At 36.3% G+C, this 56,225-nt stretch carries 73 protein-coding genes (2 of these 73 running past the window's edge); 60 read left to right on the forward strand and 13 right to left on the reverse strand.

From position 1 onward, the window contains the following. The 4 genes from LAU42_RS00895 to LAU42_RS00910 form a co-directional block, all read left to right on the forward strand. On the forward strand, positions 1-551 hold the end of the coding sequence (locus LAU42_RS00895; RefSeq protein ID WP_224183872.1) for a NupC/NupG family nucleoside CNT transporter. Its footprint begins 652 nt before the window's first position; the window shows 551 of its 1,203 coding nt (coding positions 653-1,203); its start codon lies off the left edge, out of view; it ends in the stop codon at positions 549-551. A 245-nt stretch (positions 552-796) separates the two neighbouring features. Continuing rightward, the gene (locus LAU42_RS00900) at positions 797-2,392 is read left to right on the forward strand and encodes an L-lactate permease (protein ID WP_224183873.1); all 1,596 of its coding nucleotides are present in this window, start codon (positions 797-799) and stop codon (positions 2,390-2,392) included. 27 nt (positions 2,393-2,419) lie between these two features. Continuing rightward, positions 2,420-3,367 (forward strand): L-lactate dehydrogenase, encoded by a 948-nt coding sequence (locus LAU42_RS00905; protein ID WP_224183874.1) that lies wholly within the window; start codon positions 2,420-2,422, stop codon positions 3,365-3,367. Positions 3,368-3,553: 186 nt separating this feature from the next. Beyond that, positions 3,554-4,387, forward strand: coding sequence for a YitT family protein (locus tag LAU42_RS00910; RefSeq protein WP_224183875.1), 834 nt, complete (start codon positions 3,554-3,556; stop codon positions 4,385-4,387). Between the two features lie 62 nt (positions 4,388-4,449). Here the strand turns inward: LAU42_RS00910 and LAU42_RS00915 are convergent, their stop codons facing one another. Next, complete coding sequence (locus LAU42_RS00915; protein WP_338147632.1) at positions 4,450-5,484, reverse strand: NAD(P)/FAD-dependent oxidoreductase; 1,035 nt, start codon at positions 5,482-5,484, stop codon at positions 4,450-4,452. Positions 5,485-5,582: 98 nt separating this feature from the next. On the opposite strand from LAU42_RS00915, the gene LAU42_RS00920 reads away from it, so the two are divergent. From LAU42_RS00920 to LAU42_RS00965, 10 genes are all read left to right on the forward strand, one after another. Next, on the forward strand, positions 5,583-6,404 hold the full coding sequence (locus tag LAU42_RS00920) for an ABC transporter ATP-binding protein (protein WP_224183876.1): 822 nt from the start codon (positions 5,583-5,585) through the stop codon (positions 6,402-6,404). Next, positions 6,397-7,392 (forward strand): FecCD family ABC transporter permease, encoded by a 996-nt coding sequence (locus LAU42_RS00925; RefSeq protein WP_224183877.1) that lies wholly within the window; start codon positions 6,397-6,399, stop codon positions 7,390-7,392. Before LAU42_RS00920 ends, LAU42_RS00925 begins: the two co-directional genes overlap by 8 nt. Continuing rightward, complete coding sequence (locus LAU42_RS00930; protein WP_224183878.1) at positions 7,392-8,393, forward strand: FecCD family ABC transporter permease; 1,002 nt, start codon at positions 7,392-7,394, stop codon at positions 8,391-8,393. Before LAU42_RS00925 ends, LAU42_RS00930 begins: the two co-directional genes overlap by 1 nt. A gap of 85 nt (positions 8,394-8,478) precedes the next feature. Continuing rightward, complete coding sequence (locus tag LAU42_RS00935) at positions 8,479-9,531, forward strand: GTPase domain-containing protein (protein ID WP_224183879.1); 1,053 nt, start codon at positions 8,479-8,481, stop codon at positions 9,529-9,531. 12 nt (positions 9,532-9,543) lie between these two features. Beyond that, on the forward strand, positions 9,544-11,217 hold the full coding sequence (locus tag LAU42_RS00940) for a glycoside hydrolase family 13 protein (RefSeq protein ID WP_224183880.1): 1,674 nt from the start codon (positions 9,544-9,546) through the stop codon (positions 11,215-11,217). A gap of 110 nt (positions 11,218-11,327) precedes the next feature. Then, entirely contained in the window at positions 11,328-12,026 is a 699-nt protein-coding gene (locus LAU42_RS00945; protein ID WP_224183881.1) for a FadR/GntR family transcriptional regulator, read from the forward strand. 118 nt (positions 12,027-12,144) lie between these two features. Then, positions 12,145-12,882 (forward strand): (Fe-S)-binding protein, encoded by a 738-nt coding sequence (locus LAU42_RS00950; protein ID WP_224183882.1) that lies wholly within the window; start codon positions 12,145-12,147, stop codon positions 12,880-12,882. Continuing rightward, positions 12,879-14,312, forward strand: a complete 1,434-nt coding sequence (locus tag LAU42_RS00955) for a LutB/LldF family L-lactate oxidation iron-sulfur protein (RefSeq protein ID WP_224183883.1) — start codon at positions 12,879-12,881, stop codon at positions 14,310-14,312. Before LAU42_RS00950 ends, LAU42_RS00955 begins: the two co-directional genes overlap by 4 nt. Next, positions 14,312-15,007 carry a LutC/YkgG family protein gene (locus tag LAU42_RS00960; RefSeq protein ID WP_224183884.1) on the forward strand — a complete coding sequence of 232 codons (696 nt, stop codon included), beginning with the start codon at positions 14,312-14,314 and terminating at the stop codon, positions 15,005-15,007. The genes LAU42_RS00955 and LAU42_RS00960 overlap by 1 nt, the downstream gene beginning before the upstream one ends. Positions 15,008-15,065: 58 nt before the next feature. Continuing rightward, positions 15,066-15,857 carry a VOC family protein gene (locus tag LAU42_RS00965; protein ID WP_224183885.1) on the forward strand — a complete coding sequence of 264 codons (792 nt, stop codon included), beginning with the start codon at positions 15,066-15,068 and terminating at the stop codon, positions 15,855-15,857. Here LAU42_RS00965 and LAU42_RS00970 read toward each other — a convergent pair. Then, positions 15,850-16,104: a hypothetical protein gene (locus LAU42_RS00970; protein WP_224183886.1), complete on the reverse strand. Its 255-nt coding sequence runs from the start codon at positions 16,102-16,104 to the stop codon at positions 15,850-15,852. The genes LAU42_RS00965 and LAU42_RS00970 overlap by 8 nt on opposite strands. A 79-nt stretch (positions 16,105-16,183) precedes the next feature. Here LAU42_RS00970 and LAU42_RS00975 point away from each other — a divergent pair, with 79 nt between their 5' ends. Beyond that, positions 16,184-17,431 (forward strand): lipid II:glycine glycyltransferase FemX, encoded by a 1,248-nt coding sequence (locus tag LAU42_RS00975; protein WP_224183887.1) that lies wholly within the window; start codon positions 16,184-16,186, stop codon positions 17,429-17,431. Positions 17,432-17,522: 91 nt separating this feature from the next. On the opposite strand, the gene LAU42_RS00980 is transcribed toward LAU42_RS00975, so the two are convergent. After that, on the reverse strand, positions 17,523-17,837 hold the full coding sequence (locus tag LAU42_RS00980) for a hypothetical protein (protein WP_224183888.1): 315 nt from the start codon (positions 17,835-17,837) through the stop codon (positions 17,523-17,525). Positions 17,838-17,912: 75 nt separating this feature from the next. On the opposite strand from LAU42_RS00980, the gene LAU42_RS00985 reads away from it, so the two are divergent. Together LAU42_RS00985 and LAU42_RS00990 are read left to right on the forward strand one after the other, a co-directional pair. Continuing rightward, the gene (locus LAU42_RS00985) at positions 17,913-18,767 is read left to right on the forward strand and encodes an NAD(P)-dependent oxidoreductase (protein ID WP_224183889.1); all 855 of its coding nucleotides are present in this window, start codon (positions 17,913-17,915) and stop codon (positions 18,765-18,767) included. A gap of 73 nt (positions 18,768-18,840) precedes the next feature. Then, entirely contained in the window at positions 18,841-21,954 is a 3,114-nt protein-coding gene (locus LAU42_RS00990) for an efflux RND transporter permease subunit (protein ID WP_277602375.1), read from the forward strand. Positions 21,955-21,965: 11 nt separating this feature from the next. Here the strand turns inward: LAU42_RS00990 and LAU42_RS00995 are convergent, their stop codons facing one another. The 3 genes from LAU42_RS00995 to LAU42_RS01005 all read right to left on the reverse strand — a co-directional run bounded on the left by LAU42_RS00995 (position 21,966) and on the right by LAU42_RS01005 (position 23,666). After that, a complete protein-coding gene (locus LAU42_RS00995; RefSeq protein WP_224183890.1) occupies positions 21,966-22,283 on the reverse strand; it encodes a hypothetical protein in 318 nt (105 codons plus the stop codon). Next, positions 22,280-23,425: an MFS transporter gene (locus tag LAU42_RS01000; protein ID WP_224183891.1), complete on the reverse strand. Its 1,146-nt coding sequence runs from the start codon at positions 23,423-23,425 to the stop codon at positions 22,280-22,282. Before LAU42_RS01000 ends, LAU42_RS00995 begins: the two co-directional genes overlap by 4 nt. A gap of 82 nt (positions 23,426-23,507) precedes the next feature. After that, the gene (locus tag LAU42_RS01005; RefSeq protein WP_224183892.1) at positions 23,508-23,666 is read right to left on the reverse strand and encodes an SE1832 family protein; all 159 of its coding nucleotides are present in this window, start codon (positions 23,664-23,666) and stop codon (positions 23,508-23,510) included. Positions 23,667-23,747: 81 nt separating this feature from the next. Between LAU42_RS01005 and ybaK the strand changes: the two genes are divergently transcribed. Beyond that, the gene (gene ybaK / locus LAU42_RS01010; RefSeq protein WP_224183893.1) at positions 23,748-24,227 is read left to right on the forward strand and encodes a Cys-tRNA(Pro) deacylase; all 480 of its coding nucleotides are present in this window, start codon (positions 23,748-23,750) and stop codon (positions 24,225-24,227) included. Then, complete coding sequence (locus LAU42_RS01015) at positions 24,217-25,275, forward strand: metallophosphoesterase (protein ID WP_224183894.1); 1,059 nt, start codon at positions 24,217-24,219, stop codon at positions 25,273-25,275. Before ybaK ends, LAU42_RS01015 begins: the two co-directional genes overlap by 11 nt. An 18-nt stretch (positions 25,276-25,293) precedes the next feature. On the opposite strand, the gene LAU42_RS01020 is transcribed toward LAU42_RS01015, so the two are convergent. Then, the gene (locus LAU42_RS01020) at positions 25,294-26,142 is read right to left on the reverse strand and encodes a GNAT family N-acetyltransferase (protein ID WP_224183895.1); all 849 of its coding nucleotides are present in this window, start codon (positions 26,140-26,142) and stop codon (positions 25,294-25,296) included. Positions 26,143-26,146: 4 nt separating this feature from the next. Continuing rightward, entirely contained in the window at positions 26,147-26,956 is an 810-nt protein-coding gene (locus LAU42_RS01025; protein ID WP_224183896.1) for an HAD-IIB family hydrolase, read from the reverse strand. Positions 26,957-27,065: 109 nt separating this feature from the next. On the opposite strand from LAU42_RS01025, the gene LAU42_RS01030 reads away from it, so the two are divergent. Together LAU42_RS01030 and LAU42_RS01035 are read left to right on the forward strand one after the other, a co-directional pair. Then, positions 27,066-29,192 carry a DNA topoisomerase III gene (locus tag LAU42_RS01030; RefSeq protein ID WP_224183897.1) on the forward strand — a complete coding sequence of 709 codons (2,127 nt, stop codon included), beginning with the start codon at positions 27,066-27,068 and terminating at the stop codon, positions 29,190-29,192. 92 nt (positions 29,193-29,284) lie between these two features. Beyond that, positions 29,285-30,802 (forward strand): SLC13 family permease, encoded by a 1,518-nt coding sequence (locus LAU42_RS01035; protein WP_224183898.1) that lies wholly within the window; start codon positions 29,285-29,287, stop codon positions 30,800-30,802. 28 nt (positions 30,803-30,830) lie between these two features. Here LAU42_RS01035 and LAU42_RS01040 read toward each other — a convergent pair whose 3' ends face one another. Further along, entirely contained in the window at positions 30,831-31,448 is a 618-nt protein-coding gene (locus tag LAU42_RS01040) for a PepSY domain-containing protein (RefSeq protein WP_224183899.1), read from the reverse strand. Positions 31,449-31,608: 160 nt separating this feature from the next. On the opposite strand from LAU42_RS01040, the gene LAU42_RS01045 reads away from it, so the two are divergent. Then, positions 31,609-32,943 carry an NCS2 family permease gene (locus LAU42_RS01045; RefSeq protein WP_224183900.1) on the forward strand — a complete coding sequence of 445 codons (1,335 nt, stop codon included), beginning with the start codon at positions 31,609-31,611 and terminating at the stop codon, positions 32,941-32,943. Between the two features lie 31 nt (positions 32,944-32,974). On the opposite strand, the gene LAU42_RS01050 is transcribed toward LAU42_RS01045, so the two are convergent. Beyond that, positions 32,975-33,379 carry a hypothetical protein gene (locus tag LAU42_RS01050; protein WP_224183901.1) on the reverse strand — a complete coding sequence of 135 codons (405 nt, stop codon included), beginning with the start codon at positions 33,377-33,379 and terminating at the stop codon, positions 32,975-32,977. A gap of 398 nt (positions 33,380-33,777) precedes the next feature. On the opposite strand from LAU42_RS01050, the gene rpsJ reads away from it, so the two are divergent. The 36 genes from rpsJ (at position 33,778) to rpsI (ending at position 52,467) form a co-directional block, all read left to right on the forward strand. Continuing rightward, positions 33,778-34,086 (forward strand): 30S ribosomal protein S10, encoded by a 309-nt coding sequence (rpsJ, locus tag LAU42_RS01055; RefSeq protein ID WP_012656105.1) that lies wholly within the window; start codon positions 33,778-33,780, stop codon positions 34,084-34,086. A 25-nt stretch (positions 34,087-34,111) separates the two neighbouring features. Beyond that, a complete protein-coding gene (gene rplC, locus LAU42_RS01060; protein ID WP_224183902.1) occupies positions 34,112-34,774 on the forward strand; it encodes a 50S ribosomal protein L3 in 663 nt (220 codons plus the stop codon). A 26-nt stretch (positions 34,775-34,800) separates the two neighbouring features. Then, positions 34,801-35,424 carry a 50S ribosomal protein L4 gene (rplD, locus tag LAU42_RS01065; protein WP_224183903.1) on the forward strand — a complete coding sequence of 208 codons (624 nt, stop codon included), beginning with the start codon at positions 34,801-34,803 and terminating at the stop codon, positions 35,422-35,424. Continuing rightward, positions 35,424-35,699, forward strand: a complete 276-nt coding sequence (gene rplW, locus LAU42_RS01070) for a 50S ribosomal protein L23 (protein ID WP_012656108.1) — start codon at positions 35,424-35,426, stop codon at positions 35,697-35,699. The genes rplD and rplW overlap by 1 nt, the downstream gene beginning before the upstream one ends. A gap of 35 nt (positions 35,700-35,734) precedes the next feature. Next, positions 35,735-36,565, forward strand: coding sequence for a 50S ribosomal protein L2 (gene rplB, locus LAU42_RS01075; protein WP_224183904.1), 831 nt, complete (start codon positions 35,735-35,737; stop codon positions 36,563-36,565). A gap of 64 nt (positions 36,566-36,629) precedes the next feature. Further along, positions 36,630-36,908 (forward strand): 30S ribosomal protein S19, encoded by a 279-nt coding sequence (gene rpsS, locus LAU42_RS01080; RefSeq protein WP_012656110.1) that lies wholly within the window; start codon positions 36,630-36,632, stop codon positions 36,906-36,908. 22 nt (positions 36,909-36,930) lie between these two features. Further along, entirely contained in the window at positions 36,931-37,302 is a 372-nt protein-coding gene (gene rplV / locus LAU42_RS01085; protein WP_224183905.1) for a 50S ribosomal protein L22, read from the forward strand. A 25-nt stretch (positions 37,303-37,327) separates the two neighbouring features. Further along, positions 37,328-37,981 carry a 30S ribosomal protein S3 gene (rpsC, locus tag LAU42_RS01090; RefSeq protein WP_224183906.1) on the forward strand — a complete coding sequence of 218 codons (654 nt, stop codon included), beginning with the start codon at positions 37,328-37,330 and terminating at the stop codon, positions 37,979-37,981. 2 nt (positions 37,982-37,983) lie between these two features. Beyond that, the gene (rplP, locus tag LAU42_RS01095; RefSeq protein WP_086041700.1) at positions 37,984-38,418 is read left to right on the forward strand and encodes a 50S ribosomal protein L16; all 435 of its coding nucleotides are present in this window, start codon (positions 37,984-37,986) and stop codon (positions 38,416-38,418) included. Beyond that, positions 38,408-38,620, forward strand: coding sequence for a 50S ribosomal protein L29 (gene rpmC / locus LAU42_RS01100; RefSeq protein WP_041635771.1), 213 nt, complete (start codon positions 38,408-38,410; stop codon positions 38,618-38,620). Before rplP ends, rpmC begins: the two co-directional genes overlap by 11 nt. A 22-nt stretch (positions 38,621-38,642) precedes the next feature. Beyond that, positions 38,643-38,906, forward strand: a complete 264-nt coding sequence (gene rpsQ / locus LAU42_RS01105) for a 30S ribosomal protein S17 (protein ID WP_164941492.1) — start codon at positions 38,643-38,645, stop codon at positions 38,904-38,906. Positions 38,907-38,935: 29 nt separating this feature from the next. Further along, a complete protein-coding gene (gene rplN, locus LAU42_RS01110) occupies positions 38,936-39,304 on the forward strand; it encodes a 50S ribosomal protein L14 (protein WP_086041702.1) in 369 nt (122 codons plus the stop codon). A 31-nt stretch (positions 39,305-39,335) separates the two neighbouring features. After that, complete coding sequence (gene rplX / locus LAU42_RS01115; protein ID WP_224183907.1) at positions 39,336-39,644, forward strand: 50S ribosomal protein L24; 309 nt, start codon at positions 39,336-39,338, stop codon at positions 39,642-39,644. A gap of 23 nt (positions 39,645-39,667) precedes the next feature. Then, positions 39,668-40,207 carry a 50S ribosomal protein L5 gene (gene rplE / locus LAU42_RS01120; RefSeq protein WP_012656118.1) on the forward strand — a complete coding sequence of 180 codons (540 nt, stop codon included), beginning with the start codon at positions 39,668-39,670 and terminating at the stop codon, positions 40,205-40,207. 28 nt (positions 40,208-40,235) lie between these two features. Then, positions 40,236-40,421 (forward strand): 30S ribosomal protein S14, encoded by a 186-nt coding sequence (gene rpsN, locus LAU42_RS01125; RefSeq protein ID WP_036787751.1) that lies wholly within the window; start codon positions 40,236-40,238, stop codon positions 40,419-40,421. 29 nt (positions 40,422-40,450) lie between these two features. Next, a complete protein-coding gene (gene rpsH, locus LAU42_RS01130; RefSeq protein WP_224183908.1) occupies positions 40,451-40,849 on the forward strand; it encodes a 30S ribosomal protein S8 in 399 nt (132 codons plus the stop codon). A 29-nt stretch (positions 40,850-40,878) separates the two neighbouring features. Continuing rightward, positions 40,879-41,415, forward strand: a complete 537-nt coding sequence (gene rplF / locus LAU42_RS01135; RefSeq protein ID WP_224183909.1) for a 50S ribosomal protein L6 — start codon at positions 40,879-40,881, stop codon at positions 41,413-41,415. Positions 41,416-41,442: 27 nt separating this feature from the next. Next, entirely contained in the window at positions 41,443-41,805 is a 363-nt protein-coding gene (gene rplR / locus LAU42_RS01140) for a 50S ribosomal protein L18 (RefSeq protein ID WP_224183910.1), read from the forward strand. A gap of 18 nt (positions 41,806-41,823) precedes the next feature. Further along, a complete protein-coding gene (gene rpsE, locus LAU42_RS01145) occupies positions 41,824-42,321 on the forward strand; it encodes a 30S ribosomal protein S5 (RefSeq protein ID WP_012656122.1) in 498 nt (165 codons plus the stop codon). 14 nt (positions 42,322-42,335) lie between these two features. Then, positions 42,336-42,515 carry a 50S ribosomal protein L30 gene (rpmD, locus tag LAU42_RS01150; RefSeq protein WP_086041705.1) on the forward strand — a complete coding sequence of 60 codons (180 nt, stop codon included), beginning with the start codon at positions 42,336-42,338 and terminating at the stop codon, positions 42,513-42,515. Between the two features lie 29 nt (positions 42,516-42,544). Beyond that, entirely contained in the window at positions 42,545-42,985 is a 441-nt protein-coding gene (gene rplO, locus LAU42_RS01155) for a 50S ribosomal protein L15 (RefSeq protein ID WP_086037937.1), read from the forward strand. Continuing rightward, complete coding sequence (gene secY / locus LAU42_RS01160; RefSeq protein ID WP_224183911.1) at positions 42,985-44,274, forward strand: preprotein translocase subunit SecY; 1,290 nt, start codon at positions 42,985-42,987, stop codon at positions 44,272-44,274. Before rplO ends, secY begins: the two co-directional genes overlap by 1 nt. Before the next feature lie 17 nt (positions 44,275-44,291). After that, on the forward strand, positions 44,292-44,939 hold the full coding sequence (locus LAU42_RS01165; RefSeq protein ID WP_224183912.1) for an adenylate kinase: 648 nt from the start codon (positions 44,292-44,294) through the stop codon (positions 44,937-44,939). A gap of 54 nt (positions 44,940-44,993) precedes the next feature. Then, on the forward strand, positions 44,994-45,275 hold the full coding sequence (locus LAU42_RS01170) for a KOW domain-containing RNA-binding protein (protein ID WP_224183913.1): 282 nt from the start codon (positions 44,994-44,996) through the stop codon (positions 45,273-45,275). Positions 45,276-45,295: 20 nt separating this feature from the next. Continuing rightward, entirely contained in the window at positions 45,296-45,514 is a 219-nt protein-coding gene (gene infA / locus LAU42_RS01175; protein WP_001118443.1) for a translation initiation factor IF-1, read from the forward strand. A 35-nt stretch (positions 45,515-45,549) separates the two neighbouring features. Beyond that, a complete protein-coding gene (gene rpmJ, locus LAU42_RS01180; protein ID WP_003156543.1) occupies positions 45,550-45,663 on the forward strand; it encodes a 50S ribosomal protein L36 in 114 nt (37 codons plus the stop codon). A 19-nt stretch (positions 45,664-45,682) separates the two neighbouring features. Continuing rightward, on the forward strand, positions 45,683-46,048 hold the full coding sequence (rpsM, locus tag LAU42_RS01185) for a 30S ribosomal protein S13 (RefSeq protein WP_012656127.1): 366 nt from the start codon (positions 45,683-45,685) through the stop codon (positions 46,046-46,048). A gap of 20 nt (positions 46,049-46,068) precedes the next feature. After that, on the forward strand, positions 46,069-46,458 hold the full coding sequence (gene rpsK / locus LAU42_RS01190; RefSeq protein WP_096077483.1) for a 30S ribosomal protein S11: 390 nt from the start codon (positions 46,069-46,071) through the stop codon (positions 46,456-46,458). An 80-nt stretch (positions 46,459-46,538) separates the two neighbouring features. Further along, positions 46,539-47,483, forward strand: coding sequence for a DNA-directed RNA polymerase subunit alpha (locus LAU42_RS01195; protein ID WP_224183914.1), 945 nt, complete (start codon positions 46,539-46,541; stop codon positions 47,481-47,483). 18 nt (positions 47,484-47,501) lie between these two features. Then, on the forward strand, positions 47,502-47,870 hold the full coding sequence (gene rplQ / locus LAU42_RS01200; RefSeq protein WP_224183915.1) for a 50S ribosomal protein L17: 369 nt from the start codon (positions 47,502-47,504) through the stop codon (positions 47,868-47,870). Between the two features lie 293 nt (positions 47,871-48,163). Next, positions 48,164-48,961, forward strand: coding sequence for an energy-coupling factor transporter ATPase (locus LAU42_RS01205; protein WP_224183916.1), 798 nt, complete (start codon positions 48,164-48,166; stop codon positions 48,959-48,961). Further along, positions 48,958-49,815 (forward strand): energy-coupling factor transporter ATPase, encoded by an 858-nt coding sequence (locus LAU42_RS01210; RefSeq protein ID WP_224183917.1) that lies wholly within the window; start codon positions 48,958-48,960, stop codon positions 49,813-49,815. Before LAU42_RS01205 ends, LAU42_RS01210 begins: the two co-directional genes overlap by 4 nt. Further along, positions 49,805-50,602, forward strand: coding sequence for an energy-coupling factor transporter transmembrane component T family protein (locus LAU42_RS01215; RefSeq protein ID WP_224183918.1), 798 nt, complete (start codon positions 49,805-49,807; stop codon positions 50,600-50,602). The genes LAU42_RS01210 and LAU42_RS01215 overlap by 11 nt, the downstream gene beginning before the upstream one ends. 9 nt (positions 50,603-50,611) lie before the next feature. After that, a complete protein-coding gene (truA, locus tag LAU42_RS01220) occupies positions 50,612-51,433 on the forward strand; it encodes a tRNA pseudouridine(38-40) synthase TruA (protein ID WP_224183919.1) in 822 nt (273 codons plus the stop codon). 184 nt (positions 51,434-51,617) lie between these two features. Beyond that, positions 51,618-52,055: a 50S ribosomal protein L13 gene (gene rplM / locus LAU42_RS01225; RefSeq protein ID WP_086041713.1), complete on the forward strand. Its 438-nt coding sequence runs from the start codon at positions 51,618-51,620 to the stop codon at positions 52,053-52,055. Positions 52,056-52,074: 19 nt separating this feature from the next. Continuing rightward, on the forward strand, positions 52,075-52,467 hold the full coding sequence (rpsI, locus tag LAU42_RS01230; protein ID WP_224183920.1) for a 30S ribosomal protein S9: 393 nt from the start codon (positions 52,075-52,077) through the stop codon (positions 52,465-52,467). 101 nt (positions 52,468-52,568) lie between these two features. Here the strand turns inward: rpsI and LAU42_RS01235 are convergent, their stop codons facing one another. The 3 genes from LAU42_RS01235 to LAU42_RS01245 are packed head-to-tail and all read right to left on the reverse strand — an operon-like array spanning position 52,569 to position 54,835. Further along, positions 52,569-52,763, reverse strand: coding sequence for a hypothetical protein (locus tag LAU42_RS01235; RefSeq protein WP_086037945.1), 195 nt, complete (start codon positions 52,761-52,763; stop codon positions 52,569-52,571). Positions 52,764-52,784: 21 nt separating this feature from the next. Beyond that, positions 52,785-53,951, reverse strand: a complete 1,167-nt coding sequence (locus LAU42_RS01240; RefSeq protein ID WP_086037946.1) for a tyrosine-type recombinase/integrase — start codon at positions 53,949-53,951, stop codon at positions 52,785-52,787. Between the two features lie 38 nt (positions 53,952-53,989). Beyond that, positions 53,990-54,835: a helix-turn-helix domain-containing protein gene (locus LAU42_RS01245; RefSeq protein WP_086037947.1), complete on the reverse strand. Its 846-nt coding sequence runs from the start codon at positions 54,833-54,835 to the stop codon at positions 53,990-53,992. A gap of 157 nt (positions 54,836-54,992) precedes the next feature. Here LAU42_RS01245 and LAU42_RS01250 point away from each other — a divergent pair, with 157 nt between their 5' ends. Together LAU42_RS01250 and LAU42_RS01255 are read left to right on the forward strand one after the other, a co-directional pair. Continuing rightward, the gene (locus tag LAU42_RS01250) at positions 54,993-55,274 is read left to right on the forward strand and encodes a helix-turn-helix domain-containing protein (protein ID WP_086037948.1); all 282 of its coding nucleotides are present in this window, start codon (positions 54,993-54,995) and stop codon (positions 55,272-55,274) included. A 77-nt stretch (positions 55,275-55,351) separates the two neighbouring features. Then, positions 55,352-56,225, forward strand: the 5' portion of a protein-coding gene (locus LAU42_RS01255) for a virulence-associated E family protein (protein WP_086037949.1). Its footprint extends 500 nt past the window's final position; the window shows 874 of its 1,374 coding nt (coding positions 1-874); the start codon lies at positions 55,352-55,354; the stop codon falls past the right edge of the window.

Genomic DNA, 56,225 nt, shown 5'->3' on the forward strand with positions numbered 1-56,225 from the left:
AAGTAACAGCGGATGAAGATTACGTTGTAGAAATTAAAGCCGAGAAACGTCAGCCATTCTTCTCATTCTTAGGAGATTCTGTATTAGGTGCTGGTAAATTAGTATTAATCATTATTGCATTTTTAATTGCATTCGTATCACTTGCAAACTTTATTGATATGTTATTAGGTTTATTACCAGGAAAAATAACATTAAGCATTATTCTTGGATGGATTATGGCACCATTTGCGATGCTTTTAGGTTTACCTTGGGCTGAAGCACAAGTTGTTGGTGGACATATGGCAACAAAAGTTATTACTAATGAATTCGTAGTAATGTTAGGCATTAAAGATCAGTTAAAGTCATTCTCACCACATATGACTGCTGTTCTTGTAACATTCTTAATTTCATTTGCGAACTTCTCAACAGTAGGTATGATTATTGGTACTTTAAAAGGTATTGTTAATGAGAAGACAGCGGACTTCGTAAGTAAATATGTACCGATGATGTTATTATCAGGTATTTTAGTATCTTTATTATCAGCAGCATTTGTAGGGCTGTTCACTTGGTAATATAGAGATAAACCGAACTCAATTGCGAGTTCGGTTTTTATTTATGTAAATGATTATGAAATAAAATTACTTGGAAAATTGGAAACGTTTCCACCTGTGTATTTGTGAATTAAATCACAAAAACTATTGCAATCCATTGTTAATGGTAGTATTATAAAACTGTAATAAATAAATTTGAAGAAAAAGTGATACAGATTATTTCATAAATTCATGATTTGATGAAGAAAAAGTGAGGAGAATGTCTTATGTTTGTAAGTAGTTTTGATCCATTTGGCAATTTAGCATTATCTGCTATTGTTGCTGCAGTACCGATTATTTTATTCTTGTTATGTTTAACATTACTTAAGATGAAAGGTATTAACGCTGCTCTAATTACATTAGTCGTAACAACGTTAATTGCACTCTTCGTATTTAAATTACCTGGTGCAGTTGCAGTCGGTGGTGTAACAGAAGGAGTAGTGCAAGGTTTATTCCCGATAGGTTACATCATTATTATGGCAGTATGGCTTTATAAAGTAACAGTTGAGAGTGGAAAGTTTAAAGTTATTCAAGATTCAATTTCTGGTATCTCACCTGACCAACGTGTTCAGCTTTTGTTAATTGGTTTTTGTTTTAATGCATTTTTAGAAGGAGCAGCTGGTTTTGGTGTTCCGATTGCGATTTGTGCAGTATTACTTGTACAGCTTGGCTTCAAACCGTTACAAGCTGCAATGTTCTGTTTAATTGCAAACGGTGCATCAGGTGCATTTGGTGCAATTGGTATTCCGGTAGGTATCGTTAATACGCTAGGTTTAAAAGGTGGCGTAACAGCGATGGAAGTATCTCAGATGACAGCCTATACATTACCGATTATTAACATTGCAATTCCTTTTGTATTGATTTTTATACTTGATGGCTTTAAAGGTATTAAAGAAACAATGCCTGCGATTTTAGTGTCAGGATTAACATATGCACTAACACAAGTAGTTATTACTATAACAATGGGACCTGAACTTGCAGATATTATTCCTTCATTGCTGGCGATGGCAGCACTCGCTGTTTTCTGTAATAAATGGCAACCGAAACATGTATTCAGATTATCAGATGATAAAGTTGAGGTTGTAGAACATCCGCTTAAAGAAATTGTCTCAGCATGGAGCCCATTCATGTTCTTAACAGGATTTGTACTTGTATGGAGCTTACCTTCATTTAAAGCATTGTTTGCTGAAGGTGGCCCTTTACAAAAATCAATTATCTTATTCCAGATGCCAGGAACATTTAACGAAACTTTACAAAAAGGTGTTATGCTTAAACTAGATTTTCTAGGTGCAACTGGAACTGCGATATTATTAGCTGTAATTGTAACAATTTTAACTTCAAAAACAATGGACTTTGGTAAAGCATTATCGTTATTAAAATTAACGGTCAAAGAATTATGGATTCCGGTTATTACAATTTGTGCGATATTAGCGATTGCGAAGCTTACAACTTATAGTGGTCTAACAGTTGCAATGGGTCAGGCGATTGCAAAAACGGGCGTAATATTCCCGTTACTTTCTCCGATACTCGGATGGATTGGTGTATTTATGACAGGATCAGTAGTAAATAACAATGTTCTGTTTGCATCAATTCAGGCAACAGCAGGACATACAATCGGTACTAGCCCGGCATTACTTGTTGCAGCGAATACAGCAGGTGGTGTTATGGCGAAACTGATTTCACCACAATCAATTGCGATTGCAACAGCTGCAGTTGGTGAAGTAGGTCAGGAATCCAAATTACTTAACATGACATTGAAATATAGTATCGCATTACTCGTATTTGTTTGTATCTGGACATTTGCATTAAGTATGGTACTTTAAAACATTCATATAAAGGAGATAATATTCATGGAAAAATTTAAAGGAAACAAAGTCGTTCTTATCGGTAATGGTGCAGTAGGATCAAGTTATGCATTTTCAATGTTAAACCAAGGTGCTTGTGACGAATTCGTTATCATTGATTTAGATGAAAGAAAAGCAAAAGGTGATGCAATGGACTTAAATCACGGTGTTGTATATGCGCCGAGTCCAATGAAGATTCGTTACGGTACATATGAAGATTGTCATGATGCGGCATTAGTTGTAATTTGCGCAGGTGCTGCACAGAAACCGGGTGAAACACGTTTAGATTTAGTCGGAAAAAATATGAAAATCTTCAAATCAATTGTTGATGAAATTATGAAGAGTGGTTTTGACGGCATTTTCTTAATCGCAACGAACCCAGTTGACGTGTTAACTTATGCTGTTCAGAAATTCTCTGGATTACCTGAAAATCAAGTTATCGGATCAGGTACAATTCTGGATACTGCACGATTCAGACATTTATTAAGTGAAGAATTCGATGTTTCTCCTAATAGCGTACATGGATATATTATCGGTGAACATGGTGATTCTGAGCTTGCTGTATGGAGTGGCACAAACATTGCCGGTAAGTCTTTATACGATATATTAAATGAAAATCCTGAAAAACAATCACGTATTGAAGAAATTTTTGTAAATACTCGTGATGCAGCATATGAAATCATTAAAGCGAAAGGCGCTACTTATTACGGTGTTGCAATGGGATTAATGCGCATATCTAAAGCAGTATTAAACAACGAAAATGTTGTGCTCACAGTTTCAGCGAAGTTAAATGGTGAATATGGCCATGATGATGTGTATATCGGTGTGCCAGCAATTATTAATAGAAATGGTATTAGAGAAGTATTAGAAACACCATTAAATGAAGAAGAAAAAGCGAAATTCGCAAAATCAGTTCAAACTTTAAAAGACATTCAATCTCCATTTTTTGAATAATTTAAATGATATAAGCCACTCAACCAATTAAGTTGAGTGGCTTTATTGTGTATTCGGCGTTTATTAATAATATATGAAGGGAATAGATTTAAAGGTTAAATTGAGCGATTTATTCTATAACGTTGAAAGTATGTAAAAATTTCGATAAGCTTATAAAACGATGATTAAGACAGAAGGAGGAAACGTATGAATATATCAGCGAAATCAATATTTTTTGTAATACTCGGTTCACTTATATTTTCACTTGCAGTGAACACATTTATTATACCTGCAAACCTTGGAGAAGGCGGCGTCACAGGGATGTCGTTAATCTTCCTCTATAAATTTGGATGGTCTCCTGCTATTACAACTTTATTAATGAACGTTGTGTTATTGATTGTTGGTTTTAAATTTTTATCGAAACGTTCAATGATATTAACGATTTTATCAATCATCTCGTTGTCGATATTTTTAAAACTTACTGAGCCGCTTCAATTGCACTTAAAAGAAGTGTTAGTAAGTACAATTTTTGGTGGATTTTTAGTTGGAGTAGGTATTGGTATGATCGTACTTGTTGGAGGTACGACGGCAGGGACTACTATTCTGGCAAGAATTGCACATAAGTATCTGGATGTGAATACGTCATATGCGTTATTATTCTTTGATTTGATTGTTGTTGCACTGTCGTTAACAGTAATTCCTGTTGAACGTGCATTATTAACAGTACTGAGTCTATATATCGGTACGAAATCGATGGATATGATGATTGAAGGATTAAATCCAAAAAAAGCCATTACAATCATTTCACAAAACCCAGAACCGATTGCAAAGATGCTCGACGAAGATATCGGACGCGGTGTTACGATATTAAACGGACACGGGTACTATACGAAACGCGAAACAGATATTTTGTATTGTGTGATTAATAAATTACAGCTAACACGTACGAAACGTATGATTAAAAAAATTGATGAAAATGCATTCGTAGTCGTGCATGATGTACGAGACGTGCTCGGCAATGGATTTATGACGGAAGATTAATATCGAGAAAAAGCGCTGAATAAATCATTCTTTGATTTATTCAGCGCTTTTATTACTAAAAACTACTCATGATGCATAATTGTGTCTTTAATAATTTTATTCTTTTCTTCAAATACTGGATTGTGACTTGAAACAATGCCATAGCTTTCAGCTTCAGGATCTAAATATGATTTGATTTTGTTGACGGCAATAGCAGCATCGTGAAAACATCCTGCAATTAAATTGACTTTTGCATCGTGTTTTAATATATCACCAATAGCATATACACCCTCTATATTCGTACTACCATCTGCATCCCCTGCAATATAGAAATTATCGATGCGATTCAACTGAACATCACTTTTATCAAGCAACTCAGAATCCATATGAAAACCATGGTTAATAATTACTTCATCGACATCAAGTGTATGCGTGGAATGGTCGCTTCTTTTTATGATTGCTGAAGTAATATAGTCATCCTCTGCATTAAATGATTCTATCCATTGATTCGTAAGTTTTACAACACGTAAGTCATCAAGCTTTCTTACCATTTCCTCATGACCTTTAAAGTCTTCTTTACGACAAATAATATGAACAGATGCAGCATATGGGGCAATATCTCTTGCCCAGTCGACCGCTGTATTACCACCACCTGATATCAGCACACGTTTTCCTTTGAAGCGTTGTAATGATCTCACGACATAATGCAAGTTGTTAATTTCGAAACGTTCGGCATCTTTTATTTCAAGTTTTACCGGATTGATAATGCCTGAACCGATTGCAAGGATAACGGTACGTGATAAATATGTAGCAGCGTTTGTCTCAACTTCAAAATGATCAGTGCATTTCTTTATATTTAAAACCTTTTCGTTTAGTTTTACTTCCGGATAGAAAGTCATTCCTTGTTTAATCAGGTCTTCCATAATATACGCTGCAGGTTTTGCCGGCATTGCACCAATATCCCATACAATTTTCTCGGGATATAAATTGAGTTTACCTCCGAGCTGCTGATTATACTCTATTATTCGAACACTTAAACCACGTAATCCTGCATAGAAACTTGCGTATAAACCAGCAGGACCACCACCAATAATCGTAACATCTTTTATATTCGACACAATCCGTCATCTCCTTCTTGCTAATATAATTATTATACATTAAAATAGTCATATTGATAATCATTATCAATTAATGGTAATGGAGAAGGTAGGATAAAATGAGTAGATTGCAAGGTAAAAATGTAACGATAGCCTATGGAGATAAAGAAATCGTAAAGTCACTTGATGTTACAATTCCAGATGGAAAAGTAACTTCAATTATCGGACCGAATGGTTGTGGGAAATCTACATTATTAAAAGCATTGTCCAGAATACTGGCAGTAAAGTCTGGTGATGTCATATTAGATGGAAAGAGCATCCATCAGCAGTCAACGAAAGAAGTCGCGAAGAAGTTAGCAGTATTACCACAATCACCGGATGTATCGGATGGATTGAGTGTAGAAGAACTTGTCAGTTACGGAAGATTCCCTTATCAAAAAGGATTCGGTCGATTAACAGCAGAAGATAAAAAGGAAATTGATTGGGCTTTAAAAGTAACAGGTACGCATGATTTCAGAATGCGTAATGTGAATGATTTGTCTGGTGGCCAGAGACAACGCGTATGGATTGCGATGGCTTTAGCACAAAAGACAGATATTATTTTCCTTGATGAACCGACCACGTACTTAGACATTTCGCATCAACTTGAAATATTGGAGTTGGTGCAGGATTTAAATCGTGAAGAAGATTGCACAATCGTGATGGTACTTCATGATATTAATCAGGCGATTCGTTTCTCTGATCATTTAATCGCAATGAAATCCGGAAACATTATAAGTGAAGGAGCGCCAGAAGCGGTGCTTACTAAAGAAATTCTCGGTGAAGTATTTAATATTGATGCAGAATTATCAAGAGACCCACGTAACGGGAAACCGATGTTAGTCACATATGATTTGTTATGCAAACACTATGTACAAGAAGAGTCTGTACACAATGGATAAAATAAATATCTCGCTTAAAAATTTCTATTTAAAACTGTTGCTATGCGTTATCTTTATGTTCTGTACACTTGTTATTTCATTTATGATTGGTGCGGAAAATTATCGCTTCATTGATGTATTACGTGCACTTATTGCTTATGACAATAGTGAAACACATAATATTATTCGCGAAATACGCATGCCGAGAGAAGTAGCGGCAATGGTTGTTGGAATGGCACTTGCATGTAGTGGCGCAATGATGCAGGGCGTAACAAGAAATCCGCTTGCTGATCCAGCATTAATCGGTATTAATGCAGGCGCTTTACTTTCTATTAGTATTGTATTTGCATGTATCCCGGATGTTCGTTTTATTGTGATTATGACAGCTGGTTTTATTGGTGCAATATTAGGGGGCACACTTGTGCTTGCATTAGGAAGTACGAAGCGCGGTGGTTTTAATACGATGAAAATTATTTTAGCCGGTGCAGCTGTCAGCACTTTACTGACAGCGATTGCTCAGGGTATATCGATATACTTTCAGACGAATCAGAACAATTTGTTATGGACAAGTGGTGGTGTTACCGGGACGACGTGGGAACATATACAATATGCAGCGCCGATTATTTTCATGACATTATTAATTGCTTTTATATTTAGCAGGCAGCTGACAGTTCTTAATATCGGAGATGAGATGGCTTCAGGGCTCGGTGTTAATATTTCGAGAGCGCGTTTGATATTTTCCGTGTTAACGATGATATTAGCAGGGATTGCGGTCGCGCTTGCAGGTTCACTTGCTTTCGTCGGACTTATGATACCGCATATCGCGAGAATGTTAGTCGGTGTGGACTACAGAAAGTTACTTCCATTTACGACGATACTAGGAGGTATATTTGTAGTGTGGGCAGATATTATAGCGCGTAAGCTCGGTGAATCTCCTGTCGGTGCAATTGTTTCTATAATTGGTGTGCCGTTCTTTATTTATTTAGTAAGAAAGGGCGGTAAATTATAATGAGATATATCGCGAAACAGTGGTTTGTGTTATTAACTTTACTTGTTTTTCTATCCGTTATTATTACATTGACGATGGCTACAGGCGATTTCAAGATGACGCCTGCACAGTTCATCCGTACATTATTTGGATACGGTGATACGACAGAAACGATGATTTTGTATGAATTCAGATTACCTAGACTATTGATTACAATATTAAGTGGTATTGCGCTTGCCTTAAGTGGGGCATTACTGCAAAGCATTACAAAAAATCCACTTGCTGACCCAGGAATTATGGGGATTAATGCCGGCAGTGGTTTCTTTATTGCGCTTTTAATGATATTTATACCGGTCGACAGTAATAATTTTGTATATATACTACCTTTACTCAGTATGATCGGTGCAATAATAACGGTCATTTCTGTATTAAAGTTAAGTTATGAGCCGATTTCAGGTATCAATCCAGTGAAGATGATATTAATTGGTGTTGGGCTCTCTACTGCACTTGCGGGAGCAATGATGATGATGACATCCACATTTAATAAAGAAGATGTTGAATTTATAACGAAGTGGTTAAGTGGTGATATTTGGGGAGATAGCTGGCCGTTCGTGTTAATGATTGCGACGATAATGGCGTTAACGATACCTTACATCGTATATAAGCTGAACGTACTGAATATATTAAATACACATGATCATATATCAACGAGTGTCGGCATTGATTTACCGGTAGCGCGCAGAAATATTGTGATTGCATCTGTAGTGTTATGTGCGAGCGCTGTATCTGTATGTGGCAGCATCGCATTTGTCGGCTTAATTAGTCCTCATATTGCACGCAGGCTTGTTGGTAGCAGACATCAGAAGTTTATTCCGGTAACAATCGTTCTCGGTGCAATACTGCTCAGCTTTGCAGATATGGTAGGACGACTATTCATTACAGCAACGAATATTCCTGCTGGTATAGTTGTAAGTATTATCGGCGCGCCATATTTTTTATACTTAATGCGTAAAAACTTATAATATGATGTATCAAAATTTAATATATATGCATAATATGTTGTGCAATAGGGAATATGTATAAAAAGCGCATATAGGAGTGATGAAGGTGGAACAACATCCGTTAATTAAAGCATATAAAACTTTCGTTATGAATCGTTCATACAATCAAATCGGCGTTATTGGACAACCGGATGCAGGTAAAAGCGCCCTTATTAATTTACTTTGTGAAAGCAAAGCGTATATCTCTGTTGAGACAGATGCGACTTTGAACACGAAAGCTTATGCATATAATGATTATGGATATATAGTAGACTTCCCGGGTGTTGGAACTGAAATTATGTCTGTGAAAAGATATAAGAAAATCATCCAGAGTATTAATATTCAACATTATTTATATGTGTTTTCAAGTAAAATAAAAGCAGTAGATATTGAAATGATTCGTTACCTCGTGAAACAAGGAAAAACGGTAACATTTATATATAATAAAGCAGATACTTTAATTGATGTGTCAGGAATAGAGACGATAGATGTATTAATGCACAGTAAAAATACAGAATTGAAAGTTACGATGAAACCATTTATGGATATGCATCAATCATATATATTTACAAGTGTATTAAACCATTCAGGGATCAATACGTTAAAGGAAACGATAAATAAAATTTTTGATGCTGAAGAGCAAGCATTTTATAAGCGATTTACAGATGCCGAATATAAACAGAATTACTTAAACTATAAAGTGAATTCAGCATTTCCGAAGCTTTTTACACCAAGCTTTAAAACAATCATTATGAAAGAAAACTATGATTCGTTGGAACGTACATTAATGAGTCACTTTAAAATACAGGAAGACGATATTATTGAACGCAAACATAAATGGCTAAAAATAGAATCCTACGTTAAATCGTTTGAAAACGAGAAATCAAATCAACGTATGAATAAAACGATAGAATTTACAAAAATCGTGCAACTCTTAAGAACTTCCTTTAAAATGAAAAGTGTAAATCCGATTATATCAGTAATCACATCTGTATTTGAAATAGGTATCGTGAATGCATTGCCGAAATTCCAGGCAATTAATAAATATATGGATGAGATTCGCAAAATTGCAGATGATATAATTGCAGAGGAACAGAATAAATATAAACAACATCTATAGGAGGCTAACATTGTGCTTAAGAGAAAATGGTGGAAAGAAGCGGTTTGTTATCAAATATATCCGAGAAGTTTCAATGATTCAAATCATGATGGTATCGGCGACATTAATGGGATTACTGAGAAATTAGACTATTTAAAGGAACTAGGTATCGATGTCATTTGGGTGAGTCCAATTTTTGAATCGCCGAATGATGATAATGGCTATGATATTAGTGATTATCAGGAGATTATGCGAGACTTCGGGACGATGGAAGATTTCGACCGATTGCTTCATGAAGTGCATGAACGTGATATGAAGCTTATTTTAGATTTAGTAATCAACCATACGAGCGACGAACATCATTGGTTTGTTGAAGCGAAGAAAAGTAAGGATAATGAATTTCGTGACTGGTACATATGGAAAGACGCCAAAGATGGTAAAGAACCTAATAACTGGGCGAGTATCTTTGAAGGGTCAGCATGGGAATACGATGCAACGACAGATCAATATTACATGCATGTCTTCAGTAGGAAACAACCAGATTTAAACTGGGAAAATGAAGATACGCGTCATGCAATTTACAATATGGTAAACTGGTGGCTGGATAAAGGTATTGATGGCTTTAGGGTGGATGCAATCAGTCATATTAAAAAAAGCTTTGATAAAGGTGATTTACCAGGAGCAGATGAACTCGGTTATGCAGAATCATTTGAAGGTCATATGAATCAGCCGGGCATTCAGAAACATTTGCAGGAATTAAAAGAAAATACATTCGACAAGTATGATATTATGACTGTCGGTGAAGCTAACGGTGTCACGATTGAAGACTCAGATGAATGGGTTGGCGAAGAGAATGGCAAGTTTAATATGGTATTCCAGTTTGAACACTTGAATTTGTGGGATCATAATGTCGGTAAGAGTTTCGATATTAAAGGCTACAAAGATGTTTTAAATAGCTGGCAAAAAGGGCTTGAAGGTCGTGGATGGAATGCACTCTTTATAGAAAACCATGATCGCCAGCGCGTATCTTCAACGTGGGGCGATGATACAGATTGCTGGTTTGAAAGTTCAACGAGCCATGCGGTAGTATACTTCCTTCAGCAAGGTACGCCATTTATATATCAAGGACAGGAAATTGGAATGACGAATTATCCGTTTGAAGATATAACTGATTTCGATGATGTCCATGCAAAAAATATATACAATCAGGAACTTAAAAAAGGTGTGTCTAAAGAAGAAGTGTTAGAAATGCTGCGCCGAATCTCCCGTGATAATACAAGAACGCCGATGCAGTGGGATGATACGAAAAATGCAGGATTCACAAAAGGTACTCCTTGGTTGAAAGTTAATCCTAACTTTGAGGAGATTAATGTATTCAGTCAGGAAAAAGATGAAAATTCAGTTCTGAACTTCTATAAACGACTGATTAAGCTGAAGAAAGATAACTTAACATTGACGTACGGAACGTTTGACTTAATTTATCCGGATGATGATAAAGTGTTTGCTTATACGAGAACGCTTGATGATGAACAATTTGTTATCTTCGGAAATTTGAGTCATGACAAAGTTACGTTAAAACATGATGATACACTAAATATTTCCCAGGAAAATTTAGTGCTGCATAATTATCCTTTAGAGGAGCACTCTGCAGATCTATTTACTTTAATGCCGTTTGAATCGCGTGTATATCATGTTAGAAAGAAATAATAATTTATACAGTTAAAAAGAGTTTGAGGCGCCGTCCTCAAACTCTTTTTAATGATGTATTATAAGGTGTTTTAATTTTGCTATAATGTATGTGAACGGGGGAATGATAAATGGTGAAATTAGAAAAGAAAAAATTATATGAAGAAATTGCTGAAATCATTACTGAAAAAATTAGAGAAGGTACTTATAAACAAGGTGATAAACTTCCATCTATTCAAGCTTTAGCAAAAGCGTACGGTGTAGGACAGGCATCGATTAGAGAAGCGCTGAACGCACTTAGGGTTGTAGGTCTAGTTGAAATAAAACATGGTGAAGGAACGTTTATTAAATCGATAGAAGCACAAAGCTATACGCCTGAAATGGCTTTATATAATAAAGAAGACATAAAGGATTTGCTTGAAGTACGTAAAGTATTGGAAGTAGGATCGGTGCGTGCTGCTGCACAAAATAGAAGTGTAGCACAACTTAAGAAGATTAACGAAGCACTCCTTCAGATGGAACTGGCGATGAAGAATAAAGAAATTGGTGATGATAGCGATTTAATGTTTCATCTTGCAATTGCAGATGCGTCGAACAATAAGTTGCTTAAACATATGCTTACAGAAGTTTCGGATAAGATTAAAACAATTATGAAAGAAACGAGACAAATATGGTTATTTAATGAATCAAAATCTATAGAAAAGTTATTCAATGAACATACAGAAATATACGAAGCAATTGAGTCACAGAATATTAATCTTTCTGAAGAAAAAATGATTAAACATCTGGAAGAAGTGGAATCAGTATTAATAGAACACTATAAAATATAAGATTGTCTCTTGCATTTGGAATTTTGTTGCACTAGAATAAAACTATTAGTCACCGAGTCATATGATGACTGGTTAAATTCAGTACGGGCGCACTGAAAAATATTAGGGGGGTTTATTTATGAAAGTAAGTTTATTCAGTACATGTCTCGTTGATGTATTTGAGAAACGTGTAGGTATTGCAACAGTTGAGTTACTAGAGAAACTCGGTTGTGAAGTTGATTTCCCGGGAGCACAAGTATGTTGTGGGCAGCCGGCATATAACTCTGGTTATCATGAAGAGACGAAGAAAGCTGCTAAAAATATGATTAAAGCATTTGAAAATTCTGAAGTTGTAGTTGCACCTTCAGGTTCATGTGTGACGATGTTTAAACACTATCCGGATTTACTGAAAGATGATGCAGTATGGCAGGAACGTGCACAGAAGTTAGCAGATAAAACTTATGAAATCACGCAGTTTATTGTTGAAGTGTTAGGTATTACGAATGTAGGCGCAAAACTTGAAGGTATTGCGACGATTCATCCGTCATGTCATATGACACGTTTGTTAGGTAATGTTACAGCACCTGCAAAATTACTGAACGAAGTTGAAGGGCTTGAAGTCGTAGAGCTTCCGAAATACTATAATTGCTGTGGCTTCGGTGGTACATTCGCCGTAAAAATGAGTGATGTATCTGGTGAAATGGTCGATGAGAAAGTAGACTGCATCGTTGAAAGTGGCGCGAACTATTTAGTTGGTGGAGATTGCAGTTGCTTAATGAATATTGACGGACGTTTAAAACGTCGTGGTGTTGATGTGAAAGCAGTGCACATTGTTGAAATCTTAAACAATCAAGTTGAGGCGGTGACTGCACGATGAGTATGAGAATTGGTAATGAAACATTTAAACAGGCCGTTAAAACAGAACTTAAAGATGAGTTTATGCGTGGTGCGGTAAGTAGCGCACAAGATCGATTACGTGAACGTAAAATAAAAACTCAGGAAGAGTTAGGAAACTGGGAAGAATGGAGAAACCATTCAGAAGAAATTCGTCAGCATACGTTAGCAAATTTAGATTATTACTTAAATATGTTAGCGGAGAATGTTGCAGCTAAAGGTGGTCATGTATTCTTCGCAGAAACTGCTGAAGATGCAAATCAATATGTACAAAAAGTATTGCGTGAGAAAAACGCAAAAAAAGTAGCGAAGTCTAAATCGATGGTTACAGAAGAGATAGGATTGAACCAGGCGATGGAAGCGGTTGGTTGTGAAGTAATCGAAACAGATTTAGGAGAATATATTCTTCAAGTCGATGATCATAATCCACCATCGCATATCGTAGTACCGGCGCTTCATTTAAACAAAGAGCAAATCCAGAGTGTATTCAGTGAAAAGCTTGGATATGATAAGTCAAGTCAACCTGAAGAATTAGCATTATTTGCACGTCAGAAGTTACGTGAAGAGTTCTTATCAGCAGATGTTGGTATTACAGGATGTAACTTCGGTGTTGCTGAAAGTGGTTCATTTAACTTAGTAACGAACGAAGGTAATGCACGTATGGTAACAACACTACCGAAAACACAAATTACTGTAATGGGTATGGAACGTCTAGTGCCGACACATGAAGAGTTAGAAGTACTGGTGACGATGCTGACGCGCTCAGCAGTAGGACAAAAATTAACAAGTTACGTTACTACGCTTACTGGACCGCGTGCGGATGATGAGATTGATGGACCAGAAGAATTCCATTTAATTATTGTGGATAATGGACGTTCTAAAATTTTAGGTACGCAATTCCAGTCAATATTACAATGTATTCGTTGTGCAGCATGTGTTAATGTATGTCCGGTATATCGTCAGACAGGTGGACATTCGTATGGATCAATTTATCCAGGACCAATCGGTGCGGTATTATCACCGTTACTTGGTGGATATGATACGTACAAAGAATTGCCATATGCATCAACATTGTGTGGTGCATGTACAGAAGCATGTCCAGTTAAGATTCCATTACATGACTTACTTCTTGAGCATAGACGTGTTATCGTTGAAGAGGAACATATGTCACCATTTGCAGAACGTCTAGTTATGAAAGGTTTTTCACAAGGTGCGAGTCATGCGACATTATTTAAGTATGGTACGAAAATGGCACCGACAATTATGTCACCATTTGAAAACAAAGATAAAGGTATGATTACGAAAGGGCCGAAACCATTACAAGCCTGGACGGCATCTCGTGATTTCCCGATGCCTGATGAAGAGAACTTCCGTGACTGGATGCAAAATAGATTGAAAAGAGGTGCGAAATAATGGAAAGAGGAACAATTCATAATAAAGGTTCGTTCTTAAGTAACATCTCTAAAAACTTACAACGTGAAATGCCAGCACATGTAGAACGTCCAGAATGGCAATATCGCCCTCAGGATAAGACATTAACAGGATTATCGCAAGATGAACTTGTAGAAGTATTAAGACAGCAATGTAACTTTATTCATACAGATTTAGTAGAAACAACGACTGATAAGATTAATGAAACATTGAGTCAAGTCATTGAGAAGTATGGCAACGGTGAAGTGATTGCCTGGAACGATAAACGTTTTGATGAATTCGGAATTGATTTAGCAGCCCATGATGCATTTATATGGGATGAAGAAAAAGGTGCAGAGAACTTACAGGTAGCAGAACGTGCAAACGTCGGTATTACATTTAGTGACGCGACACTTGCAGAGAGTGGGACGGTCGTATTATATGCTGATAAAGGAAAAGGACGTAGTGTAAGCCTCTTACCTGCAACGTATATTGCAATTGTGCCGAAGTCAACGATTGTACCGAGATTTACTCAAGCTGCTCAGCAAATGAATCGCATGATGGAAGATAAAGAAAACTTCCCGACATGTATTAACTTAATTACGGGACCTTCAAACTCAGCGGATATTGAGATGAAGCTTGTAGTAGGTGTTCACGGTCCGATTAAAGCAACATATATATTAGTCGATGATAAATAATAAATAACTTGAACGTGGTGAATGCCATGTTCAAGTTTTTTTGTGGTGAGAATTAAAGATGATTGCTTTAGTTTTTACTGTATATACATTAAAATGGAGTGAAGAGGTGAGAGGATTGGAATTGAAGTTTGATCATATTATTCATTATGTCCATCAATTAAATGAAGCGGATATAAATTTTATGAAAGTGATAAATGGTGGGAAGCACGAAACGCTTGGTACGTATAATAAACTTTCCTATACTGATTTATCCTATATAGAATTTATTGATGCATTCGACCGCGAACTTGTGCACTCAGCAGTCAACAGTGAAAGCGAGCATTTAAGCTTTGCCGCAACGTTAGAACGTACAGGCTATACGGAAGGATTTAAACGTCTGTGCTTCAGAACGGATGATATCGTTCAATTAAAAGAACATTTAAATAATCTAGGTGTCCGTACGATAGGACCGACCAATATGAAGCGTGTAACGCCTGATGGGAAATGTATAGAGTGGCAACTTCTGTACATCGATGAAACAAAGCGTTTCGAACTGCCATTTTTTATTCAATGGCAGGAAGATGACGATGTTAGAGAACGTAATTTATCACAATATTTCCAGGGGAATTTATCGATGGAAGCAATTGAAATTGAAACGACAGACTTCGATGAAATCGCTGAAGTGTTCGTAAACTGGATGGGTTATGAAGTAATCGGTGGTGTTATTAATAGTTATTTCAAGCTCGTAAAGGAAGGTTCTTTGGACATTTATTTAATACCGGGGAATCAGGATAGTATAAAATCTTTAATTATAAAAAGTGACACTCCAGAGGAACATCACTTTAGAAATGCAGTATATAAATTTATTTAACGTAAACATTGTGATAAATTGTCATGATGATTTGATAAATGTGATACGAAGCAATGCACAATGTGACAAATGATAAATACAGTGTGACTTTAGATACACGTGTAATGATGTAAAGAATGGAAATGATTGCAGCAAAACTTGCAGCGATGATGTGTAAGCTTAGCATATCGATAGATGCATATTGGAAGCGATTAATCAGTATACCATTTAATAATATAAGTATGATGAGTAAAATATTTTTAAACATATGACACCTCTTTTTATTAATAATTAAAGTATAACAATAATACATGAATAATGGTTGCAATATGAAAGGGACGAATATAATGACAGTTACAAAAATGAATATAACAAATGAAATGCATGATAATTTTGTTAAAACGCATCCGAACGGTGATATGCTTCAGTTATCAACCTGGGCACAAACAAAGCAATTGACAGGTTGGTATAGCAGACGTGTTGCAGTAGGACGAAATGGAGAAGTTCAAGGTGTGGCACAGCTTTTATTTAAAAAAGTTCCGAAACTTCCGTTTACGATGTGTTACGTATCACGTGGATTTGTTTGTGATTATAATGATAAAGCAGTCGTTTTAGCACTTAAAGATGCGACAATTGAAACAGCGCGTCGTGAGAAGAGTTATTCAATTAAGATTGATCCGGATGTTGAGGTAGATGCGATTCCAGATTTAGTAACGTATATGAATTCAATAGGATTTGTGCATAAAGGTTTTAAAGATGGATTACATCCGGACTATATTCAACCACGTATGACGATGATTACAAATATTGATAAAGATGAAGATGCATTAATACAATCGTTTGAAAGTCGTAATAGGTCTAGTGTGAAACAAAGTCTGAAAAAAGGTGTGGAACTGGAAATCGGTACACGCGATGATCTAAAAATATTTGCTGAACTGATGAAGGAAACAGGAGAACGAGATGGATTTTTAGTGCGTGATATTTCATACTTTGAAACGATTTATGATGCATTAAACCCAGCAGGAGATGCTGAATTATTTTTAACGAAACTCGTACCTGGTAATGTATTAAGTATTTTACATCAATCATTAAAACATAATGAAGATGAAAAAGAGCGCATATTATCAAGAAAACAGACGAAGAAAACTGAAAATCAACTGAAAGAAATTGAGATTGTTCTAAATAAATTGAACGAGCAAATTGCTGAAATGGAAGATTTAAAGATTAAACATCCGAAAGGCATTTATTTGTCCGGTGCAATTCTGACGTTCTGTGGTAAAAAAGCATATTATTTATATGGTGCTTCGAGTAATGAATATAGAGGGTATTTACCGAATCATAAAATGCAGATTGAAATGATGAAGTACGCAAGGGATAAAGGTGCAACGTCATATGATTTCGGTGGTACAGATAATAATCCGGATAAATCATCAGATCATTATGGATTATGGCAATTTAAGAAAAGTTGGGGAACGCGTTTAAGCGAAAAAATTGGTGAGTTCGATTACGTATTAAATCAGCCGATGTATACATTGATTGAAGTTGCCAAGCCGAAAGTGAAGGCGTGGACGAAGAAGATTAATATGAGACGTTAGTCTAAATATATTTGTATAATTTAGGATACAAAAAGCCAGAAGATGTAGAAATATATGACATTTTCAATTCATCATCCGGCCTTTTTATGATTTATTCACTGAAAAATTTAAACACGCTAATCTTTGTTTCCATATATAAGTACGGGTCAATAAACGTTATATATAAAATAAAGAAGAAATTAAATAAACTAAAAGCAGTGAGTAAAATCGTTAAGATTTTATATGTAAGATTGTTTATAAGTTTCTGATCAGTCGTAAAATGATAATGTACACCTAAGGAGAACGTGACAATACAAAATGCCATCCAGAAATAAGTCGTTAAAAATACGATACCGCTATGTATAAAGTAACTGCTTATAAAAACGGTATGCATGATAATGAGTAATAGCATTATTACTTTTTGCATCGTGTTCACTCCTTTTCATTATTATTGTAATATATAATAATGAATTATCAATATAAAATGACATGAGGTGTAAAGATGAAAATCGGATTTATCGGTACAGGTGTAATGGGAAGCAGTATGGCGTCGCATATTGGAGGGACACAATATATTTATAATCGTACGAAACAAAAGGCGGAAACTTTAATTCGTGACGGTCATATTTGGTGTGAGACGCCCGGTGAGGTCGCACGTTCTGCAGATGTAGTGTTTACGATGTTAGGATATCCGATTGATGTAGAAGCGATATACTTAGGGCCGGATGGATTACTTGAAAATGGAACGCCGGGGCAGATTTATATCGATTGTACGACGAGTAGTCCGGAACTGGCGCAGAAGATTTATAACGCTGCTAAAGTTAAAGACATTGATGTATTAGACGCGCCGGTAAGTGGTGGTGATATCGGTGCTAAAAACGGAACGCTCAGTGTGATGGTCGGCGGAGAAGAAGCGGTTCTTAAAAAAGTGCTGCCGTTACTTGAGAAATTCAGTAGTTCCGTCACGTACTTTGGTGCAGCAGGTAGCGGACAGCATACGAAGATGGCGAATCAAATTGCGATAGCAACAAATATGATTGGTATGGCAGAAAGTTTGTATTACGCACATCATGCAGGACTTGATGTTGAGAAAGTGCTTGAAACGATTAGTAAAGGTGCAGCTGGCAGTTGGTCGTTATCAAACTTAGCACCTAGAATATTAGACGGAAATTATGAGCCCGGATTTTATACGCATCATTTCTTAAAGGATATGAAGATTGCACTTGATGAAGCAGAAAAGATGGGGATAACATTACCCGGACTTGCATTAAGTTATAAACTATATAACACATTAAGTACTGACATTAAAGAAACGACAGGGACACATGCAATTTATCAATATTATGATGAAAAATAATTCAATTCAAATGCAATACAAGCGTAATCAAGATACAATAAGAATATAACTTTTAATAATTGGAGGAAGAACATTGATAAAGAAAATAATAGACTTTTCATTGCATAATAAGCTCGCAATATGGTTGATGACATTAATTATATTAAGCGCTGGTATATATAGTGCGGTGAAAATGAAAATGGAGATGCTTCCGAGCATGTCAACACCTGTCATTTCAATTACAACACCTTATCCAGGTGCAACACCTGAGGATGTATTAGATGGTGTGACAGATCCAATCGAAAAGAAAGTGAAAAATTTATCAGGTGTAGAAAAAGTAACGAGTCAATCGTTAGAGAATGCTTCGGCAGTTACAGTTCAGTATAAATTTGGGACAGATATGGATAAAGCACAGGCGGATCTGGAAAAACAAATCAATAAAGTAGATTTGCCAGAAGGTGCACAGGAGAAGCAAATCTCTCAAATATCAATGTATACGTTCCCGATTATTAGCTATTCATTATCAAGTGATAAGGCGGATATAAAGGATTTAACGAAACGTATAAAATCAAATCTTGTACCTGAAATTGAAGGTGTTGAAGGTGTTACGAACGTTACGTTTTCTGGACAGGAAGTCGAACAAGTTGAACTGCAGTTTGATGCGGCAAAACTTAAGCAGCATAATTTAACAGAAGAATCTGTCCTTCAATTTATTAAAGGTGCCACAATGGATGCACCACTTGGGTTATATACGTTTGGGAATGACTTAAAAAGTATTATTGTGAATGGACAGTTTACGAATGTTGAAGCATTAAAGGCTTTAAAGATACCGTTAACCGGAAATGATAAACAAGCACAATCACAAGCTTCACAGGAACAACAAGCTGCTTTACTTGAAATGATGCAGTCAGGTAAAGTGCCGACGGTAAAACTTTCAGATGTTGCAGATGTTAAGCACGTAGAAAGTCGTGAATCGATTTCTAAAACGAATGGTAAAGATTCATTAAGCATTCAAGTTATTAAGTCTGATGATGCGAATACAGTAACATTAGCGAACGAAGTGAAAGAAAAAGTAGCACAGTTTAAGAAAGAAAATAAAGACATTAATGCGGTGCTTATGATGGATCAGGCGAAACCGATAGAAGATTCTGTTAAGACAATGGCAGAAAAAGCGATAATCGGTGCGCTATTTGCAGTAGTAATGATACTAGTATTTTTAAGAAATATTCGTTCTACGATGATTGCAGTTGTATCTATTCCGATGTCTATATTAATGGCGATGTTAATTCTTAAACAGATGGATATTTCGCTTAATATTATGACACTTGGGGCGATGACTGTTGCAATCGGTCGTGTAATTGATGACTCTATCGTTGTAATAGAAAACATATTCCGACGTATGTCAGACCCGAAAGAGCCGTTAAGAGGATTTGAACTTATCAGTAGTGCGACGAAGGAAATGTTCATTCCTATTATGAGTTCAACGATGGTAACAATTGCTGTATTCTTACCATTAGGTCTTGTATCCGGATCAATCGGAGAAATTTTCAGACCTTTTGCATATACTGTAGTATTTGCGTTACTCGCATCATTATTAATTGCGATAACAATCGTACCGATGTTAGGACATTCATTCTTTAAAAACGGCATAAAAGGACATCATGATGACGAAGCGAAAGTCGGACGTATTGCGCGTTTTTATCACCGTATATTAGAGTGGTCATTAAAGCATAAAGTAATTGTATCGCTACTAAGTATAGGTATATTAATTGGAAGCTTAATGTTAACGCCGTTGCTTGGCACGTCGTTTATTTCAACGGGAGAAGATAAGCTGCTTGCTTTAACGTATAAACCTAAGCCAGGTGAAACAGAAGCAGAGGTCGTAAAAAAAGGTGAGCAAGTTCAGAAGTATTTATCTACGAATAAAAACGTAGTAAATACACAATTCTCGGTTGGGGGAGAGAACCCGTTTAACCCTGTAGCAACGAATGATATGGCGATGATGGTTGAGTATAAAAAAGATACACCGAACTGGGAAACAGAAGCAGAACGTGTATTAAACAAAATTGAAACATTTAAACATGATGGTACGTGGAAAAATCAGGACTTCGCAACAGGCGGGTCAACAAATACTGTAACTGTAACTGTAAACGGACCATCGATGAAAGATATTCGTCCAGTTATTGAAAAACTTGAGCAGGAAATGAAAACCGTTAAAACTGTAACGAATGTAAGTTCTTCATTAACAGATAGTTATGATGCGTATACATTAAAGGTCAATCATAATAAACTATCAGAATTTGGCCTTACAGCAGGTCAGATCGCAATGACATTAAATCAGCGTAGCGATAATAAAGTGGTCACTAAAGTTGGAGAAAAAGGTCAGTCTACTGATGTAGTGCTTACGAAAGAGAAAGAAAGCTGGACGAAAGAAAAGCTTGAGAATACAAAACTTACTTCACCGTTAGGGAAAACGGTGAAATTAAGTGATGTTGTAACAATAGAAGAAGGTGAAACTTCAGATACGATTAAGCGCGAAGACGGTAACATCTCTGCGACTGTTGAAGGGAAAATAAAAGGGAAAGATGTCGGACAGGCAACAAAAGATGTAAGCGATAAAGTAAATCAATTAAAGCATCCATCTAACATTGATGTGCATATTGGTGGAACGAGTGAAGATATTGGAGAGAGTTTCTCACAACTTGGACTTGCAATGCTTGCGGCTATTGGTATCGTTTATTTAATCCTTGTACTGACATTTAAAGGTGGACTTGCACCGCTTGCAATATTATTCTCGTTGCCATTTACGATTACAGGTGTCATTCTCGGTTTACTTATTTCGGGTGAAACATTATCTGTGCCATCGATGATCGGAATGCTTATGCTGATCGGAATTGTTGTAACGAACGCAATCGTATTAATAGACCGTGTAATTAATAAGGAAGCAGAAGGGTTATCAACGAGAGATGCATTATTAGAAGCGGCTATCACACGTGTACGTCCGATTCTGATGACGGCACTCGCAACTGTTGGCGCATTATTACCGTTATTATTCGGTGGAGATGGCTCAGTTCTGATTTCTAAAGCGTTAGCTGTTACTGTAATTGGTGGTTTAACATCTTCAACATTATTAACATTAATCGTAGTACCAGTTGTTTATGAAATTTTAATGAATATAAGAAAACGCGTAACAAAAAAAGGAGCCTAGGCTCCTTTTTTTTACATATATATTGCACAAAGCACGATAATCATTACAGCCATGATAACTGAAAAGATATCGAGGATTAACTTTGCTTTTTTGTCGTTAAACTTAAACTTGTAGTTTGAAATTTCAATGTTTAAAAACAGACTAAGTGCGAGAAGTGTAATCCAGTACTTTATCGTACCGAGATGCATAAGCGTAATGAAGATAAATACTACAAATACAGCGCCTAATATAATGCGTAGAAAGTCTAAAATACGCATCTTTATCGTATAAATACTCGTGTAACTTACAATCAAGTACATCGTAATAAGTAAAGCAATTAAAAATATCATACAAATCTTCCTTTCTTAAAGTAGATGAGTAGCAGTATTAATCCGACTACTGAAGTAATCGCCCCGAAATAAAAAGGCATTTCTATGTTTTTAGATAATATTGCAGTAAAGAGTAAAGGTCCTAATATTCTGCCGAGGCTATCCATACTATAACTGATTGAAGTCAGTTTACCCATTTTATTGTTTGATGTTTCTTTCGTAAGCTGACTTGTAAGTAATGTTCTTACTAATGCGTTACCAGACATCAGCAGCACGAGACAAAAACCGGCATACATTAAGTTCATCGAGAATGGCAGCATTATAAATGCAATAATTGTTATAATCTGACCGGTTACAATAACGGGAAGCTCCTTACCATTTTTAACTTTACGTAAGTATCCACCTTGCAGGCCGGCATTGATTAATCCCCCAACCATAAAGAGCATCCCCATTTGAGTTGCGGTGATATTAATTTTCTCGATTTCAAAGAGCTGGAATGAGCTTTCCATACCGCTCATTGTAAATGTCACGATAAACGTTGAGAACAACAATAAGTAAATTGCCGGTGTTAATAATTTTGGATTAACGTGTTCTTGTGTATCTGAGTCAGATAACTGCAACGTTTCTTTTATCGTAAACATACAGAATAAGGCGATGATTGTAAGAATAACTGCTGTTACGAAATATGGAATCTGATAACTAATGCCCGATAATAAACCACCGACAGCTGGACCGAATATAAATCCGAGACCGATCATCATCCCCATTAAGCCCATATATTTGTTGCGTTCGTCATGCGTTGTCATATCGCTTACCATACTCGTTGTTGTTGAGAAACAGGCTCCTGAGAATAAACCACCGAGCACGCGTGATGTATAAAGCATTGCCAAGTTATCGATAAACAAACCAAATAATAAAAAGCTGATCGTAAATCCGATAAGGCCAATGATCAGTACTTTCTTACGTCCATACTTATCTGATAAATATCCCCAGAGCGGTGCGGCGATAAATGAAACGATTGAATATGAAGCGAGTAGTAGTCCCATATGGAATGCATTTAAATTTAAACTATGTACAAGTGCAGGGATTACAGGTATAACGATACTGAATCCAAAGTATATAAAAAACTGAATTAACATCAGTAGTTTAAACTGCTGTTTCATAAAATATCCTCCTTCGTTGCTATAATCCTATTGTAGCGAATGTTTTGATGAAATCATATCTCTTTCTATATAAAAAGAGCACTTATAGCTGTGCTCTTACATGTGCAATCTGCTGTTCAATTTCAGCGAGTCTCTCTTCAAGACGCGGTGACGATTGCCCTGTTGATTCAACTTTTTCTAAGTCGTTTTGAATGCGCATATATTCTTCTTTTAGTTCTAATAATTGCTGATTTAAGTCCATAATATCCTCCTTAATACCTTACATGAAATATACATTAAACTTATTATATAATAAAGTGACATACATTATGGAGGAATAACGATGGTAAAGAAGATAAAAACAAATGCTTTGAGAAAGCTTGACCAAAAGAAGATTGCATATCAAACGTATACATACGAAGTAACAGATGAACTTGACGGCATTACAGTTGCGAATAAAATTGGTCAGCCTCATGAAAAGGTATTTAAAACATTAGTATTGCATGGGAAATTAAATCATTATGTAGCTGTAATACCTGTAGAAGCGACATTAGACCTCAAAACGATGAGTAAAGTTGTTGGAGAGAAGAAACTAGAGATGTTACCTGTGAAAGATTTGGAGAAGTTGACAGGTTATATTCGTGGTGGATGTTCACCAGTAGGTATGAAAAAGCAATTCCCGACAGTAATTGATAGTAGTGCTGAACAATTTGATGAAATCATTGTAAGTGCAGGTTTAAGAGGGATTCAGATGCAACTCCAGGTGGATGCACTCGTTAGTCTCATCAATGCGAAAGTGAGTGACATTACACATGAAGATTAAAGATCACTATAAACAGTTGAGTATAGAAGGTAAACGTACGATAATTACGAGTGACGTTCACGGTCGCCCGGATTTGTTAAAACGATTACTCGACGACGTAAAATTTTCGGATGATGATATTCTAATTATTAATGGGGATATTATTGATAAAGGACATGACAGTATCGGAGCGCTCCAATATGTAGCAATGTTAATGGATAAAGGTAACGTACATGTATTGCTCGGTAACTGCGACAAAATTTTTGACGAACTTGAAGAAGACTTTTTATATGACTATATGGAATATCGATATACGATTGTACATGAAATGTTGCAGGTGCTCGGGAAATCGAAAGAGGATTATCCTTCGCAACAGGCGATGGCAGATGATTTAAGAACACAATTTGCACTTTTGCACAGTGTTCTGAAAGATTTACCGCTTATGATTGAGACAGAATCATATATTATTGTGCATGCAGGGATAGATGAAGATTACTTAGAAACATCTGAACATGATGCGCTGAACATGCCGTTTTTCTATAATAAAGCACATCACCATGAGAAAACAGTTGTTGTCGGACATTTTCCTGTATGTAATTTTGTTGAAAATGGTATGTATCATCATAATGTTAAGGTTCATCCGAATTATAAAACAATTGCAATTGATGGTGGTAATGAAGTGAAGGCGAGTGGCCAGCTTAATGCACTGATTATTGAAGCGGATGGTCAAGTATCGTCAACATTTGTCGATGATTATAAGAAAGCACTCGTCATTCAGTCGTTTGATCCCGGTGTTCAAATGCCGCATACATTTACATATTCGAATTATAATATTGATGTGTATGAAGGAGATGAATATTTCACATATTGTGAACAGCAAGGTGAAGGGTGCATGGTGAAAACGGAGTATATTGATTTTGAGAAGCATCGTCTAAAAGATGATTATACTGACTACTTCCATAAAGTTGAGATGAGTGAATATGTTAGTGTCATAAAGCGTCTTAATGGTTATGTACTGATTAAAAAAGATGGTATCGTCGGATTTGTACCGGAAGAAGTATTAGAATAAGCCAGGGTTTCCCCTGGCTTATTCTACAGTATATTTGAAATGATTCATCTCATTAATTTTCTTAAATCCGAGCTTTTCATAGAAAGCGATATCCTTTTCGCGTTTACTTTTGACGGATAGCTGAACGCTTGTAGCATGGTGTTTTTTGAATGCATGGTCTACAGCGAATGATACAAGGTCGTGTCCGATACCTTTTTGACGGTATTGTAGATGTGTATAAACAAACTGTATATCACAACTGTCGTCGTCATTGATTTGTATCCATATAAACCCTTTCACAATACCTTCGTTTAAGTATAAATAGAGTTCGTGTGTATTGCCGATCGTGTTTAATATTTTATCGCGCATCGGTTTGAAATCGACATATAAGTCCTTCATAATATCTGTGAAACTTCTTTTATAAACAGGCTTATACTTAATTACTTGAGGAACGATTGTCGTTTTATTTTCAGTTGTTTTCATCGTATAAGCCGTACCTAAATATTGTGTGCGTAAATTTTTCATTACGGATTGTCCGAAACGATGGTCTTCATGAAGGCTGAAGTAATATGTTGTGATACCCGGATGACTGATGAGAAAGTCCTGCCACATGACTTTGATCATATTTAAAGTCATTTCATCAGTTTGTTTCGTAATAGGACCTAGTACATTTGCTTCTGCGTCATTAATACGCTCAATTCCAAATGCCGCAATAATGTCATCTTCATCCATTACGAGTAACATATCCTCTTTGCTGATTAAGGCAAGTTGTTCTTCTATACTCTGCAATGTGACGCGAATGTATCCGACGTGATGTTCGCTTTGCTGATTCAGCTCGTATAGAAACTTTGCTGTTTTCTTTATATCTTCCATCTGTGTGATGTTCAAATGATCACCCCTTAAAGTGTGCTGTCAGTACTTCTGTTATACCTTTATTATATGTGTTTTCTGTTATGTTTGGATATAGCTTTTTTGCTTCTGGTGTTGCGTTATTAACGAGATAGCCGGAGTTGACTGCACGCAGCATTTTAATATCATTTCCACTATCGCCGAATGCGAATGTTTCTGACTGAGGAATGCCGAATTTATCCATTAAATAACGTACTATTGCATGTTTACCCGCGATTTGAGGATAGAAATCGATATCATAATGATTTTCTGGATCGCCTATCAGTGGATTGCACATGCTAATATTTACGCAGAAATGATGATGCTCAGCAAGTTTTCGAATAATATCGAAGTTTTTCTCATCCGTTTTCTTATCTATCATCTTATAGTAGTAATTTCTAGTGAATGGTGCATTGATGAATGGCGTTTGAGTAATTAAATCGATGTTTTTAGATTTAAGTACATGCTCTATATTCAGTATGATCGATTTATCATAGTTATTTACAAACTTTTTGTGATAATCTTCGTCGCGGCGCCATTGTTCGTCATCAAAGTAGAAAATTTCTGTGCCTGAATTTGTCGATATAAAGTGTGGATATATTTCATTCGGGCCATGCTTGAGGCAGCTTTCTATCATTTCTTTCGTACTTGCAGAGACGATGCCAAAAAGTAGCCCTTTATGTGCATATTGCGCAATGAATGATTCTAGCGCTTTTACATCTTCGGGATGAGAATGTTGATGTGCAAAATATGTTTCATCAAAGTCTGAACACGCAAGCGACGTAATATGTTCCGGGAAATAAATTGTTTTCATAAGCGTCCTCCTTACGTCAAGCATACAAGATAGCGTATGAAATCTCAATTTAATCACAATAGATTTATTCTGTTATAATAGAGGCATTAATGAATAGAGGACGGATAAAATGAAATCAGTAGTATTAGCAGAGAAACCGTCAGTGGCACGTGATATTGCACGTGTACTGAAATGTAATCAAAAAAAGAATGGCTATATGGAAAGTGATAAATATATTGTAACGTGGGCTTTAGGGCATTTAGTGACAAATGCAGACCCTGAACAATATGATGCAAAGTATAAGCAGTGGGATTTAAATATGCTGCCGATTATTCCGGAACGTATGAAAACAGTTGTTATCGGCAAAACACGCAAACAGTTCAATACGGTTAAAGCACAAATTGAGCGTCAGGACGTTAAAGAAGTGATTATTGCAACAGATGCCGGGCGTGAAGGAGAACTTGTGGCGCGATTAATTATTGAGAAATGTAAAGGAAATAAACCGCTTAAGCGATTATGGATTTCATCAGTTACGGATAAAGCGATATTAGAGGGATTCAAACATTTAAAGCCGGCAGATGCATACAATGGATTATATGAAGCAGCGATGGCAAGAAGTGAAGCGGACTGGATTGTAGGGATTAATGCAACGCGCGCACTCACTACGAAATACGATGCACAGCTTTCTACAGGTCGTGTGCAAACACCGACGCTTCAAATGGTCAAGATTAGACAGGATGCCATACAGAAATTTCAGCCGAAAACATTTTATGGCATTGAACTTATTAGTGGCAGCGATAAGTTTAAATGGCAGACGACTGGGCAAGTATTCGATGAACTTAAAGTAGATACGTTACTTCAGCAATTAAAGGGAAAAGAAGCTGTTGTGCAAAATGTAGTATCAAAAGAGAAGAAACGATATGCCGGGAAGCTATACGATCTAACGAGTTTACAGCAGGATGCTTATAAGCGCTTCAACTATTCAGCAAAAGAGACATTAAATGCGATGCAGAGTTTGTATGAAACACATAAGTATGTGACATATCCGCGTACAGATTCAAATTACTTAACGACAGATATGGCAAGCTCTTTGAAAGAACGTGTTGCGTCGCTTGGTGCAACGCCGTATAAAGCGCATGTTGTACAGTTACTGAAAACGGACATTAAAGGTGGCAGCCATATTATCAACAATGCAAAAGTATCAGATCACCACGCTATCGTACCGACTGAAGTAAGAGCAAATTTAGATGCGCTTGGTGCACGAGAAAAAAACGTCTACTTACTTATCGCTGAACGTTATTTAAGCAACTTAATGGAACCAAACACATATAAAGAAGATACGGTTACAGTTCAAGTAGGGAAGGAGTCATTTACATTTAAAACTGAAACAACTGTGAATGCTGGGTTTAAAGCTTTGTATGAAGCGGATACGAAAACGAAACATACTGCTTATCAAAAAGGTGATGTCATAAGTCCGGTGAATTTAAAGAAAACTACTGGTGAAACGCAGCCACCTGCATATTTGAACGAGGGAACACTGCTTAAAGCAATGGAAAATCCTTCCTCTATCTTTAATATTGATAAAGAAAGTTCATCAACATTAAAGTCGACAGGCGGTATCGGAACTGTAGCGACACGTGCGGATATTATTGAGAAACTGTATAACTTAAATGCAATTGAAAACAATAACGGCAATATTAAAGTTACGAATAAAGGACGCCAGTTGCTGGAACTTGCACCAGAACGATTAAAGTCTCCGGAACTTACTGCAGACTGGGAACATAAACTTACACGTATCGAAAGAAATGCATATAGTAAAAAACAGTTCATGCGTGAAATGATAATATTCACGAAAGAAATTATTGAGGAAATAAAATCAAGTGATGAGAAGTTTAAACATGATAATTTAACGAGTACAGAATGTCCGACATGTGGTAAATTTATGCTTGAGAAAAAGACGCGTAATGGAAAGATGCTCGTTTGTCAGGATCCGACGTGCGGCACAAAGAAAAATGTACAGAGTAAGACAAATGCGCGTTGTCCAGAATGTAAGAAAAAGCTTACATTACATGGCAAAGGTCCGAAGGCGATGTATAGTTGTGTCTGTGGATTCAGAGAAACCCAGGAACAGATGGATAAACGATTCAAGTCTAAAAAGACTGGTAAAGTTTCAAAGAAAGAAATCAATAAGTATATGAAAAAAGAAGAACCAATTAATAATCCGTTTGCAGATGCATTTAAAAACTTAAATTTATAACTTAATTAAAAGAATCTTAACAATATTCACAATGTTAATCACTTCACATATTTGGTAAAATAAAAATGAATATAATATGTGGAGGGATGGACATGGAAAAAGCAAAAAAGAAACTTAATTTAAAACCTGTCTGGATTGTTGTAAGTTTTATTGTCTTATTTGCAATTGCTTTAATGCCAACACCAGCATCACTACCTGTAATGGGGAAAATGGCATTAGCAATACTGGCATTTGCTGTGATTATGTGGGTGACTGAAGCGGTAAGTTATCCAGTATCAAGTACGATGATTGTCGCACTCATTATTATGTTAATCGGTTTTAGCCCGATTGAAAAATTAGGACCTTCTATGGGGAATCCTATGGCAGCGGGAAAACCATTAGCTGAAGATGCATTGTTCGGCACACAAAATGCACTTAAGCTAGCGTTTAGTGGGTTTTCAAGTTCAGCAGTTGCACTTGTTGCAGCAGCACTGTTTTTAGCGACAGCGATGCAAGTAACGAATTTGCATAAACGTCTGGCTTTACTTGTACTTTCAATTGTAGGAAATAAAACGAATGCGGTTGTTGCCGGATCGATTATCGTATCGATTATATTAGCGTTCTTTGTACCGTCAGCGACAGCACGTGCCGGTGCAGTAGTTCCGATTTTACTCGGAATGGTTACAGCATTTGGTGCTAAGAAAGATTCACGTCTTGCAGCATTACTTGTAATTACTGCGGTACAAGCAGTATCGATATGGAATATTGGTATTAAAACCGGAGCAGCGCAAAACATGGTTGCGATGGGATTTATTAATAAAACTTTTAATGAAGATGTGTCGTGGGGCGAGTGGTTTATGTATGCTGCACCGTGGTCAGTCATCATGTCAATCGTCTTATATTTCGTAATGATTAATGTCATTAAACCGGAAACGAACGAAATTGAAGGTGGTAAGGAACTTGTAAAAGCACAACTTGCTGAGCTTGGTCCGGTAACACCTAAGGAATGGCGTTTAATTGCTATATCAGTTGCTTTACTGTTCTTCTGGGCAACAGAGGGTAAATTCCATCCGATTGATTCATCTTCTATCACTTTAATTGCACTTGCAATTATGTTAACGCCAAAAGTAGGTGTATTTTCATGGGGAGATGTTGAGAAACTCATTCCATGGGGTACAATTATCGTATTTGCGATTGGTATTTCGCTTGGTAATCTGCTGTTACAAACAACTGGTGCACAATGGTTAAGTGATAAAACATTCGGTATTATGGGGTTAGAACATTTACCACTGCTTGCGACAATTGCGCTGATTACAGTTTTTAATATTTTGATTCACTTAGGATTTGCAAGTGCAACAAGTTTATCAAGTGCACTTATTCCAGTGTTTATTGCTCTGACAAGTACGTTAGGACTTAAAGATAATGCAATTGGTTTCGTATTAATTCAGCAATTTGTTATCAGCTTCGGTTTCTTATTGCCAGTATCTGCACCACAAAACATGCTTGCATATGGTACGGGTACGTTTACAGTAAAAGACTTCTTAAAGGCTGGTATACCATTAACAATAATCGCATACTTACTCATTCTTCTATTCAGTGCAACATACTGGAAGTGGATTGGATTAATTTAAAAAAAGATGCCCGAAATGGGCATCTTTTTTATGTATCCTGAGAAAGGATTTTCTTATTCTCTGGATCGATTTCAAATTCTTTCGTTTTACCGTCTTTACCTTTTAACTCAATGTTATATTTGAACTTACCATCATCATGATCAAGTGACCATTCTTTAACATCGCCTTTATAAACGGCTTGTGCAGCTTTAATGACTTCATCAACCGGTACGAATTTACCGTAGTCAAATGTTTGTTCCTTTTCGTTATCCTGATCATCATCTACTTCAGATTTGATGATTTTGTTATTATCTGCATCAATTTTAAGTTCATGCTTTTTATTGCTGCTATCTATAATTGAAACATCATATACCCATTTGTTATCGTCTTTATCGAATGAGATACTTTTAAGTGAACCTTGCACTTCTGACTGTGCAGTTTTTATCGCATCTTCAGGAGATGTTTTAATATCATTGAAATTAATAGACTGATCGTCATTATTATCTGAATTATCATCTGAAGTGCTGTCGTCTGAATTGTTCGTTTGTGACGTTTGTTCAGTTTTCGTTTCGTTCGTGTTCGTTTCTTTATTTTCAACTTTATCACCGCCACAAGCAGCAAGTGCTAACGCTGAAGATAATAGTAATGAGATTATTTTAAATTTCATAATAAAGTCCTCCTTAAATAAAATAATTTTCTTATTAACTTTCTTTCCCGAACGAAAAAATGATAAACATTTAAACTTATATAAGTGAGAAATGATATTGCTTTTTACTGGTGAAGGGATTAGACTATACAAGTATAAAAAAATGCTTAAGGAGCAGACGATGAAAAACTATTTTAAATTTGATGAACTCGGCACAAATTACAAAAGAGAAATACTTGGTGGTTTAACAACGTTTCTATCTATGGCATATATCCTTGCTGTAAACCCTGCAATGCTGTCACTTGCAGGTGTTAAAGGTATACCGGATAGTATGCGTATGGACGCAGGTGCGGTTTTTGTTGCAACAATACTGGCATCAATCGTTGGTTGTTTATTTATGGGACTTATTGCGAACTACCCAATCGCGCTTGCACCAGGAATGGGATTAAATGCATTCTTCGCATTTACAGTTGTATTACAATATAACATTCCATGGCAGACAGGTTTAACTGGTGTTTTATTCTCAGGAGTATTCTTTGCGTTACTTACAATGACAGGTTTACGAGAAACGATTATCAATGCCATTCCGTTTGAATTGAAAATGGCGGTATCCGCGGGTATAGGTCTATTTATTACTTTCGTAGGATTAAAAGGTGCAGGTATCGTAAAAGGTAATGAGGCGACATTAGTTTCATTAGGAAATATTCACGATCCGCATGTATTGTTAGCAGTAGGTGGTATTGCAGTAACGATTATTTTAATGGCGAAACGTGTGCCAGGTAGTATCTTTATCGGTATGGTATTAACAGCTGTTTTTGGCATGCTGTTCGGATTAATTGATGCACCAAAGCAAATAGTAGGTTCAATACCAAGCATTGAGCCGACATTCGGTAAAGCGTTTGACGCGTTTGCACACCCGGAACAAATTTTTAACGTACAATTTTTAGTTGTCGTATTAACGTTTTTATTTATCGACTTCTTTGATACAGCTGGTACTTTAGTTGCTGTTGCAACGCAGGCAAACTTAGTTAAAGATAACAAGTTACCACGTGCAGGACGCTCATTGTTTGCTGACTCATTAGCAACGATGGTAGGTGCAATCTTCGGTACGTCTACAACGACATCTTACATTGAATCATCAGCTGGTGTAGCTGTAGGTGCAAGAACTGGATTTGCAAGTGTTGTTACTGCATTATGCTTTGCATTAGCATTATTCTTCTCGCCTTTAATGGCGGTCGTAACAAGCGCAGTTACTGCTCCTGCATTAGTAATTGTAGGTGTATTGATGGTCGCAAACTTAAACAAAATAGAATGGAATAAATTCGAAATCGCAGTTCCGGCATTTTTAACAATCATTATGATGCCATTAACGTATTCAATCGCAACAGGTATTGCGTGTGGATTTATTTTCTATCCAATTACGATGGTAATGGCGAAACGTCATAAAGAGATTCATCCGATTATGTATGCTATGGCAGTAATTTTCGTACTTTACTTTATCTTTATTCAACATTAAAAAGGAGCAGACACAGGTCTGCTCCTTTTTATTATTTATTGTCTTTATATTCTCTTACAGTTTCACCGGCACGGTATGGATCATAGTATGTCGTATTACCTCGATATTCTCTTGTATTGATGACAATAAAAATATAAGCAATCATCAGGAATACCATTAGCCAATGCATGAACATGCCGAGTACAGGGAAAAATGCGATTGCGTTTGCTAATAAGCCAGTAAGTGCAAGTACCGATAAAGAAAATCTTGCTTCGTTAGAACGGTCGAGTGCTGATAATATGAACATAATAAAGTACAAAGTAATATTTGTACCGAGTGGCGCCCGCGCTAAACTTAAAATGTATGCACCGCCAATCCCTGGTATACCTAAAAATATTTCTTTCAATAACATAATGATTCCGAGCGTTAGCAAAATCAATTTCATCATTCGCTTCATATATAAAAACCTCCATTAGTAACATACTTGTAACAAAAATACTTTTGTTACAGCAATTATATCATGTTATAATGAAGTATTGAATTGTACTGCTTACCATATAAGAAGTTGTAAATCGATATAATTTCTTCTATATAATATGTAGAATTCTTTTTTATTAGATGATAGATTTCCTCAGAATAAACAATTTTTAATTTCTCCAAAAAAACTTTTATAAATATCCAGTTATCTATTGATAAATGATTAATATTCGTGTATTATATCTACTGTTGGACTTTAAAAAGCGATGAAGCGAGAGGTTACTGACACACCCGGCCGCTTTGCCATGGCGATGTGTGAGACAATTTTCGTGGAGAAGTCTATCAAACTAAAATAGACGTACAAGAGGAGGTAAAATTATGGCAAAACAAAAAATTCGTATTCGTTTGAAAGCGTATGATCACCGCATTATCGATCAATCAGCTGAGAAAATTGTAGAAACTGCAAAACGTTCAGGTGCAGAAGTATCAGGACCAATTCCGTTACCAACGGAAAAAACAGTTTACACAATTATCCGTGCCGTTCACAAGTACAAAGATTCTCGTGAACAGTTCGAGCAACGCACGCACAAACGTTTAATCGACATCGTTAACCCAACACCTAAAACAGTTGATGCTCTTATGGGCTTAAACTTACCATCAGGTGTAGACATCGAAATCAAATTATAATAAAAAGTAGGAGGTGCGACTTTCGATGACCAAAGGAATCTTAGGAAGAAAAGTAGGAATGACACAAGTTTTCGCTGAAAACGGTGAATTAATTCCAGTAACAGTAGTAGAAGCAGCACAAAACGTAGTATTACAAAAGAAAACTGACGAAGTTGATGGTTATTCATCAATCCAAATCGGTTTTGAAGACAAACAAGCTTACAAAGCAGACCGCAAATCAAACAAATTTGCAACGAAACCAGCTGAAGGCCATGCTAAAAAAGCAGGTACAGCACCTAAGCGCTTCATTCGTGAGTTCAGAAACGTAGACGTTGATGCTTACGAAGTAGGTCAAGAAGTCACTGTGGATACATTCCAAGCTGGTGACATTGTTGACGTGACAGGAGTTTCAAAAGGTAAAGGTTTCCAAGGTGCAATTAAACGCCACGGACAGTCACGTGGACCAATGAGTCACGGTTCTCGTTACCACAGACGCCCAGGTTCAATGGGTATGGCATCTGACGCTTCTAAAGTATTTAAAGGTAAAGCATTACCAGGCCGCATGGGTGGTAATACAGTTACTATGCAAAACTTAGAAATCGTTAAAGTAGACGCTGAAAACAACGTTATCTTAGTAAAAGGTAATGTACCAGGACCTAAAAAAGGTTTAGTAAAAATTCAAACTTCAATTAAAAAAGGTAATAAATAGTATCTACGAAAGGAGGAAATAACATAATGGCTAATTATGATGTATTAAAAGTAGATGGAACAAAAGCAGGTTCAATCGAATTAAACGACAACGTATTCGGAATCGAACCTAATCAACATGTATTATTCGAAGCGATTAACTTACAAAGAGCTTCAATGCGTCAAGGAACGCACGCAGTTAAAAATCGTTCAGCAGTGAGCGGTGGTGGACGTAAACCTTGGAAACAAAAAGGTACAGGTCGTGCACGTCAAGGTACAATTCGTGCGCCACAATGGCGTGGTGGTGGTATCGTATTCGGACCAACACCAAGAAGTTATTCATACAAAATGCCTAAGAAAATGCGTCGTTTAGCTTTACGTTCAGCTTTATCAGCGAAAGTAAAAGAAAACGCATTTACAGTTTTAGAATCATTAACATTTGATGCTCCTAAAACAAAAGAATTCAAAAACATGACAACTACTTTAGAATTACCTAAAAAAGTATTGTTCATCGTTGAAGCTGAAGATGTAAACGTAGCTTTATCAGCACGTAACATCCCAGGCGTAACTGTTATTACTACAACTGGTTTAAACGTATTAGATATCGTTCATGCAAACCAAGTAGTAATGACTAAAGGTGCAGTTGAAAAAGTAGAGGAGGTGCTTGGTTAATGGAAAATCGCGATATTATTAAGCGCCCCGTTATCACTGAACGTTCATCTGAACAAATGGCACAAGATAAATACACATTTGATGTAGATACGCGTGCAAACAAAACTCAAATCAAAATTGCAATTGAAGATATCTTCAATGTAAAAGTTGACAAAGTAAACGTTATGAACTACAAAGCTAAAAAGAAACGTGTTGGCCGTTACAACGGTTACACAAACAAAAGAAGAAAAGCGATCGTAACTTTAAAAGAAGGTTCAATCGACTTCTTCAACTAAAAATAAACATTTACCATTAAGGAGGTAAAACGACAATGGCAATTAAACATTATAAGCCAACAACAAACGGTCGTCGTAATATGACAGGTTCAGATTTCGCTGAAATTACGTCAACGTCACCTGAAAAGTCATTACTTGCTCCCCTTCCGAGAAAAGCGGGACGTAATAACCAAGGTAAGTTAACTGTACGTCACAGAGGTGGCGGTCATAAACGTCAATACCGTATCATTGATTTCAAACGTAATAAAGATGGTATCCCAGCGAAAGTGGCAACGATTGAATACGATCCAAACCGCTCAGCAAACATCGCATTATTACATTACTTAGATGGTGAGAAACGTTACATCATCGCACCTAAAGGTTTAAAAGTAGGAACTCAAGTAGTTAACGGACCAGAAGCAGATATTAAAGTAGGTAACTGTTTACCACTTCAAAATATCCCAGTTGGTACAGTTATCCACAATATCGAGTTAAAACCTGGTAAAGGTGGACAATTAGTACGTTCAGCTGGAGCAAGTGCACAAGTACTTGGTAAAGAAGGTAAATACGTATTAGTTCGTTTAAAATCTGGTGAAGTTCGCATGATCTTATCAACTTGCCGTGCTACAATCGGTCAAGTAGGTAACGAGCAACACGAATTAATCAACATCGGTAAAGCTGGACGTTCAAGATGGAAAGGTATCCGTCCTACAGTTCGTGGTTCTGTAATGAACCCTAACGATCACCCACACGGTGGTGGTGAAGGTCGTACTTCAATCGGTCGTCCATCTCCAATGTCACCATGGGGTAAACCAACTCTTGGTAAGAAAACTCGTAAGAAGAAAAACCGTTCTAACAAACTTATCGTTCGTGGACGTAAAAAATAATAATAACTTACTAAAGTTAGCGGCCTAGCCGCTAACGATATGTAAGAATGAGGGAGGCGCCATAATGGCTCGTAGTCTTAAAAAAGGACCTTTCATCGATGATCACTTAATGAAAAAAGTTGAAGCATTAGAGGAAGGCGGCAAAAAAACAGTAATCAAAACTTGGTCACGTCGCTCTACAATTTTCCCAAACTTTATTGGACACACTATCGCAGTATACGATGGTCGTAAACACGTACCTGTATACGTAACTGAAGATATGGTTGGACATAAATTAGGAGAATTCGCACCTACACGTACTTACAAAGGTCACGGTGCAGACGACAAGAAAACTAAACGCTAATTTCAGATAAGGAGGAATAACCATGGAAGCAAAAGCGGTTGCAAGAACAATCAGAATCGCACCTCGTAAAGTGAGATTAGTTTTAGATCTTATCAGAGGTAAAGAAGTAGCGGAAGCTATCGCTATTTTAAAATTAACAAACAAAGCATCATCACCTGTAGTTGAAAAGTTATTAATGTCAGCATTAGCAAATGCAGAGCATAACTATGATATGAACATTGATACTTTAGTTGTTAAAGAAGCTTATGCAAACGAAGGACCAACTTTAAAACGTTTCCGTCCACGTGCACAAGGTCGTGCAAGTGCGATCAACAAACGTACAAGCCACATCACTATCGTTGTAGCTGACAAAGAAGTTAAAACTTCTAACACTGAAGCTCAAGAAACAAAATAATATATCTCATTAAGGAGGGAATACAGTGGGTCAAAAAATTAATCCAATCGGACTTCGTGTCGGTATTATTCGTGACTGGGATGCGAAATGGTATGCAGAAAAAGATTTCGCTTCATTATTACACGAAGACTTAAAAGTTCGTAAATATATCGAAGAAAACTTAAAAGACGCTTCTGTTTCTCGTGTAGAAATCGAACGCGCAGCAAATCGCGTGAACATCGCTATCCACACTGGTAAACCTGGTATGGTTATCGGTAAAGGCGGTTCAGAAATTGAAAAATTACGTAACAACTTAAACAACTTAACTGGTAAACGTGTACACATCAACGTTGTAGAAGTTAAGAAAGTTGATATGGATGCAAGATTAGTAGCGGAAAACATTGCACGTCAATTAGAAAACCGTGTATCATTCCGTCGTGCTCAAAAACAAGCGATCCAACGTGCTATGAAGTTAGGTGCTAAAGGTATCAAAACTCAAGTATCAGGACGTTTAGGCGGCGCAGATATCGCGCGTGCTGAACAATATTCAGAAGGAACTGTTCCACTTCATACATTACGTGCTGACATCGATTACGCACATGCTGAAGCAGACACTACTTACGGTAAACTTGGTGTTAAAGTATGGATCTATCGTGGAGAAGTTCTTCCTACAAAGAAGTCTAGTGAAGGAGGAAAATAATAATGTTATTACCAAAACGTGTAAAATACCGTCGTCAACATAGACCTAAAACAACTGGTCGTTCTAAAGGCGGAAACGAAGTAACATTTGGTGAATATGGTTTACAAGCAACAACAGCTGCTTGGATCACATCTCGTCAAATTGAATCAGCTCGTATTGCAATGACTCGTTACATGAAACGTGGCGGGAAAGTTTGGATTAAAATCTTCCCTCACACACCATACACTAAGAAACCTTTAGAAGTACGTATGGGATCTGGTAAAGGTGCAGTTGAAGGATGGGTAGCAGTAGTAAAACCTGGACGTATTATGTTTGAAATCGCGGGTGTTTCTGAAGAAGTAGCGCGTGAAGCATTACGTTTAGCATCTCACAAACTTCCAGTGAAAACTAAGTTTGTAAAACGTGAAGAATTGGGTGGTGACACAAATGAAAGCTAAGGAAATTAGAGATTTAACCACTTCAGAAATTGAAACTAAAGTAAAATCGCTTAAAGAGGAACTTTTCAACCTACGCTTTCAGTTAGCTACAGGTCAACTTGAAAATACAGCACGTATTCGCGAAGTTAAGAAATCAATCGCGCGTATGAAAACTGTTGTACGTGAAAGAGAAATCGAGCAACAAAAAACTGAACAAAAATAATTTTGAATAGGAGGGTACTCTTGTGAGCGAAAGAAACGATCGTAAAGTTTACACAGGTAAAGTTGTATCTGACAAAATGGATAAAACGATTACTGTGTTAGTTGAAACTTACAAAACACATTCTTTATACGGTAAACGTGTAAAGTATTCTAAAAAATACAAAGCACATGATGAAAACAATACAGCTAAAATGGGCGACATCGTTAAGATTATGGAAACACGTCCTTTATCAGCTACAAAACGCTTCCGTTTAGTAGAAGTTGTTGAAGAATCAGTAATCATTTAATAAGAAATTAGATAAAGGAGGTAACTCGAATGATCCAACAAGAATCACGCTTAAAAGTAGCAGATAACTCTGGTGCTCGTGAAGTATTAACTATTAAAGTATTAGGCGGATCTGGCCGTAAAACAGCTAATATTGGTGACGTAATCGTATGTACAGTTAAAAATGCTACACCAGGTGGCGTTGTTAAAAAAGGTGACGTTGTTAAAGCTGTTATCGTTCGTACTAAATCTGGTGTTCGTCGTAACGACGGTTCATACATCAAATTTGATGAGAACGCTTGTGTTATCATCCGTGATGACAAAGGACCTCGTGGAACACGTATCTTCGGACCTGTTGCACGTGAATTACGTGAAGGAAACTTCATGAAAATCGTATCATTAGCACCTGAAGTATTATAATAAACACTAATTAAGAGGAGGTGTCTACGACATGCATATTAAAAAAGGCGACAAAGTTATCGTTATCACAGGTAAAGATAAAGGTAAAACAGGAACTGTTATTGAAGCACTTCCTAAAAAAGATCGCGTAGTTGTTGAAGGTGTTAACATCGTTAAGAAACACCAAAAACCTACTCAAATGAATCCTGAAGGCGGCATCACTGAATTCGAAGCTGCAATTCACGTTTCAAATGTTATGTTATTAGATCCAAAGACAAACAAACCAACACGTGTTGGTACTAAGATAGAAGACGGTAAAAAAGTACGTGTAGCAAAGAAATCTGGAGAAATCATTAAATAATTATCTGGAAGGAGGTTCTCACATTGACACGTTTAAAAGAAAAATTCTTAAATGAAATCACTCCTGAGATGATGAAGAAATTTGAGTATTCATCAATTATGGAAGTGCCAAAAATCGAAAAAATCGTAGTAAACATGGGTATCGGTGATGCAGTTCAAAACTCTAAAGTTTTAGACTCAGCAGTTGAAGAACTACAAGCAATCACAGGTCAAAAACCAATGGTTACTAAAGCAAAAAAATCAATCGCGACATTCCGTTTACGTGAAGGTATGCCTATCGGCGCTAAAGTAACTTTACGTGGCGAAAGAATGTATGAATTCTTTGATAAATTAGTTAACGTTTCATTACCTCGTGTACGTGACTTCCGTGGTATCTCAAACAAAGCGTTTGATGGTCGCGGTAACTACACATTAGGTGTAAAAGAACAATTAATTTTCCCTGAAATCGATTATGATAAAGTAAGTAAAACACGTGGAATGGATATTGTTATCGTAACGACTGCTAACACTGACGAGGAAGCTCGTGAATTGTTAACACAATTCGGTATGCCATTTCAAAAGTAATCTCTAATATAAAAGGAGGCTAAATTTAGTGGCTAAAAAATCAATGATCGCTAAACAACAGCGTAAACAAAAGTTTAAAGTACAAGAATATACTCGTTGTGAACGTTGCGGACGTCCGCATTCAGTATTACGCAAATTCAAACTTTGCCGTATTTGTTTCCGTGAACTAGCTTATAAAGGTCAGATTCCTGGCGTTAAAAAAGCAAGCTGGTAAAATTCAAACCTGAAAGGAGGAAATTTTAAATGACTATGTCAGATCCAATCGCAGATATGCTAACTCGCGTACGTAACGCAAACATGGTACGTCACGAGAAATTAGAATTCCCTGCATCAAACATCAAAAAAGAAATCGCTGAAATCCTTAAACGTGAAGGATTCGTAAAAAGTGTTGAATATATCGAAGATGACAAACAAGGTGTTATCCGTATGTTCTTAAAATACGGTGCTAACAACGAGCGTGTTATCACTGGTTTAAAACGTATCTCAAAACCTGGTTTACGTGTTTACGCAAAAGCTGATGAGTTACCAAAAGTATTAAACGGCTTAGGTATCGCTTTAGTTTCAACTTCTGAAGGTGTATTAACTGATAAAGAAGCGCGTCAACGTAATATCGGTGGAGAAGTATTAGCTTACATCTGGTAAGAATTAATTAAAGAAGGAGGTGCCGACTAATGAGTCGTGTTGGTAAAAAGGTTATTGACATCCCAACAGGTGTTGAAATTAAAATCGACGGTAATACTGTTACAGTTAAAGGACCAAAAGGTGAATTAACTCGTACATTTAACGAAGAAATGACATATAAATTAGAAGACAATACTTTAGAAGTAGTTCGTCCATCTGATTCTAAAGCTCATAAAACAATCCACGGAACTACTCGTGCTTTAATCGCAAACATGGTTGAAGGTGTTTCTAAAGGATTCGAAAAGAACTTAGAATTAATCGGGGTAGGTTACCGTGCGCAAATGCAAGGTAAAAACTTAATCCTTAACGTTGGATACTCTCACCCTATCGAAATCGTGGCTGAAGAAGGCATTACTTTATCAGTAGATAAAAACACGAAAGTAAAAGTTGAAGGTATTTCTAAAGAACGTGTTGGAGCTATCGCTTCAAACATCCGTGCTACTCGTCCGCCAGAACCTTACAAAGGTAAAGGGGTTCGTTATGAAGGCGAATATGTTCGTCGTAAAGAAGGTAAAACTGGTAAGTAATCTCTAAAATAGGAAAGGAGAATATTCATGATCACTAAAATCGATAAGAATAAAGTGCGTATGAAAAGACACGCTCGTGTACGTAGCAGATTATCTGGAACTACTGAGCGTCCACGTTTAAACGTATACCGTTCAAACAAACATATCTATGCACAAGTGATTGATGACGTTAAAGGTGTTACTTTAGCTCAAGCATCAACACAAGATAAAAACTTAGGACTTGAATCAACTTCTAACGTAGAAGCTGCAGCTAAAGTTGGCGAAGCAGTTGCGAAATTAGCAGTTGAAAAAGGCGTTAAAGCAGTTGTATTCGACCGTGGAGGATACTTATTCCATGGACGTGTTAAAGCATTAGCTGATGCAGCTCGTGAAAACGGTCTAGAATTTTAATAAAAGGAGGAACTCTTAATGCGTCGTGAAAAAGAAGTTAAAGAATTTGAAGAACGCGTAGTTACGATCAACCGTGTATCTAAAGTTGTTAAGGGTGGACGTCGTATGCGTTTCACTGCTTTAGTTGTTGTCGGTGACAAAAATGGTCGCGTTGGTTTCGGTACTGGTAAAGCACAAGAAGTACCAGAAGCGATTAAAAAAGCAATTGAAGATGCTAAGAAAAACTTAATCACTGTTCCTCGTGTGAAAGGTACTACACCTCACGAAGTTACAGGTAGATTCGGTGCAGGAAGCGTATTAATTAAACCAGCAGCACCTGGTACAGGGGTTATCGCTGGTGGACCAGTCCGTGCCGTGTTAGAATTAGCAGGTATTACTGACATTCTTTCAAAATCATTAGGATCAAACACACCAATCAACATGGTTCGTGCTACTGTTGAAGGTTTAAAAGAACTTAAAGTTGCTGAAGATGTTGCAAAATTACGTGGTAAATCAGTCGAAGAATTATACAATTAAGGAGGGCATTCAATATGGCTAAAATTAAAATTACCCTCACTCGTAGTATCATCGGTCGTCCTGAGACACAACGTAAAACTGTTAAAGCTCTTGGTTTAACTAAGATGCATTCATCAGTAGAAGTTGAAGACAACCCTGCGATTCGTGGGCAAATTAACAAAGTAAGTCACTTAGTGACAGTTACAGAAGCATAATATAATAATCAATATAAGGAGGTGCCGAAATGAAATTACATGAAATGAAACCAGTTGAAGGTGCACGTAAAGAACGTAACCGTGTTGGGCGTGGTATGGCTTCAGGTAATGGTAAAACAAGTGGACGTGGACACAAAGGGCAAAAAGCTCGTTCAGGTGGTGGCGTACGTTTAGGTTTTGAAGGTGGTCAATTACCTTTATTCCGTCGTTTACCAAAACGTGGATTCACTAATATCAACCGTAAAGACTATGCGATTGTTAACTTAGACCAATTAAATCGTTTCGAAGATGGTACTGAAATCACTCCAGCTTTATTAATTGAAACAGGCGTTGTTTCAAACGAAAAGTCTGGTATTAAAGTACTTGGAAATGGTGAGTTATCTAAGAAATTAACAGTAAAAGCTCATAAATTCTCAGCTTCAGCGAAAGAAGCAATCGAAGGTAAGGGCGGAACAACTGAGGTGATCTAATGTTTAGTACATTTATCAATTTCTTTAGAACAAAAGAAATTCGTAGCAAGATCATGTTTACACTCGCAATGTTAATTATCTTTAAAATTGGAACTTATATTCCGGTGCCTGGTGTTAATCCATCAGCATTTGAAGCACAAACCAGCAAAGGTATCACAGATTTATTTAATACCTTTGGTGGTGGCGCACTTACAAACTTCTCAATACTTGCGATGGGTATTATGCCTTATATTACAGCATCTATCGTAATTCAATTATTACAAATGGATGTTGTTCCAAAGTTTACAGAATGGTCAAAACAAGGTGAAGTAGGTCGTAAAAAGCTTACGCAGTTTACGCGTTATTTCACAATTATTTTGGCGTTTATTCAAGGGCTTGGTATGAGTTATAGTTTCAATAATATGCTTGGTGGCCAATTAATTAAGAACGCTACCATATGGAACTTCTTACTTATCGCTATTGTATTAACAGCTGGTACTGCATTTTTAATGTGGCTAGGTGAGCAGATCACAGTGCATGGTGTAGGAAATGGTATTTCGATTATTATCTTCGGTGGTATTTTATCTTCTATTCCACATGCGTTAACACAGTATTACCAACAACGTTTTGTTGGTGCTGATGACACGAATATGGCAATATTAGAAGCTGTCGGAATTTTAATCGGTATGATTGCATTAACTGCAATCTCTGTATTCTTCCTGCAGGCAATTCGTAAGATTCCGATCCAGTATGCTAAGAGAACGACATCAAATCGTTTAGCACCACAAGCGACGTTTTTACCACTTAAGGTAAACTCTGCAGGTGTTATTCCAGTAATCTTCGCTATGGCATTCTTTATGTTACCGAAGACATTACAGATGTTATTCCCAAATAAAGCTTGGGCGATATCTTTAGCGACACACTCTGATCCAGCACAACCTATCGGCATGATTGTTTATGTTGTACTTATTATCTTATTTGCATACTTTTATGCATTTGTTCAAGTTAATCCTGAGCAGATGGCAGATAATTTAAGACAGCAAGGAAGTTACGTACCGGGGATTCGTCCTGGTAAAAACACAAAAAACTATATTACGAGAGTTCTTTATCGCTTAACTTTCGTTGGGTCAATTTTCTTAGCTGCAATTGCAGTATTGCCTTTACTCGTTTCAGATTTCTTAAACTTGCCACAGTCATTACGTATTGGTGGTACAAGTTTATTAATCGTAATCGGGGTTGCGTTAGAAACAATTGCACAATTAAAAGCTCAACTTGGTCAGCGTGAATATAGAGGATTCAAAAGACGTTAATGTCTGGAGGGCATTTTATGAATATCATTTTAATGGGCTTACCTGGAGCAGGTAAAGGAACTCAAGCGAGTGAAATTATTAAGAAATACCCGATTCCCCATATTTCTACTGGAGATATGTTTAGAGCTGCTATCAAGAACAACACTGAACTTGGTCAGAAAGCTAAGAGCTTTATGGACAATGGTGAACTTGTTCCTGATGAAGTGACAATTGGTATCGTTCGTGAAAGACTTTTAGAAGAAGATGCAAAAAAAGGATTTTTGCTTGATGGTTTCCCGAGAACAGTTGAACAAGCTGTTGCACTGAATGAAATGTTAGCTGAAGCTGGTCGTAAGATTGAAGCTGTCGTAAACATTGATGTTCAGGAAGAAGAGCTTATGAATCGTCTTACAGGTCGACGCATTTGTGAAACTTGTGGAACAACTTATCATTTAGTATTTAATCCGCCTAAAGTAGAAGGTATCTGTGATATCGACGGTGGTAAATTATATCAACGTGCAGATGACAATCCTGAAACAGTTCGTAATCGTTTAGATGTTAACATCAAACAAACAAAACCTCTTGTTGATTTTTACACTGAACAAGGTGTATTATTTAATATTGACGGTTCGAAAGATATTAAGGACGTTACTGCTGAAGTTGAAGCTGTATTACAAAAGCTTTAATCGTTTACCTAGAATTCACCTCTTTGGTGAGATACAAGCGTGGATGTGATCAGTTTGAATCAAGCGAGTATTGGTCAGTTTGTTACGATTAGTCGTGGCAAAGACAAAGGACTACATGGAGTAATTATTTCTATTATTGATCAACGATTTGTACTTGTTACAGATGGAGATAAACGGAAGATGAAACATCCTAAGAAAAAGAACCTGTCGCATTTAATACTAAGTGATGTTATCTCACCTGAAATTAAATCGAGTATTTCTGAAGCAGGTTTTGTAACAGACGCTAAATTACGTTACGTTTTGCAAAAATATACCGCTCGAATTTCGGAATCTTGATAAAAAGGGGGAATTTGATAATGGCTAAACAAGATGTAATTGAATTAGAAGGTACTGTACTTGATACTTTACCAAATGCAATGTTTAAAGTAGAATTAGAAAATGGTCATGAGATCTTAGCGCATGTTAGCGGTAAAATTCGTATGAACTATATCCGTATTCTACCTGGCGACAAAGTAACAGTTGAAATGAGTCCTTACGATTTAACTCGTGGACGCATTACGTATCGTTATAAATAATAAGAACTCCAATATTAAATTAGGAGGTAAGAAACATGAAAGTAAGACCATCAGTTAAACCCATTTGTGAAAAATGTAAAGTTATTCGCAGAAAAGGTAAAGTAATGGTAATTTGTGAAAATCCAAAACACAAACAAAAACAAGGATAAGAAAATGGAGGTGTAATAAATGGCACGTATCGCAGGTGTAGACGTACCACGTGAGAAACGCGTAGTTATCGCTTTAACTTACATTTATGGTATTGGTAGAACTTCGGCACAAAAAATCTTAGCAGAAGCAAACGTTTCTGAAGATACTCGTGTGCGCGATTTAACAGAAGACGAGTTAGGAAGAATCCGTGAAATCGTTGATGGATACAAAGTAGAAGGGGATCTTCGTCGTGAAGTGAACTTAAACATCAAACGTTTAATGGAAATCGCATCATACAGAGGTATTCGTCACCGTCGTGGTTTACCAACTCGTGGACAAAATACTAAAAACAATGCACGTACTCGTAAAGGTCCAGTTAAGACTGTAGCGAACAAGAAGAAATAATAAGTAAAGGAGTGAGCTAAATGGCACGTAAACAAGTATCACGTAAGCGTAGAGTGAAAAAGAATATTGAATCTGGTGTTGCACACATCCGTTCAACATTCAACAATACAATCGTAACAATTACTGATGAATTCGGTAATGCTTTATCATGGTCATCTGCTGGTGCGTTAGGTTTCAGAGGTTCTCGTAAATCTACACCATTCGCAGCTCAAATGGCATCAGAAACTGCTTCTAAAGCAGCTATGGAGCATGGCTTAAAAACTGTAGAAGTTACTGTTAAAGGACCTGGTCAAGGTCGTGAAGCAGCAATTCGTGCGTTACAATCAGCTGGTTTAGAAATTACAGCGATTAAAGACGTTACTCCAGTTCCACATAACGGTTGTCGTCCACCGAAACGTCGTCGCGTATAATTTTGAATTAGTATCAAAGACACTTATAATAGTATTTAGAACTAAAAAAATTATTCGACGTTGTTGAAGGAGGATATATAATGATTGAAATCGAAAAGCCTAGAATTGAGACAGTAGAAATTAGTGAAGATTCTAAATTCGGTAAATTCGTAGTTGAACCGTTAGAACGTGGTTATGGTACAACATTAGGAAACTCCTTACGTCGTATCCTATTATCTTCATTACCAGGTGCGGCTGTTAAGAACATTGAAATCGAAGGCGTTTTACACGAATTCTCAACTGTTGAGAACGTTGTAGAAGATGTAACTGCAATCATCATGAACATCAAGAAGCTAGCGCTTAAAATCTACTCAGATGAAGATAAAACGTTAGAGATCGATGTTAAAGATGAAGGTGTTGTTACTGCTAAAGATATTATGCATGACAGCGATGTTGAAATTTTAAATCCAGATTTAAAAATTGCAACAGTATCTAAAGGTGGACACTTAAAAATGCGTTTAATTGCAAATGCAGGACGCGGTTACACTTTAGCTGAAGATAATAATACAAGTGATTTACCAATTGGGGTTATTCCAGTTGATTCAATCTACACACCAGTTGAGCGTGTAAACTATCAAGTAGAGAATACACGTGTAGGTCAAAGTACTAACTTTGATAAATTAACTTTAGATGTTTGGACTGACGGATCATTAACACCACAGGAAGCAATTTCTTTAGGTGCTAAGATTATGACAGAACACTTAAATATCTTCGTTGATTTAACTGATGAAGCACAAAATGCTGAAATCATGATTGAAAAAGAAGAAGATCACAAAGAAAAAGTTCTAGAGATGTCTATAGAAGAACTTGATTTATCAGTTCGTTCTTATAACTGTCTGAAACGTGCAGGTATTAATTCTGTTCAGGAATTAGCTGACAAATCAGAAGCTGATATGATGAAAGTTCGTAACTTAGGACGCAAGTCTTTAGAAGAAGTTAAGTTCAAATTAGAAGACTTAGGTCTTGGATTAAGAAAAGAAGACTGATAAAGGAGGTTACGATTCATGGGTTACAGAAAATTAGGACGTACGTCTGATCAACGTAAAGCGATGTTACGCGACTTAGCAACTTCTTTAATCGTTAACGAGCGTATCGAAACGACTGAAGCACGTGCGAAAGAATTACGTAAAATCGTAGAAAAATTAATTACTTTAGGTAAACGTGGAGATTTACATGCGCGTCGTCAAGCAGCTACTGTATTACGTCGTGTTGAAATCTTAAACGAAGACGAAACTACACAATTCGCAATTCAAAAATTATTCGCTGATATCGCGCCACGTTACACTGAGCGTCAAGGTGGATACACTAGAACGATGAAAGTTGGACCACGTCGTGGAGACGGTTCAGAAATGGTAATCATCGAGTTAGTTTAATCAGTAAATTATCAAGAATATGGATTCACTTATCTTACACATACACACACACTTTAAGCAAATGAGTGCAACGATAATGTTTGCCACACACAGATATTGTCTAGCTCAGAGTAGCCTGCCAAATTGAATAACCACATGCGTGAACTCAACTGGCAGGGTGCGCGCTTTTTTTCATTAAACCTGGCTTCCCGGGTTTTTTGTTTTATATACCTATTTTTTGTGTTAAATGTCTGCTGGATGTTTAACAGAGAAAGTAGCATGTTATACTAATGAAAAAGGTTTGAGGTGGAAGTATGCATCCCGCTGTAGAAGTTAAACATTTATCATATCGATATGATGATGGTCCGGAAGTATTAAAAGATGTTTCATTTACAATTGAACGAGGAGAATGGATTTCGATTGTCGGGCATAATGGATCCGGTAAATCGACGCTGCTGAAACTTATTGGTGCGATTCATCCTGTAACTAACGGTGAAGTATGGGTTAATGGTATTAAAGTTATAGAAGATACGTTCAGTGAAATTCATGAACACGTCGGTATCGTGTTTCAAAATCCTGATAATCAGTTTGTCGGTGCTACAGTTGAGGATGATGTTGCCTTTGGACTGGAGAACTATGGCGTTCCATATGAAATTATGCATGAACGTGTAAAAGAAGCATTAAACGATGTGGATATGGGTGAATTTTTAACGCATGAACCACATCACTTATCAGGAGGGCAGAAACAACGTGTTGCGATTGCAGGTGTAATTGCGTTAAGACCGAATATTATGATTCTGGATGAAGCAACAAGTATGCTGGATCCAGAAGGTAGAGGGGAAATTCTTGATGTTATACGCAAGCTGCAGCGCGAAAAAGGGTTAACGGTAATTCATATTACACATCACCTTGAAGAGACGTTGCAGAGCGACCGTATATTTGTCATGAATAAAGGTGAACTCATTTTATGCGGTACACCTGAGGACATATATATGCATGGAGGTACTTTAATTGAGATTGGACTTGATTTACCATTTGAAATGAAGCTGAATCGATTAATTTTCAATGAAGATGCATTTGTTACGGAAATGGAGTTGCTAAATAAACTATGACGATTACATTAAATAACTTGGGCTATGCATATTCAAAAGGCACGCCATTTGAAGTACGCGCACTGCATCATATTGATATGCAGGTTAATGACAATCAGTTTTATGGTATTATCGGCCATACTGGTTCAGGTAAGTCGACAATTATTCAGCATTTCAATGCATTGATCAAACCGACTGAAGGTAGTATTGCAATTGATGGATTAGTAATTACTGATAAGACGAAGAATAAATATTTAAAGCCTGTCCGTAAAAAAGTTGGGATGGTGTTTCAGTTTGCAGAGCAGCAACTATTTGAGGAAACGGTGCTGAAAGATATTATGTTCGGTCCACTTAACTACGGAGTAACGTTAGAAGACGCAAAGAAGCGTGCACACGCGCTTGTAAAACAATTTGGTATGGATGAGTCGATATTAAATAAAAGCCCGTTTGAGCTCTCTGGAGGGCAAATGAGACGTGTTGCAATAATGGGTGTACTTGCGATGAATCCGGAAGTGCTAATACTTGATGAACCGACAGCTGGACTCGATCCAAAAGGACAGCAGGAAATAATGGACATGTTTCATACTTTGCAGCGTGAACTGAATATTACGGTGATTCTTGTGACACACCAGATGGACCAGGCAGCGCGATGTGATTACTTATATGTCATGCATAAAGGAACAATCGTTGACGAAGGGACGCCAGAAACAATATTCAGTAAAGACTTATCACATTACGATATTCATCCACCACATATCGTAACCGTTCAGCGTCACGTGGAAGATAAACATAATATTAAGTTTCCGAAACTTGCACTCGATATCGAGACGTTTGCACACATGTACAAAGATTGGAGTGGACACAATGCTCGATAAGATGATACTCGGACGATTCGTCCCACTTCAAAGTTTTGTACATCAGCTGGATCCTCGCATGAAGATGATATTCATATTTGTTATGATGATTTTAATATTTCTGATGAATAACTGGCAGTCATATGCAGTGGGCATTATTCTTATATTCATCATATTAAAACTATCCAACTTGTCATTTATGTTTTTGTTCAATGGCTTAAAACCGATACTGTTTTTACTCATCTTTACATTACTTATGCACGTCTTCTTAACGAAAGGCGGTACAACACTCGTTGATTACGGCATCATTAATATTCAATCACAAGGAATTATTATGGGGATTATGATTAGTTTACGCTTTGTACTTATCATTTTCTTAACGACGATAATGACGCTTACGACAAGCCCGATAGCACTTACAGATGCGATAGAAGCGATACTGAAACCATTTAAGAAACTAAAACTACCTGTACACGAACTTGCACTTATGATGAGTATTGCACTGCGCTTTATACCGACGCTCATGGATGAAACACAGAAAGTCATGAAAGCGCAAATGTCACGAGGTAGCGACATTTCAGCAGGGACGATTAAACAACGTATTAAAGCAGTAATACCGCTGTTGATTCCGCTATTCGTATCTGCCTTTAAACGCGCAGAAGACTTAGCGATTGCAATGGAAGTAAGAGGATATAAAGGCGACATTGGGCGTACGAAATATCGTAAACTGGACTGGCATAAAAATGATACGTTATCACTACTCACACTCATTCCGATAACGCTACTCATACTATATTTAAAACAATAGGAGCGCATTATGGAACGCATATTACTACAACTACAATATAACGGCACGAACTTTCAGGGATTCCAAATACAAAATGAAGGCCGCACCGTACAATATGAACTGGAACGTATATTAAAGCGCATGCACAAACAATTTGTCCGAATCCACCCATCATCACGAACGGATAAAGGCGTACATGCACTTATGCAATACGTACATTTCGATACACCGCTCTCAATACCGGAATCAAAGTGGCAGCACGCATTTAACTCAGCGCTGCCAGACGATATATATATAACACAAGTGAAAAAGATCAGTGAACAATTCCATTCACGATATGACTGTATCGGAAAAGCATATCGCTATAAAGTATACGTATCAGAACACCGAAACGTGATGCACACGGGACAGATGACACATATAAAAACAAAGCTTGACGTTAATAAAATGAATGACGCAGCACAACACTTTCTTGGCACGCATGACTTTACATCATTCTGCTCAGCGAAAACAGAAATAGAGAACAAAGAACGCACGCTATATCGCTTTGACGTTACAGAAACAGAAGAAGGATATGACTTCTATGTCATCGGAAGCGGATTTCTCTACAACATGGTCCGCATTATGGTGCAGTACTTAATCGACGTTGGATCAGGACAAAAGGACGGCGAAGACATCCCTGTCATTCTTAAAGCACAGGACAGAACGAAAGCCGGAAAAACAGCACCAGCTGAAGGACTATACTTAGAAAAAATCTATCTCGACACTGAAACATTAAAACAAGATATACCACAAGGCACGACCATCATCCTTAAAAATCAGAAACATACGATGAACGGTGAACAACTTTAACGAAAAATGAAAAATAAACACATAAAATAGATGAATACCATTGACAAACACCCTCTAAATGTTATAAGATAAACAACGGTATTGTTTAATATCAACCACGACAATAAGCCCCGGAAACTTATTGTGTTACAGATATATAGACAGGATTTAGAGGGAACTTTTTTTATTTTAGGAGGAAAATATAATGCGTCAAACATTCATGGCAAACGAATCAAACATTGACCGCAAATGGTACGTAATTGATGCTGAAGGTAAGACTATGGGTCGCCTTTCATCAGAAGTTGCATCAATCTTACGCGGTAAACATAAAGTAACTTACACACCACACGTTGACTGTGGAGATCACGTGATCTTAATCAACGCTGAGAAAATTCACTTAACTGGTAACAAAGCAGCTGACAAAATTTACTACCGTCACTCAAATCACCCAGGCGGAATCAAAGCGATTTCTGCTGGTGAATTACGCGAGAAAAACCCAGTGCGTTTAATGGAAACTTCAATCAAAGGTATGTTACCTAAAGGTTCTTTAGGAGACAAAATGTTCAAGAAGTTACACGTTTATGCTGGAGCTGAGCATCCACATGCAGCACAACAACCTGAAAACTACGAGTTACGTGGTTAATTAAGAGGAGGATAATACATTGGCACAAGTTGAATATAAAGGCACAGGCCGTCGTAAACATTCAGTAGCACGTGTTCGTTTAATTCCTGGTGAAGGAAACATCACTATCAATGGACGTGACGTTCGTGACTACTTACCATTTGAATCATTAATTTTAGACTTAAACCAACCATTCGAAATCACTGAAACTAAAGGTAACTACGATGTTTTAGTAAACGTTAATGGTGGTGGATTAACTGGTCAAGCACAAGCTATCCGTCATGGTATTTCTCGTGCTTTATTAGAAGCTGATCCAGAATACCGTGGTTCATTAAAACGCGCGGGTATGTTAACACGTGACCCACGTATGAAAGAACGTAAAAAACCAGGTCTTAAAGGCGCTCGTCGTTCACCACAGTTCTCAAAACGTTAATCGCAAGTTATATCAACGTTTACAGCACTTCTCGAAAATATTCGAGAGGTGTTTTTTTATATGGTTTTTGCATGGATGTTACCCTTTAAATACCCCTCGAATTATTTTCTTCTGTTTTTCTTCTTGAAATTTGATTTATTATTTGATAATTTAGGAAACCTTTTTAGACGATTCTTTCTTTTAAATATCATTATTTCCATATTTATTTCTCTTTTAACTTTCTTAAAAATAGGTACTTTTTCAGGATTTTTTTCAAGATAATCTTCTATATATTTTTGTATAGCAGTTTGACCCATAAAAATACCTCCTGATATTATTTAAAAATCAATATATTTATGAAAATCTTCAGCTAATTTTTCTCTAGATGATTGAGTAATATGAGTATAGATATCCATTGTTGTCTTAATATCACTATGTCCTAATCTTGATTGTACATCCTTCAGTTTTGCACCAGATTCAAATAATAGCGATGCATGAGTATGTCTGAAGCCATGAACGTGTATCTTATGTAAATCCTTATGACGATTAAAGAATGCTTCTAATTTGTCGTTAGGAGTAGATACACGCATGTACTTCATTTGATTAAGTCTAGTATGATAAGTTGCGAAAATAGGCTGATCTTTGTCCTTAGCCACTTCAAACCCATATTCCTTGTATTGGTTTACTTGTTCACGTTTCCATTCTTTTAATAATTGAATCGTAATTTCATCAATATCTAACCATCTATATGACTCTCTTGTCTTTGGTGGTTGAAGAATATGCTTATTATTAACTTTAGCTAATGTCTTTTGTACATATAAATCTTTTGATTTGAAGTTAATATCAGACCAGTGCAAAGCTAATACTTCTCCTTTACGCATACCTGTGAAAGCAAGTAGACGAAATAGGCAAGTAGTTTGTAATTTGTTTTCTTGATCCAGGTATTGCATAAATAATTTTAGTTCTTCTTTAGTGAGAAAATTTCTATCCTTTTCGATAAATACTTTATTCTCTTTTCGACTAGGTAAAGTAATATACTCCATAGGATTACTGTCAATTAACTCTAGCTTCATGGCATAGTTGAAAACAAGTCTTGCTTGTATAACATAGTCATTAAACGCCTTCATTTCATTCGCCCATTCATTGACTACAGTTTGACAATAAACACGAGAAATCTCTTTGATAGGCATTCTTCCAAACTTCGGCAAGATGCGTTTATTAAACTTACTTTCTTTACTAGCTAGTGTAGTACCTCTTATTTCATTCTTATGGTTTTCTAACCATAGCAAATAAACATCCTTATAAGTATATTTATTGATTGTCTGAGTGGCTTTTTCTAAGCCCATTAATTGTAACTTACGTAATTCTATTTGTGCTTCTCTTAAGGTTTTATAACTTCTACTAGTTCTTTTCTTTTTACCTGTTACTTTGTCTACACCAAGGTAAACATTAAATTTATAGCGACTTTCTCCACTTTTTAATGTTACTTTTTTTATTTTTGTCATTTTAACCCTTCCTTAATTGCTGGCCGGCAGTAAGGGGATTACAATTGAATAAAAATATCTCGTTTTAAATCATTTTTAATATCTATATGACTTATTTCATCAAAAGTTATTAGAGAATTAAAATTAGGTACGAATTTAATATTTAAATTTGCATAACCAAATGAATCGGTAATTTTTTCTTTTGGATTAGCAGGTACTGTATTTATTATGTACTCCTTTTTAGGAAATATCAGTTTTTCTGACGTCGAACCATACATGGTTTCATCAGCAATAATATCTAGTTGCATAAATGGAGGTATAATACTATTTCCATACTTTACTCGTAGATTATCCCATACAGTTACGTTTGGAAAATCGTTTAATAATAAACATTCTTGAGATATTAAATGAGAAAATATTGTGTAGAAGGCTGACCCGTTTTCATTAATATTTTTAAGATTAATAAAATCTTCTAGATGCTTTGGTAAGTTTTTAGGTTTTTCTAAATCATATAAATATATAGCTAAGTCAATAAAATCGCTATTTGAATATTCGAAAGAAATTTTAAAACTAAATTTTAGTACATACATTTCAATCTCGTTCGATATAGTTAACTTTCCATTTATATTATCTTTTTCTCCATATTTTACATTTGTTTTTGTATCAAAATCCCTTATATCAATATTACAACTTAAATTATAGATATTATCATATCTTTTTATTAAATCACTTACTTCAATATTTAAATAATCACATATAGCATCTATGGTATTGTATTTTACGCCATCTGTTTTTTGATTTTGAAATGCACTTAACCCTCTTAAACTAATACCTGTACCTTCGCTAACTTCAGATAAAGTAATACCTCTTTCTTTTAGAATTTTTTTTAAATTAACTTTTAACATGTTTCACCTCCATAATAATTATATTATATCTTATTCATTAATAAGATTGTACCTATAAACAGTAATTATTAATTACTTTACGTAATACATAATATAGTGTATTATACTTATAGTAATTGTTTTTTAATTACTATAAGTATAATTAGGGGGTGAGTAAATGAATAATATTCAAATTCCATTAACTTTAGGTGATGAAACTGTAAAAGTTTTAGAGCGTTTAATTGGAAATATGCTTGTAGAAGCTACTAAAAATTTAGATGCAAATGGAAACGTAATTAAAAGTTATATGAATAAAAAAGAAGCAGCAGAGTACTTAAATGTTAGCTATCAAACCCTTAAAAAATTTATTGATAATGGGTTACCTGTGGTTGAAGTGTCAGGAGTTAATATGATTAGAAGAGTTGATATTGATACGTTTATGGAAGCAAATAAAAAATAAAATGGTCGGCAGTGAGAGGGAAAACAAAAAAAGTCTGATGTGTTCCAGCACATCAGACTAATGAAAGGAAATTCTATATGTTTCTTAATTATTCTAACATTAAATACAAAGAAATTAAAAATAATTTATTCAAAGATGAAAAGGGAAAAATACAATCGAATATTTATAACTTAGAAAAGATTTTTAAAGAAGATACAAATTTAAAGGGTCTATTTGGAGTTGATGAGAGAACTGAAGCAATTATTTACTTGAAAAATCCACCCTGGAGAATTAACGAACGATCATTAGAAAAAGTTTTTGATATTAATAAAGACATAAGTTTAATAAATAATTATGTAAATTATAACTATAATTTTAAAAATAAATCTCTAGTTAAAGACTTCGTATTTAATGAGGCTATCCAAAATTATATTCATCCAGTTAGAACATATCTAGAGAATTTAATATGGGATGGTACTAAAAGATTAGAGACAATTTTCATAGACTTCATTCAAGCAGAAGATAATGAGTTTGTTAGGTCAGTAAGTAAAAAGACTTTAATAGGTGCAGTTGCAAAAATTCTTAAACCTGGTCATCCGCATGATACAACGATAATTTTTTCAGGTAAACAAGGGTGTGGCAAATCTTTAATTTTAAAAAAATTAGCTGGAAATTGGTTTAATGATAGCTTGGATTCTTTCAAAGGTGATGAAGCTTACATCAAAATGGCAAAGTCATGGATTATTGAATTATCGGAGTTAACTGCATATAATAACTCAGGAATTGAAAGAATTAAACAAGTTCTTACCTCAACTACAGATAATTATCGCGACAAATATGCAGGACAAAGTAAAGGGCATATTAGAGATTGTATATTCTTCGGAACTACTAATGAGGAAACTTTTTTGAAGGATGAAACTGGGAACAGAAGATTTATTCCTATTAAAGTAGGTGTGAATAAAAAAAGTAAAT

The sequence above is a fragment of the Macrococcus armenti genome (assembly GCF_020097135.1).
In the GTDB taxonomy this organism is placed as follows: domain Bacteria; phylum Bacillota; class Bacilli; order Staphylococcales; family Staphylococcaceae; genus Macrococcoides; species Macrococcoides armenti.

Excerpts from the sequence above, each read along its gene's own strand:
- rplF (WP_224183909.1), top strand. The coding sequence starts at position 40,879 with ATGAGTCGTGTTGGTAAAAAGGTTATTGACATCCCAACAGGTGTTGAA.
- rplQ (WP_224183915.1), top strand. The coding sequence starts at position 47,502 with ATGGGTTACAGAAAATTAGGACGTACGTCTGATCAACGTAAAGCGATG.
- rpmJ (WP_003156543.1), top strand. The coding sequence starts at position 45,550 with ATGAAAGTAAGACCATCAGTTAAACCCATTTGTGAAAAATGTAAAGTT.
- LAU42_RS00910 (WP_224183875.1), top strand. The coding sequence starts at position 3,554 with ATGAATATATCAGCGAAATCAATATTTTTTGTAATACTCGGTTCACTT.
- rplR (WP_224183910.1), top strand. The coding sequence starts at position 41,443 with ATGATCACTAAAATCGATAAGAATAAAGTGCGTATGAAAAGACACGCT.
- LAU42_RS01040 (WP_224183899.1), bottom strand. The coding sequence starts at position 31,448 with ATGAAATTTAAAATAATCTCATTACTATTATCTTCAGCGTTAGCACTT.
- LAU42_RS00970 (WP_224183886.1), bottom strand. The coding sequence starts at position 16,104 with ATGTTTAAAAATATTTTACTCATCATACTTATATTATTAAATGGTATA.
- rplD (WP_224183903.1), top strand. The coding sequence starts at position 34,801 with ATGGCTAATTATGATGTATTAAAAGTAGATGGAACAAAAGCAGGTTCA.
- LAU42_RS01005 (WP_224183892.1), bottom strand. The coding sequence starts at position 23,666 with ATGGACTTAAATCAGCAATTATTAGAACTAAAAGAAGAATATATGCGC.
- LAU42_RS01210 (WP_224183917.1), top strand. The coding sequence starts at position 48,958 with ATGACGATTACATTAAATAACTTGGGCTATGCATATTCAAAAGGCACG.
- rpsJ (WP_012656105.1), top strand. The coding sequence starts at position 33,778 with ATGGCAAAACAAAAAATTCGTATTCGTTTGAAAGCGTATGATCACCGC.
- LAU42_RS00925 (WP_224183877.1), top strand. The coding sequence starts at position 6,397 with ATGGATAAAATAAATATCTCGCTTAAAAATTTCTATTTAAAACTGTTG.
- rplV (WP_224183905.1), top strand. The coding sequence starts at position 36,931 with ATGGAAGCAAAAGCGGTTGCAAGAACAATCAGAATCGCACCTCGTAAA.
- rpsM (WP_012656127.1), top strand. The coding sequence starts at position 45,683 with ATGGCACGTATCGCAGGTGTAGACGTACCACGTGAGAAACGCGTAGTT.
- LAU42_RS00960 (WP_224183884.1), top strand. The coding sequence starts at position 14,312 with ATGGAAAGAGGAACAATTCATAATAAAGGTTCGTTCTTAAGTAACATC.
- rplM (WP_086041713.1), top strand. The coding sequence starts at position 51,618 with ATGCGTCAAACATTCATGGCAAACGAATCAAACATTGACCGCAAATGG.
- LAU42_RS01245 (WP_086037947.1), bottom strand. The coding sequence starts at position 54,835 with ATGTTAAAAGTTAATTTAAAAAAAATTCTAAAAGAAAGAGGTATTACT.
- LAU42_RS00930 (WP_224183878.1), top strand. The coding sequence starts at position 7,392 with ATGAGATATATCGCGAAACAGTGGTTTGTGTTATTAACTTTACTTGTT.
- LAU42_RS01235 (WP_086037945.1), bottom strand. The coding sequence starts at position 52,763 with ATGGGTCAAACTGCTATACAAAAATATATAGAAGATTATCTTGAAAAA.
- LAU42_RS00980 (WP_224183888.1), bottom strand. The coding sequence starts at position 17,837 with ATGCAAAAAGTAATAATGCTATTACTCATTATCATGCATACCGTTTTT.
- rplP (WP_086041700.1), top strand. The coding sequence starts at position 37,984 with ATGTTATTACCAAAACGTGTAAAATACCGTCGTCAACATAGACCTAAA.
- LAU42_RS00920 (WP_224183876.1), top strand. The coding sequence starts at position 5,583 with ATGAGTAGATTGCAAGGTAAAAATGTAACGATAGCCTATGGAGATAAA.
- rplC (WP_224183902.1), top strand. The coding sequence starts at position 34,112 with ATGACCAAAGGAATCTTAGGAAGAAAAGTAGGAATGACACAAGTTTTC.
- rpsH (WP_224183908.1), top strand. The coding sequence starts at position 40,451 with ATGACTATGTCAGATCCAATCGCAGATATGCTAACTCGCGTACGTAAC.
- LAU42_RS01205 (WP_224183916.1), top strand. The coding sequence starts at position 48,164 with ATGCATCCCGCTGTAGAAGTTAAACATTTATCATATCGATATGATGAT.
- rpsS (WP_012656110.1), top strand. The coding sequence starts at position 36,630 with ATGGCTCGTAGTCTTAAAAAAGGACCTTTCATCGATGATCACTTAATG.
- LAU42_RS00985 (WP_224183889.1), top strand. The coding sequence starts at position 17,913 with ATGAAAATCGGATTTATCGGTACAGGTGTAATGGGAAGCAGTATGGCG.
- rplW (WP_012656108.1), top strand. The coding sequence starts at position 35,424 with ATGGAAAATCGCGATATTATTAAGCGCCCCGTTATCACTGAACGTTCA.
- rpmD (WP_086041705.1), top strand. The coding sequence starts at position 42,336 with ATGGCTAAAATTAAAATTACCCTCACTCGTAGTATCATCGGTCGTCCT.
- LAU42_RS01215 (WP_224183918.1), top strand. The coding sequence starts at position 49,805 with ATGCTCGATAAGATGATACTCGGACGATTCGTCCCACTTCAAAGTTTT.
- LAU42_RS00965 (WP_224183885.1), top strand. The coding sequence starts at position 15,066 with ATGATTGCTTTAGTTTTTACTGTATATACATTAAAATGGAGTGAAGAG.
- LAU42_RS00905 (WP_224183874.1), top strand. The coding sequence starts at position 2,420 with ATGGAAAAATTTAAAGGAAACAAAGTCGTTCTTATCGGTAATGGTGCA.
- LAU42_RS01000 (WP_224183891.1), bottom strand. The coding sequence starts at position 23,425 with ATGAAACAGCAGTTTAAACTACTGATGTTAATTCAGTTTTTTATATAC.
- LAU42_RS00995 (WP_224183890.1), bottom strand. The coding sequence starts at position 22,283 with ATGATATTTTTAATTGCTTTACTTATTACGATGTACTTGATTGTAAGT.
- LAU42_RS01015 (WP_224183894.1), top strand. The coding sequence starts at position 24,217 with ATGAAGATTAAAGATCACTATAAACAGTTGAGTATAGAAGGTAAACGT.
- LAU42_RS01035 (WP_224183898.1), top strand. The coding sequence starts at position 29,285 with ATGGAAAAAGCAAAAAAGAAACTTAATTTAAAACCTGTCTGGATTGTT.
- LAU42_RS01165 (WP_224183912.1), top strand. The coding sequence starts at position 44,292 with ATGAATATCATTTTAATGGGCTTACCTGGAGCAGGTAAAGGAACTCAA.
- rplO (WP_086037937.1), top strand. The coding sequence starts at position 42,545 with ATGAAATTACATGAAATGAAACCAGTTGAAGGTGCACGTAAAGAACGT.
- LAU42_RS00950 (WP_224183882.1), top strand. The coding sequence starts at position 12,145 with ATGAAAGTAAGTTTATTCAGTACATGTCTCGTTGATGTATTTGAGAAA.
- LAU42_RS00900 (WP_224183873.1), top strand. The coding sequence starts at position 797 with ATGTTTGTAAGTAGTTTTGATCCATTTGGCAATTTAGCATTATCTGCT.
- secY (WP_224183911.1), top strand. The coding sequence starts at position 42,985 with ATGTTTAGTACATTTATCAATTTCTTTAGAACAAAAGAAATTCGTAGC.
- rpsK (WP_096077483.1), top strand. The coding sequence starts at position 46,069 with ATGGCACGTAAACAAGTATCACGTAAGCGTAGAGTGAAAAAGAATATT.
- LAU42_RS01030 (WP_224183897.1), top strand. The coding sequence starts at position 27,066 with ATGAAATCAGTAGTATTAGCAGAGAAACCGTCAGTGGCACGTGATATT.
- LAU42_RS01240 (WP_086037946.1), bottom strand. The coding sequence starts at position 53,951 with ATGACAAAAATAAAAAAAGTAACATTAAAAAGTGGAGAAAGTCGCTAT.
- LAU42_RS01045 (WP_224183900.1), top strand. The coding sequence starts at position 31,609 with ATGAAAAACTATTTTAAATTTGATGAACTCGGCACAAATTACAAAAGA.
- infA (WP_001118443.1), top strand. The coding sequence starts at position 45,296 with ATGGCTAAACAAGATGTAATTGAATTAGAAGGTACTGTACTTGATACT.
- rplN (WP_086041702.1), top strand. The coding sequence starts at position 38,936 with ATGATCCAACAAGAATCACGCTTAAAAGTAGCAGATAACTCTGGTGCT.
- rpmC (WP_041635771.1), top strand. The coding sequence starts at position 38,408 with ATGAAAGCTAAGGAAATTAGAGATTTAACCACTTCAGAAATTGAAACT.
- LAU42_RS01050 (WP_224183901.1), bottom strand. The coding sequence starts at position 33,379 with ATGAAGCGAATGATGAAATTGATTTTGCTAACGCTCGGAATCATTATG.
- LAU42_RS01025 (WP_224183896.1), bottom strand. The coding sequence starts at position 26,956 with ATGAAAACAATTTATTTCCCGGAACATATTACGTCGCTTGCGTGTTCA.
- LAU42_RS01195 (WP_224183914.1), top strand. The coding sequence starts at position 46,539 with ATGATTGAAATCGAAAAGCCTAGAATTGAGACAGTAGAAATTAGTGAA.
- truA (WP_224183919.1), top strand. The coding sequence starts at position 50,612 with ATGGAACGCATATTACTACAACTACAATATAACGGCACGAACTTTCAG.
- rplX (WP_224183907.1), top strand. The coding sequence starts at position 39,336 with ATGCATATTAAAAAAGGCGACAAAGTTATCGTTATCACAGGTAAAGAT.
- LAU42_RS00945 (WP_224183881.1), top strand. The coding sequence starts at position 11,328 with ATGGTGAAATTAGAAAAGAAAAAATTATATGAAGAAATTGCTGAAATC.
- LAU42_RS00975 (WP_224183887.1), top strand. The coding sequence starts at position 16,184 with ATGACAGTTACAAAAATGAATATAACAAATGAAATGCATGATAATTTT.
- rplB (WP_224183904.1), top strand. The coding sequence starts at position 35,735 with ATGGCAATTAAACATTATAAGCCAACAACAAACGGTCGTCGTAATATG.
- ybaK (WP_224183893.1), top strand. The coding sequence starts at position 23,748 with ATGGTAAAGAAGATAAAAACAAATGCTTTGAGAAAGCTTGACCAAAAG.
- rpsE (WP_012656122.1), top strand. The coding sequence starts at position 41,824 with ATGCGTCGTGAAAAAGAAGTTAAAGAATTTGAAGAACGCGTAGTTACG.
- LAU42_RS01250 (WP_086037948.1), top strand. The coding sequence starts at position 54,993 with ATGAATAATATTCAAATTCCATTAACTTTAGGTGATGAAACTGTAAAA.
- LAU42_RS00955 (WP_224183883.1), top strand. The coding sequence starts at position 12,879 with ATGAGTATGAGAATTGGTAATGAAACATTTAAACAGGCCGTTAAAACA.